The organism is Ilyomonas limi, from assembly GCF_005233845.1.
Classification (GTDB): Bacteria; Bacteroidota; Bacteroidia; order Chitinophagales; family Chitinophagaceae; genus Ilyomonas; species Ilyomonas limi.
Window position 1 is genome coordinate 1 of sequence record NZ_SZQL01000024.1, and the last position, 57671, is coordinate 57671.

General features: G+C 40.4%; 42 protein-coding genes (1 of these 42 running past the window's edge). 15 read left to right on the forward strand and 27 right to left on the reverse strand.

From position 1 onward, the window contains the following. Window positions 1-230: 230 nt before the first annotated feature. Window positions 231-1658, reverse strand: a complete 1428-nt coding sequence (locus tag FC093_RS20780; RefSeq protein ID WP_137263739.1) for an arabinose isomerase — start codon at window positions 1656-1658, stop codon at window positions 231-233. Between the two features lie 331 nt (window positions 1659-1989). Between FC093_RS20780 and FC093_RS20785 the strand changes: the two genes are divergently transcribed. After that, complete coding sequence (locus FC093_RS20785; protein WP_137263740.1) at window positions 1990-2916, forward strand: AraC family transcriptional regulator; 927 nt, start codon at window positions 1990-1992, stop codon at window positions 2914-2916. A gap of 556 nt (window positions 2917-3472) precedes the next feature. Here the strand turns inward: FC093_RS20785 and FC093_RS20790 are convergent. Continuing rightward, a complete protein-coding gene (locus tag FC093_RS20790; RefSeq protein ID WP_137263741.1) occupies window positions 3473-4498 on the reverse strand; it encodes a Gfo/Idh/MocA family protein in 1026 nt (341 codons plus the stop codon). 820 nt (window positions 4499-5318) lie between these two features. Here FC093_RS20790 and FC093_RS20795 point away from each other — a divergent pair. Next, window positions 5319-6110, forward strand: a complete 792-nt coding sequence (locus FC093_RS20795; RefSeq protein ID WP_137263742.1) for a PIG-L deacetylase family protein — start codon at window positions 5319-5321, stop codon at window positions 6108-6110. A gap of 21 nt (window positions 6111-6131) precedes the next feature. Continuing rightward, window positions 6132-7061, forward strand: a complete 930-nt coding sequence (locus tag FC093_RS20800) for a sugar phosphate isomerase family (RefSeq protein WP_137263743.1) — start codon at window positions 6132-6134, stop codon at window positions 7059-7061. Window positions 7062-7414: 353 nt separating this feature from the next. Here FC093_RS20800 and FC093_RS20805 read toward each other — a convergent pair whose 3' ends face one another. Then, the gene (locus FC093_RS20805; protein WP_137263744.1) at window positions 7415-8242 is read right to left on the reverse strand and encodes a phytanoyl-CoA dioxygenase family protein; all 828 of its coding nucleotides are present in this window, start codon (window positions 8240-8242) and stop codon (window positions 7415-7417) included. A 302-nt stretch (window positions 8243-8544) separates the two neighbouring features. On the opposite strand from FC093_RS20805, the gene FC093_RS20810 reads away from it, so the two are divergent. The 6 genes from FC093_RS20810 (at window position 8545) to FC093_RS20835 (ending at window position 17756) form a co-directional block, all read left to right on the forward strand. Further along, window positions 8545-10008 carry a sodium:solute symporter family protein gene (locus FC093_RS20810; protein WP_137263745.1) on the forward strand — a complete coding sequence of 488 codons (1464 nt, stop codon included), beginning with the start codon at window positions 8545-8547 and terminating at the stop codon, window positions 10006-10008. A 13-nt stretch (window positions 10009-10021) separates the two neighbouring features. Further along, entirely contained in the window at window positions 10022-11194 is a 1173-nt protein-coding gene (locus tag FC093_RS20815) for an N-acetylglucosamine-6-phosphate deacetylase (RefSeq protein WP_137263746.1), read from the forward strand. A gap of 207 nt (window positions 11195-11401) precedes the next feature. Continuing rightward, a complete protein-coding gene (locus FC093_RS20820; RefSeq protein WP_240743395.1) occupies window positions 11402-12460 on the forward strand; it encodes a Gfo/Idh/MocA family protein in 1059 nt (352 codons plus the stop codon). Between the two features lie 47 nt (window positions 12461-12507). Beyond that, window positions 12508-13284 (forward strand): glucosamine-6-phosphate deaminase, encoded by a 777-nt coding sequence (locus FC093_RS20825; RefSeq protein ID WP_206106646.1) that lies wholly within the window; start codon window positions 12508-12510, stop codon window positions 13282-13284. A 131-nt stretch (window positions 13285-13415) separates the two neighbouring features. Then, a complete protein-coding gene (locus FC093_RS20830; RefSeq protein ID WP_240743396.1) occupies window positions 13416-14735 on the forward strand; it encodes a putative oxidoreductase C-terminal domain-containing protein in 1320 nt (439 codons plus the stop codon). Window positions 14736-15512: 777 nt separating this feature from the next. Further along, window positions 15513-17756, forward strand: coding sequence for a DUF7133 domain-containing protein (locus tag FC093_RS20835; protein ID WP_137263749.1), 2244 nt, complete (start codon window positions 15513-15515; stop codon window positions 17754-17756). A gap of 435 nt (window positions 17757-18191) precedes the next feature. Here the strand turns inward: FC093_RS20835 and FC093_RS20840 are convergent, their stop codons facing one another. Both FC093_RS20840 and FC093_RS20845 read right to left on the reverse strand, forming a co-directional pair. Further along, window positions 18192-18425 (reverse strand): hypothetical protein, encoded by a 234-nt coding sequence (locus FC093_RS20840; protein WP_137263750.1) that lies wholly within the window; start codon window positions 18423-18425, stop codon window positions 18192-18194. 423 nt (window positions 18426-18848) lie between these two features. Beyond that, window positions 18849-19082 (reverse strand): PDDEXK nuclease domain-containing protein, encoded by a 234-nt coding sequence (locus FC093_RS20845; protein ID WP_317129059.1) that lies wholly within the window; start codon window positions 19080-19082, stop codon window positions 18849-18851. 362 nt (window positions 19083-19444) lie between these two features. Between FC093_RS20845 and FC093_RS20850 the strand changes: the two genes are divergently transcribed. The 6 genes from FC093_RS20850 (at window position 19445) to FC093_RS20875 (ending at window position 30164) form a co-directional block, all read left to right on the forward strand. Next, entirely contained in the window at window positions 19445-20008 is a 564-nt protein-coding gene (locus FC093_RS20850) for an RNA polymerase sigma factor (RefSeq protein WP_170971174.1), read from the forward strand. An 80-nt stretch (window positions 20009-20088) separates the two neighbouring features. Beyond that, window positions 20089-21180, forward strand: coding sequence for a FecR family protein (locus FC093_RS20855; protein WP_137263753.1), 1092 nt, complete (start codon window positions 20089-20091; stop codon window positions 21178-21180). Window positions 21181-21521: 341 nt separating this feature from the next. Beyond that, window positions 21522-25034 carry a TonB-dependent receptor gene (locus tag FC093_RS20860; RefSeq protein WP_137263754.1) on the forward strand — a complete coding sequence of 1171 codons (3513 nt, stop codon included), beginning with the start codon at window positions 21522-21524 and terminating at the stop codon, window positions 25032-25034. Window positions 25035-25043: 9 nt separating this feature from the next. After that, window positions 25044-26762, forward strand: coding sequence for a RagB/SusD family nutrient uptake outer membrane protein (locus tag FC093_RS20865; protein WP_137263755.1), 1719 nt, complete (start codon window positions 25044-25046; stop codon window positions 26760-26762). 136 nt (window positions 26763-26898) lie between these two features. Then, complete coding sequence (locus FC093_RS20870; protein ID WP_137263756.1) at window positions 26899-29283, forward strand: hypothetical protein; 2385 nt, start codon at window positions 26899-26901, stop codon at window positions 29281-29283. Between the two features lie 98 nt (window positions 29284-29381). Next, window positions 29382-30164, forward strand: coding sequence for an endonuclease/exonuclease/phosphatase family protein (locus FC093_RS20875; RefSeq protein ID WP_137263757.1), 783 nt, complete (start codon window positions 29382-29384; stop codon window positions 30162-30164). A 367-nt stretch (window positions 30165-30531) separates the two neighbouring features. Here FC093_RS20875 and FC093_RS20880 read toward each other — a convergent pair whose 3' ends face one another. The 22 genes from FC093_RS20880 to FC093_RS20985 all read right to left on the reverse strand — a co-directional run. Further along, the gene (locus FC093_RS20880; protein ID WP_137263758.1) at window positions 30532-31173 is read right to left on the reverse strand and encodes a DUF4097 family beta strand repeat-containing protein; all 642 of its coding nucleotides are present in this window, start codon (window positions 31171-31173) and stop codon (window positions 30532-30534) included. Window positions 31174-31208: 35 nt separating this feature from the next. Next, window positions 31209-31988 (reverse strand): DUF4097 family beta strand repeat-containing protein, encoded by a 780-nt coding sequence (locus FC093_RS20885; RefSeq protein WP_137263759.1) that lies wholly within the window; start codon window positions 31986-31988, stop codon window positions 31209-31211. 170 nt (window positions 31989-32158) lie between these two features. Continuing rightward, window positions 32159-32977: a zf-HC2 domain-containing protein gene (locus FC093_RS20890; protein ID WP_137263760.1), complete on the reverse strand. Its 819-nt coding sequence runs from the start codon at window positions 32975-32977 to the stop codon at window positions 32159-32161. Between the two features lie 4 nt (window positions 32978-32981). Next, window positions 32982-33533 (reverse strand): RNA polymerase sigma factor, encoded by a 552-nt coding sequence (locus FC093_RS20895; protein WP_137263761.1) that lies wholly within the window; start codon window positions 33531-33533, stop codon window positions 32982-32984. A gap of 440 nt (window positions 33534-33973) precedes the next feature. Beyond that, entirely contained in the window at window positions 33974-35290 is a 1317-nt protein-coding gene (locus tag FC093_RS20900) for a DUF5690 family protein (protein ID WP_206106647.1), read from the reverse strand. Between the two features lie 112 nt (window positions 35291-35402). Continuing rightward, entirely contained in the window at window positions 35403-36521 is a 1119-nt protein-coding gene (locus FC093_RS20905; RefSeq protein ID WP_137263762.1) for a 2-aminoethylphosphonate--pyruvate transaminase, read from the reverse strand. A gap of 314 nt (window positions 36522-36835) precedes the next feature. Continuing rightward, window positions 36836-38068, reverse strand: a complete 1233-nt coding sequence (locus tag FC093_RS20910) for an NAD(P)/FAD-dependent oxidoreductase (protein ID WP_137263763.1) — start codon at window positions 38066-38068, stop codon at window positions 36836-36838. Window positions 38069-38099: 31 nt separating this feature from the next. Continuing rightward, window positions 38100-39182 carry a sulfatase-like hydrolase/transferase gene (locus FC093_RS20915; RefSeq protein ID WP_137263764.1) on the reverse strand — a complete coding sequence of 361 codons (1083 nt, stop codon included), beginning with the start codon at window positions 39180-39182 and terminating at the stop codon, window positions 38100-38102. 121 nt (window positions 39183-39303) lie between these two features. After that, window positions 39304-40785 carry a phosphonoacetaldehyde dehydrogenase gene (phnY, locus tag FC093_RS20920; RefSeq protein WP_137263765.1) on the reverse strand — a complete coding sequence of 494 codons (1482 nt, stop codon included), beginning with the start codon at window positions 40783-40785 and terminating at the stop codon, window positions 39304-39306. A 46-nt stretch (window positions 40786-40831) separates the two neighbouring features. Further along, window positions 40832-42085 carry a phosphonoacetate hydrolase gene (gene phnA / locus FC093_RS20925; protein ID WP_137263766.1) on the reverse strand — a complete coding sequence of 418 codons (1254 nt, stop codon included), beginning with the start codon at window positions 42083-42085 and terminating at the stop codon, window positions 40832-40834. Between the two features lie 73 nt (window positions 42086-42158). After that, entirely contained in the window at window positions 42159-42737 is a 579-nt protein-coding gene (locus FC093_RS20930) for an HD domain-containing protein (RefSeq protein ID WP_137263767.1), read from the reverse strand. A gap of 132 nt (window positions 42738-42869) precedes the next feature. Then, window positions 42870-44474 carry a SusD/RagB family nutrient-binding outer membrane lipoprotein gene (locus tag FC093_RS20935; RefSeq protein ID WP_137263768.1) on the reverse strand — a complete coding sequence of 535 codons (1605 nt, stop codon included), beginning with the start codon at window positions 44472-44474 and terminating at the stop codon, window positions 42870-42872. A gap of 33 nt (window positions 44475-44507) precedes the next feature. Further along, complete coding sequence (locus tag FC093_RS20940) at window positions 44508-47870, reverse strand: SusC/RagA family TonB-linked outer membrane protein (protein WP_206106648.1); 3363 nt, start codon at window positions 47868-47870, stop codon at window positions 44508-44510. A 244-nt stretch (window positions 47871-48114) separates the two neighbouring features. Then, window positions 48115-48690, reverse strand: coding sequence for a helix-turn-helix domain-containing protein (locus FC093_RS20945; protein WP_137263769.1), 576 nt, complete (start codon window positions 48688-48690; stop codon window positions 48115-48117). Between the two features lie 442 nt (window positions 48691-49132). Further along, a complete protein-coding gene (locus FC093_RS20950) occupies window positions 49133-50764 on the reverse strand; it encodes a hypothetical protein (protein WP_137263770.1) in 1632 nt (543 codons plus the stop codon). Window positions 50765-50789: 25 nt separating this feature from the next. Continuing rightward, entirely contained in the window at window positions 50790-51701 is a 912-nt protein-coding gene (locus tag FC093_RS20955) for a hypothetical protein (protein ID WP_137263771.1), read from the reverse strand. 10 nt (window positions 51702-51711) lie between these two features. Next, a complete protein-coding gene (locus tag FC093_RS20960) occupies window positions 51712-52845 on the reverse strand; it encodes a M24 family metallopeptidase (protein WP_137263772.1) in 1134 nt (377 codons plus the stop codon). 44 nt (window positions 52846-52889) lie between these two features. Then, entirely contained in the window at window positions 52890-54008 is a 1119-nt protein-coding gene (locus FC093_RS20965; RefSeq protein WP_137263773.1) for a mandelate racemase/muconate lactonizing enzyme family protein, read from the reverse strand. Continuing rightward, window positions 54005-55015, reverse strand: a complete 1011-nt coding sequence (locus FC093_RS20970) for a DMT family transporter (protein WP_137263774.1) — start codon at window positions 55013-55015, stop codon at window positions 54005-54007. Before FC093_RS20970 ends, FC093_RS20965 begins: the two co-directional genes overlap by 4 nt. A gap of 32 nt (window positions 55016-55047) precedes the next feature. Further along, window positions 55048-55818 (reverse strand): SDR family NAD(P)-dependent oxidoreductase, encoded by a 771-nt coding sequence (locus FC093_RS20975; protein WP_137263775.1) that lies wholly within the window; start codon window positions 55816-55818, stop codon window positions 55048-55050. Between the two features lie 10 nt (window positions 55819-55828). Beyond that, window positions 55829-56512 (reverse strand): RraA family protein, encoded by a 684-nt coding sequence (locus tag FC093_RS20980; protein WP_137263776.1) that lies wholly within the window; start codon window positions 56510-56512, stop codon window positions 55829-55831. 89 nt (window positions 56513-56601) lie between these two features. Beyond that, window positions 56602-57671 carry the 3' portion of a hypothetical protein gene (locus tag FC093_RS20985; protein ID WP_137263777.1) on the reverse strand. Its footprint extends 793 nt past the window's final position, so only the last 1070 of its 1863 coding nucleotides appear in the window; its start codon lies off the right edge, out of view; its stop codon occupies window positions 56602-56604.

The following is a 57671-nucleotide window of genomic DNA, read 5'->3' on the forward strand; positions in this document are numbered from 1 at the left end:
GCTACAACCTTTAAAATCAACCGCTTATCATACCGTGAAAGGCGGTTAGGACGAACACTAAATTGTTCAACTTCTTTAGACATATACACCTGATTTTGCGTATAGCCATTTCAGGACAAGACATTTTTTCTTATAAAAGCAAAAGCCCGTTATGGATATAACAGGCTGAATGATTGCTTGTTTTTATGCTACTTATATATTAGACAGTTTACAGGAACGATATACTGATCTCAGCAAATCTTTATCACCTGCATATCCAGTAACTGTCCAAGCTTTTCAATTTTTGAACTGATATGACCAATGCCTATAGCGCAATGGTGCGCAGGCCCCTGCGCATTCCAATCGTTTACGAACTTTCGGGCACCAATGGGAAATTTGTACCGGCTGTTGGTATTTCCTATTTGCAAAATAGGACCAGGTACCGACTCCCCTTCTGCTACCAGCAGCATTAATTTATCCCTTTTTTCTACTACACTCAGCAAGGTCACCGGCCCGTTTTTTACCATCATTTCCACCGATACGCCTTTGCCTACTTTTCCATGATACACTTTTAAAGGTCTCACCTTTGTTTTACCTTCTGCAATGGCTATATGACCAGGTCCATCGTGCCCCATCAATATCACATCTTCATTATAATCCATAGCATAATATTCTGTAAAAGAGCCGCCTGCACCAAAGCTGTCCATAATCTTCATTGCCTGTACATTCTTTATTTCGTACTCCCCAGCTACCGGAATACCTCTTGCCGTAAGCAAAGAATTGCCAAGTATAATAGAACTGATAGCCTCTTCATTTTCAGCATTGCCAGTGCCTTTGTAATAATAAGCCATAGATCCCAGCTTATGCGCTTCCACCAGCCTGTCCAGCGCTACAGAAGTAATAGCCGCTTTCTCCAGTTCTTCTACTGAGCAATCATGTTGCACATCAAATTCCTGGTAAAAAAGCTGTATTCTTTCTTTTATTTGTTGCGCGTTAACTTCTTTGCGTAAGGCTGCCAATTGCTCTACTTCCAACAGTTCAATGTGCCCGCCAAAATGTGCATATTGTTGGGTAAGATCGGTATAAATATCCAGCATGCCGCTATAGTAATGCCCCATACAGCCCAGCCGGTTGTAAAACATGATATTGGCAACTTTAGCTGCAGTTATCCATTCTTCTATTTCTGTCCAGCATGGCGGATCGTCATGCAGTATGCCGGTAACCTGGTGGAATTGTATGCCGGTACGGTTAAATACATTGGCTATTTCCGGCACCGGGCAGGCAGAACAAAAAGCCAGCCATTCACCTGTCATATCAGTCCTGCTGGGCATCGCATTAAAGGCCTCATAATCAATGGCAGGTTCGGGTGCAAGATTTAATATAATAACCGGCACTTTAGCCCGTTGTACTACAGGCAATACGGTAGAAGATAGAGCATAGGTGCTAACGTATAAAAAGATGATATCCACGTCTTCCTGTTTAAACCTGCGCCCGGCTTCAAAAGCCTTATCAGCAGTGTCCACCAGTCCCGCATTGATGATATATGGATGAATATTCGAGAGTTTTTCTTCAACAATTTGCAGATAACCTTCCAGCCTTTGCTGCAAACCCGAAAACTGCGGCCAGTATGTATCCAGCCCGATACCAAAAAGCCCTATTTTTAAAGATGAAACAGCCATTATTATTGCGGGATATTCCCTGTTATAAGCGTTAATTATTGTGTTGATTTCAGAGGAAGAGTTTTTGATTAATCATATTATGCAGAGGCTTTGATACAAACTTCTTTATGTAGCCTTTCCCTGTGAAATATACCATACCGAAACTATAATGCAAGTGTTGATTACAGCTAAGTTTCCTTATGACAATGCATCGCTTGTTAATCATTTCAGTATAACAAAAATAGGTTTGCTCTTTTACTTGATAAGTATTCCCTTTGAGATATGAACTATAATTTTTGATATATTTTTTCACAGGCAATGAACTTTTCTTATAATTGTTAAACTGCAAATTATGCTCAACTATTACCGCTACCTGCCATTAAGTGATCTGGATGAACAGTGGGGATTATCTGTTCTTAATGCAGGCTGTACCAGTATAAAACCTAATCAGTTATACCCATATAAAGAACATCCTGCGCATCATTATTTTAGTTGGGAAAATGGTCGCATATTGAATGAATATCAACTGGTATATATTACCTGTGGCGAAGGTATATTTGAATCATCAAGTATGGGAAAAACAACAGTAAAAGAAGGTTCGGTTATCCTTTTATTTCCCGGAGAATGGCACCGGTACAAACCCAACGACGATATGGGTTGGGATGAATATTGGGTGGGATTTAAAGGTACTATTGCAGAGAACATTTTTAAGGAAAGCTTTTTCGCTCGTAAAGAGGCGGTGCTGTTTATAGGATTTAAAGAAGGAATTGTTACTTTACTTACAGAGATAATGGAGCAGACAAAAAAAGAAAAACCCGGGTACCAGCCGCTTATCTCCGGTGCCGTTTTGTATATGCTTGGTAAAATACATACTATTTGTAAGCAACAACAAATTCAACAGGAAGATAATGTTCACCTGATAATCAACAAGGCTATTCTATTGCTGCGAAACAGGATGGACGAGCAGATAGTAATGCAAAACATAGCTGCAGAATTGCAGGTGAGTTATGCGTGGTTCAGGAAGATGTTTAAACTATACACAGGCATGGCACCACAACAGTATCTTATTCAATTAAAAATTGAAAAAGCAAAAATGCTTTTAAACGACTTAAACAGATCAGTAAAAGAGATAGCCTATGAACTAAACTTTGAATATCCACTCAACTTTTCCAAGCTGTTTAAGGAAAAGGTAGGACTTTCCCCCGAGCAATACCGCAAAAAGTTTATAATAATCAATGAAGCCGGTGCTGTTACATCTGGCAAACCAAGTAAGCAATAAACGGTTAAAGATTGAGCTTACCCGACCGTAGAGCAGATGTATTGTAAGCAGTTATCAGTGAAATATAATTTAATCTTCGCGGATCAATTTCCAACCATTTCAACACCTAAGCGTAAGTCCTTCCACTTTATAAACGTACAATCCCATTCTATACTATTATTCAGGTACTTACACTGCCGAATTCTTATTGCTTTTGTTCCTCGTTTGTCGTATGTGCTAATGGCTTTCCTGCATTTTCCTGACGATTTCTTCTCCTTATCTCTCCATTTATTTACCAACAGAAATATTTATAAGCTGCCCTTTTAAAAACTTGATATCTAAAGGCCAATGTGCGGTTGTGCCTGTCCTTACAACCTTGCCCCATTTAGTTTGGGGCTAAGGTCTTAAGTCTGTCAAAAGAGTATGCCTTGAGCACATATTGCCTCATGGCAATAGTTCTTGATAGCGCGCTCTTCTTCTGTTACTTTTTGCTTTAAATTGAAGCTGCTAACGGTCAGCTATAGTCAAACGCAGCGATTGACTGTTTATTAATATCAATTCCATGCATAAAGCCTGGTTATAATAACCGCACTGACTTACCCGTACGGGCTGATTCATCGGCTGCAAAAATAACCCGGTGAGTAGTAAGGGCGTCGTTAAGACTGGTAAGCGGCATTTCCACATTCTCTTCAATAGCATCGAAGAATGCCTGAAATTGCCTTTGATAAGGATGGTCGGAAACATCACCGGAATCAAGCATTTTTACCCCCAATGTACTCCACTGGTGCCGTTCGGTTCCAAGCTTCATCGAATGAAATTTATTATCGAGCAAACTGCCTTCGCTACCGCATAAATGCGTATGAAAATAATAGGGCTGTAAACAGTCTATGATGGCTGCACATTTACCAATACGGCCACTGCTGAATTTAAGGATGGTTACGCTGCTGGTGGAGTACTCATAAGGCTCAAAAACCTTGCTTGCGGATTTGGTATGGTAGCTGCTTACCTCGGCAACGTCGTTACCCATGCACAGCAGCAGTGCATCCAGCGCATGACAACCAGCAGTAAGCAGTGCGCTGCCGCCCGCCTCTTTACGGATATTCCACCGGAAAGGACTGTACCAGGGACCAATACCATGGTAATAATCAATTTCTCCATAATGCAGATCTCCAAGCAATCCCTGGTCCAACACCGCTTTGGTGGCAATAAACTGGCTTGAATAACGGCATTCAAAACAAATACAAGTTTTAACGCCGGCCTTATCAACGGCCGCTTTGATAGCATCGCAATCTGCTTCGGTAAGCGCCAACGGCTTTTCGATGATCAAGTGTTTGCCTGCGGCGGCAGCCGCAACAGCGTGGTCTTTGTGCTGAAACGGATAACTACATACGGAAACAATATCGAGTTCCTCATCAGACAACATTAAATTCAAGTCCGTATAAGTCTTGATCGGTGTACCCCACCTTTCACTTAGTTCCGCAGCATTTTGCGGGCGGGAAGAGTAGATAGCCGTTACCTGAGCGTTGGATGTGGCATTGATAGCCTGGATATGGGCTGAGGCCACCCATCCATACCCAATAATGCCTACGTTGTATTTTTTCATACATGCAAATTAGTTCATTCGTTTTTTGTCCCAAATCCCCTGCTGCTCCTTTTCCAAAAAAAGACCGGATCGAAACCTTTAAAAGAAAACACGTCGCCTGCACCGCTTTGCACTTATACCAAAGTTCATTTTACAGTAAAGATAAGACTGCCTTCCAGCCTTATCTTATAAAACCCGGACTCAAGCGGGAAACCGTAAGATTATTCAAGAGAACAAAGCGTAAAAAGTAAAACCAATTGCTTTGCCGAAAATTTTTACGGTATTCAAAAAGTGCCACCCCTTTGACTTGCTTGAATTGACGGGCAATATTTTTTAGCATCGCTTAATTCCGGCTCTTATGCAATCTCCTTAATTGCTATATCATCTCCAACAATTTTTCTGCAAACTTTTCTATCCGAATGTTATAGATGTATTTATAAACGGGATATCCGGGGATTTGGATGAAACGTTTCTCCAGAAACCTTCTCAACAGAGGCATGTTCTTAAGAATCTGATCTATTTTTAGATTTTTATTAAGATACGAATGAATGTATTTCAAAGCACTCACTATATAATTGTCATCCATGGAAGAAATATCAGTGGAAGAACGGGTATTAACGTGTATAGGTTTTATGGTTATAGCTTGAAAATATTTTTTGTTTTTTGTAATCATTGCCTGAAATTGTATCTAAAACAATGCGTGCAAATCAGCGCTATTTATCGCTTGATATTTTCGGAGTTTCAACTGTCGCTTTTATTTTCTTTTGGTCAATCGCCTGCCGGTTTGAAAAAAACTTACATCAAGGTATAATGCAGATTATGTAACCGTTAAAACAAAAGCATGAAAACAGCAATTGCAATAGGCGCTCACCCCGATGACATAGAATTCATGATGGCAGGAACTTTATTGCTGCTAAAAAAACAGGGGTTTGAAATCCATTATCTCAATCTTTCTACCGGCAACCTGGGCACTACTGAATATGACGCTGAAAGTATAAAAAATATAAGGCTTGGGGAAGCAAAAAGCGCTGCAGCAATATTAGGGGCACATTTTCATCCTCCTTTTTGCAACGACCTCGAAATATTTTATGATGAAAAGACATTACGGCGAATGGCAGCCATCATTAGAGAAGTAAAGCCAACAATCGTTTTAACGCATTCGCCGGTAGATTATATGGAAGATCACACCAATACCAGCCGGCTTGCCGTAACCGCAAGCTTCGCAAGGGGAATGCCCAATTTTCATTCTATTCCTGAACGAAGTGCAGATAACTATAATTGCACTGTCTATCACGCTTTGCCGCATGGTTTAAAAGATCCTTTGCGAAAAACAGTAACTGCCGGTGCTTTTGTAAATACCACTTCAGTTCATCAACAAAAATTAGAAGCATTAAAGGCACATCAAAGTCAGCAAAACTGGCTGGATGTAAGCCAAAAGCTAAACTCCTATTTACAAACCATGGAAGATTTTTCTTTAAAAACAGGACAGATGTCGCAGAAATTTAAATATGCGGAAGGCTGGCGCAGGCATTTGCATTATGGCTTTTGCGGGCAGGATGACGATCCGTTAAAAGTATTAGGTAATGATTATGTCGTGAGTGAAGAATACGAACGAACGCTTGATCAATTTTAAAATCATTAATTCAACTATACTATGCCAAGAAAGTTAAGTTCAATAGCGCCGGGTTGGTGGGATTATACCACGCTGGATACAGCAATCATAAAAGAAGTAGCATCATTAACGCCGGAAGATTTAATGCAACTTTCGCGCCCGGGTTTTAAGGTGGTCATGTACAATACCCTCGAAGAGTTTTATCTCGCCGAAGCATTGGAATACATTAACGCCTGGAAGGAATCAACACCGGACAATCCTGCAGGTATTTGCGGCCCGATTGGACCTACAGAGCAATTACCACTTGTAGCAAGAATTGTAAACGATTTGGGCATACCGGTACAATCGGCACATTTCTGGGGAATGGATGAATGGTTTATGGATGGAAAAGAGGTGTCGCCGAATCATCCTTTATCCTTTGAAAGAGCAGATAGGGAGTTATGTTTTAACCGTATCAGAAAAGACCTGGTAATGCCGGATGAAAATTTACACTTTCCAAAAGGAGATACAACAGCTTACCAGAAAAGCTGGGAAGGTGTTCGCTGCGCGGTAATGCAGGGTGGGCAGGGCGATATAAAACACTGGGCATTTAATGATCCTCCAAAACGGGAAGGCAATTATATAGAGGAGCCGCCTTCTGCAGAAGAATATAGAAAGTTAACCACCCGTGTTGTTGACCTGCATCCTATTACCATTGCGCAGAATGCAAGAACATCGGGCGGCGGAAATATTACTATCGTTCCTACACAGGCCATAACAGTGGGACCTTTTGAAACGTGGAAGGCAGAAAAAGTATCTATCTGGCATGCGGGCATGCATGATAATCCGTTTGGTCAGCGACTCACCACTTTTATGATCGCTAAAAATATTGTTGATACTTCCGTTCCTATGTCATTACTGGCCGATCATCCGAATGTTCAATTCAATTTTTACAGGCCCGGTTTAGGAACCTGTGAAGTAACCATGCATTAATTTATTCACAAATGAAAAGGTAATATTACGGCAAACACTACCCGCACCCAGCATCAATATGGCTCTATGATCATCATTGGGTCATTGTTCTTTGCATTTGGTTTTATTACCTGGGCTTATCGGTATTATGAGCCAAACTTTACCGATGCAATGCTGCTGCGCCGCACTCTTGTATAACTCTTGTACAACAGCAGGTCATGAGCTGTTGCTGCCGGCTACAAGCATTGCCCGTAGCTTATGGTTCGAAGCGCTAAGCTCCTAATGTATTGAACATAAAAGTGAGTGATACACCCAAGATGCTATACGTATAAAAGCCGGGAACGAAAGGGTGTGATGCAAATAGAAATTATTTTCTACTTAATGTTAAGTGTTATCTCATTTTCTTTCCTTAGAAAATCAGCTTGTGCTGATAGGGTTACAGCATCTGTAAGGATCGCTTCATCGGGCACAGTCTGGAGCGGCGTAATACAGGAAGTGCTTTTTTCGCGGAACGGCACATTGTAACTTAAATTATAAGCGGAAATAAATGACCAGCGTGGCTTGTCAGATAGATTACCTTCTGACATGTGCAGGATGTTGCTATGAAAGAAAAGTACATCACCGGGATTCAACTCTGCATAAACCAGTTCACATCTCTTTAATGCTTCTTCCACAAAAGGCATATCTGCACCTTGTTGCTCGCCAACAAAATTATGTTCAAACCTCCCCATCTTGTGCGAACCTTTCAATACCTGCAAGCAGCCGTTTTCTTTTGTTGCCTGTGTAAGTGCAAGCATCACACTGATGAGTGCATCAGGATAAAGAAAACCATTCTTATACCAGTAGCCATAGTCCTGGTGCCATTCCCACGCACCACCAACCTTTGGCTCTTTCTGCATGAGTTTTGAATGAAAGTGGCAAACTTCGCCTTCTCCCAGCAAAGCCTGTACAGCGCTTACCAGGCTTTCACTTCTAACCAGTAACCCAAAATTATCATCACCTGGGGTGAACCATAGCGTTAGTCTGGTACTCTTTCCGGATTGGTCATTAAGGTCCCAGGCATTACTAAGGAGTGCGTCATCTTTTGTTGCATGATCGTACAGCAAGGCTACTTCTTCCGCATTAAGGAAATTACGGATAATTAAGTACCCATCCTCGTTATACTGCGCCTTTTGGGAGGCTGATAATTGTATGTTATTCATATCGCAGGTTTTCGGTATCAAATGTATTATTTCTACATTAGTACATGAAAAATAAATATACAAGTTACGCGAAGGGGCTTTTACTGAAAATGCATCTATTTCCATTCGATAATTAAAAACACTTATCTGCCACTAAAATAATAAAGCATCCTACATTTGATAACATTACCTTTTTAGTTGCCTTAACTGTTTAGAGCATACACAGCGGATGAGCAGATTCCAAAAAAGGTTAACCAAAAAGAGTAGCAGAAAAAGGTCAAAGGCTGCAAGACAAATCATTACTTAACGAACATAACAAATAGATGACGCTTAATACACTGGATATAGTTGTTATTATTCTTTTCTTTTTAAGCATGGTAGTGATAGGTATTTTGTCGTATTTCAAAAGTAAAAATGCGGAAGATTATTTTGTTGCGGGCGGAAAGCTTCCGTGGTGGTTAGCAGGAATTTCTCATCATGTGTCAGGACATAGCGGGGCAGTATTTGTTGCCTATGCAGCAGTGGCTTATACACATGGTTTCACGATGTATATGTGGTGGGCTTTTCCGGTAGCGGTTGTTATAACAGGCACTTCCAACATATTTCCGGTATATTGGTTTCGCTTACGAAGAGAATTGGGGATACAATCACCGCTCGAATATTTAAAGATCCGATACAACCTGTTAACACAGCAAATTGTAGCTTGGAGTGGCGTACTGCTGAAAGTATTTGATGTTGGAGCCAAATGGGCAGCAATAGGTATTTTGCTGCATGTAGTGGCAGGTATATCAATGACCACAGGTATTATTATTTCAGGCGTAGTCACTTTAATTTATGTCACTTTCGGAGGTTTGTGGGGTGTAATTGTTACTGATTTTATTCAATTTCTTGTTCAGATAATCGGGGGTATTGTTATGTTCGTACTGGTTGTAAACCGGCTGGGCGGAGTAAGTGCTGTTACAGGCTTGTGGGATCGTTTGCCGCCAGCGCATAGTCAGCTGTTCAATGCACCTTATACTACAGGTTTTGTAGGCGTTATGTTCTTCATTTATTTTCTAAGTTACAATGGAGGCATCTGGAGCCTTGCTACGAGATATATATCATCACCAAATGAAAAAGAAGCATCCAAAGCGGCCCGCCTGTCGGGCATTTTATACTTCGTTTGGCCGTTAATATTGTTTTTCCCCATGTGGGCTGCTCCGGTTATTTTGCCCGGCTTAAAAACACCAAACGAATCTTACGGCTGGCTGATGCTGGAAATATTGCCACAGGGAATAATAGGGCTGGTGGTAGCCTCCTTATTTGCTGCAACGATGGGAATGACTTCATCGGACGTCAATACGATTGCTGCAGTTATTACAAGAGATATTCTTCCGGTTGTTTCCAATAAGTTTCGAAAGGATAATCATTCGTTGCGAACTGCACGTATAACTACTTTTATATTTACACTTGCAACGATTGCTATTGCGCTTAATTATGAAAGGTTTGGCGGAGTATTAGGACTCATTGTTAATTGGTTCGCAGCATTATTGGGACCCACAGCAATGCCTTTAATTTTTGGTCTGCTGCCCCTGTTTAAATCTTGCGGTCCAATGGCGGCTATTGCTTCCATTATTGCGGGACTTATTACATTTATCATTACAAAAGATATGAGGTTGAGCAGTCTTGCCCTCGAAGTAGGTTTGCCTACCATTGTTTCCGCAATTGTGTTTATAGGAATAGGACTGATCACGAAAAGAGTTCCGCCCAGTGTAAACAACCTTATTGCTGCACTTAAAAGACCATGACAAAAAAGCTGTTATGCAAGCAAGCATTTATAAAAAGAATAGAACCATTACTGGTATTAATTGCATTACAGGCAAGGCAGCAGCATTGTTTTTTGAAAACGATATTTTAATAGATGTTCTCGAAAAAGAAAGCGGGCAACAGCACCTTCCATTTATAGGCCCCGGTTTAATTGACCTTCAGATAAATGGTATTAACGGAATTGATTTTAATAATCCCGATTTAACACCGCAAGATGTTGTAACCGCAACCTATTATTTATTGAGTAAAGGGATAACCACTTTCCTGCCCACTGTAATCACCAATTCAGATGAAAATATTTGTAAATTGGTGCATACCATTTACACAGCTTGCTTATCCGATCCGGTTGTAAACGATTGTATTTGGGGCATTCATGTAGAAGGGCCTTTCATTTCACCTTTGCCCGGTGCCAAAGGCGCTCACGACGAAAAATATATCAGAGCACCGGATTGGGAAACTTTTCAAAAATTTCAGGCAGCAGCCGGAGGAAAAATAAAACTTACAACGATGGCTCCTGAATGGGAAGGTGCAACTGCATTTATAGAAAAATGCAACACCCACAATATTCTTGTATCCATCGGGCATTCAATGGCTGATTCGGAGCAAATTGCAACAGCGGTTAAGGCAGGTGCCTCTTTAGCTACTCACGTAGGCAATGCAGTTCCGTTACTGTTGCCACGGCATCCAAATATTCTGTTCGATATATTGGCAGAAGAAGCCTTATATGCTTGTCTCATAACTGATGGAATACACATTCCGGGCTCGTTTATAAAAGTAGTAATGAAAAATAAAGGAGACCATACGTTGCTTGTAAGCGATGCTACCTGCTTTGCGGGGATGCCTGCGGGAGAATATCAAAATCATATTGGCGGCACAGTGATAGTGGATAATGAAAAAAGAGTATCGCTGAAAAGTACGCCCGGAATGCTTGCAGGAGCTGCTAAGTCTTTATTAGAAGATGTTGAATATTTAATAAATCAGCATCTTGCATCTGCAGGAGAGAGTTGGAAAATGGCATCAACAAATGTGGCAAAAATGCTTGCAAAAAATGATAAAACCTTTTACAATAAACATGATGATTTAGTAATATTTAAATTTAACGGGAAAGAAATACAGGTTGAAAAAGTAATAAAAAATAAGAGGGTTGTTTTTGAGCGTAATTCTTAAATAATAATACATTTTGCATTTTCTGTACAGACAAATGCAAGTAATTGTAGGTCGCAGATTCCGGACAAAGCGCCCGCAAGTTGTAAGTAATTATGAATTTTGTATCGGGTATAATTCCGGAATGACGTACGGCAACTTATACTTCTATTTAAATTAAAAATTTCAAATAGCGTCAACATCAATTTTTAAACAAATAAAATTTCAACATTGAAAGCAAGAGAATTTGGTTTTGGAATAATTGGAGCAGGAACGATTGCCGACATTCATGCGCTTGCTATTAAAGCTATACCCGATGCCAAGTTGTATGGTGTGTATAGCATTAATAAAAACAAATCGCAGGCGTTTGCAGATAAGCATGATTGCACTTCTTACGATAGTTTGGAGGAAATGCTCAGGATCTCCGAGATAGATATTGTGTGTATTTGTACGCCCTCCGGAATACATCTTGATCCTGCAATCAAATGTATAGAGGCAGGTAAGCATTGTGTGATAGAAAAACCGCTGGAAGTAACGCTCGAAAAGTGTGATAAAATTATTGAAACTGCTTATAAAGCTGGTGTAAAAACCGCTGTAATTTTTCCATCCCGTTTTTATGAGTCCAGTAAACAGATTAAAAAAGCCATTGATGAAAAAAGATTTGGCAATCTGGTACTCGGCGATGCATATGTAAAATGGAGCAGAAGCGAGGCATATTATCAATCTGCACACTGGAGAGGAACGTGGGAACTGGATGGCGGCGGAGCCTTAATGAATCAAGGTATTCACTCTGTTGATTTACTGCAATGGTACATGGGACCTGTTGAGTCGGTGCAATCGGTATCAGCCAATATTAAACACAAAGGGATTGAAGTGGAAGATACGATTGTTTCTGCTGTAAAATTCAGGAATGGAGCACTGGGAACAATAGAATGCTCGACTGCTGTTTTTCCCGGTGCTTTTAAACGAATAGAAATAATGGGTACAACAGGTACTGCTATTCTTGAGGAAAGTAACCTGATAAAATGGCAATTTGAAAAAGCAGCGAGTGACGATGAAAGGATAATACATAACATGCAAGGCGGCAATGTTTCGCATGGCGGTGTTTCCAATCCTGCTGATATCAGTTTTGCAGGCCATCAAAGCCAATTGGAAGATATGATACGTTCCATTGAAACAGGTAAAAAGCCATTCATTGATGCAATAGAAGGTCGCAAACCGGTAGAGATTGTGCTGGCGATGTATAAAAGTGCACATACCGGGCAAAAAGTTACATTATCAAACGATTGAAAATTTTAACCTCTTTTGGAAATCTAAAAGTATAATAAAGGAGCATAATGCAAACAACAAGAATAAGGGAAATGGTTGCTGGTAAATTAAAAGTTAGCATTTATGAAAACCGTACGCAAATGGGTGAGGAAGCCGCTAAAGAGGTAGCCAAAAAAATCAAAGCATTGTTATCAGCAAAAAAGGGATGTATTAATATCATTTTTGCGGCGGCACCTTCACAAAAGGAACTTTTATATTTCCTCTCATTACAACAAGGTATTGATTGGAGCAGGATAAATGGTTTTCACATGGATGAGTATATTGGTATCGATGAAAATGCTTCACAAAGCTTTGCTTATTTTCTTAAGGAAAATATATTTAATAGAGTTCCTTTTAATAAAATTTATTGCATCAATGGCAACGCAGAAAATATAAATGAAGAATGCCTTAGATACGCTAATCTGCTTAATGAAAATCCAACAGATATAGTTTGCATGGGTATTGGCGAAAATACGCACATTGCGTTTAATGATCCGCACACGGCAGATTTTAATGATCCGCTACTGGTTAAAGTAGTTACGCTTGATGAAGCTTCCCGTCAGCAACAGGTACACGACGGTTGTTTTGCTGAGTTAGGCGATGTTCCTACTGCTGCCATTACACTTACGGTACCGGCACTGTTGCAGGCAAATGCAATCTATTGCGTTGTTCCCGGAAAGAACAAAGCAATAGCGGTGCATCATACATTACACGAAGAGATGGATGAGCGTTATCCTTCCACCGCGCTTAAGACACATCCTAATGCCGCGCTATACCTGGATAAGGACAGTGCAGGTAGATTGTAGAGAATGGTTTTCATTAAATTTATCAGCTTATGAATGGCGCTGTTTCTTGTATTCTTCTTCAAAGAAAACTGCCTTTTCTCATTATCTCTATTTTAGTAATCATTGTTAGCACGGATTGTAAAAATAATAACGTGAAAGCAACTACAGATACTTCAACGCTTGTTCATTTAATCACCTTAGCGCCAGGACATTTTCATGCCGCATTGTTACAAAAATCAATGTACCGGGAAGTAGATTCCACCGTTTATGTATTTGCTCCTGAAGGCCAGGAAGTACAGGCTCATCTTGCTTTAATTAATGAATACAATAACCGTAAGGAAAATCCAACAGCCTGGAAAGAAAAAGTGTATACCGGTAAAGATTACCTGGAACAGATGATACAAACAAAGCCGGGCAATATTGTTGTGATAGCGGGCAATAATCAAATGAAGACGGAATATATAAATCGGTGCATAGATGCGGGATTGAATGTTTTGGCGGATAAGCCAATGGCAATCTCAACAACAGATTTTGACCAATTAAAAAATGCGTTTGCAGCAGCAGATAAGAAAAAAATATTGTTATATGATATCATGACCGAGCGTTATGAGATTACCAATATTTTACAGAAAGCGTTTGCACAGTTACCTGATGTTTTTGGGCATCTGCAAAAAGGAACATTGAAAGATCCCGCAATCACTTCAGCAAGCATTCATTATTTTTTCAAGGATGTTTCGGGAGTGCGTCTTATCCGTCCATCCTGGTATTTTGATGTAAACCAGGAAGGAGAAGGTATCGTAGATGTAACTACCCACCTGGTAGATCTGATCCAGTGGCAATGTTTTCCTGATGTTGTACTCGATTACAAGAAAGATATAAAGATGCTCAGTGCCAAACATTGGCCCACTGTTTTAACGCCTTCCCAATTCTATGAAGTTACTAAAAAAGATACCTATCCTGATTTCCTGCAAAAAGTTGTAAAAGATAGCTTGCTGAGTGTATATGCCAACGGCGAAATGAATTATACAATCAAAGATATTCATGCTACAATATCAGTTGTCTGGAACTTCAAAGCTGCTGATGGCGGCGGTGATACTTATTATTCGGTGCTTAAAGGTACAAAAGCTAATCTGATTATCAGGCAGGGCAAAGAACAGCAGTATAAGCCATCGCTATACATTGAACCGGTTGACAAAAGTCCGAAACCCTGGAACGAGGCGGTACAGGCAGGCCTGCGTGAGTTATCAAAAAGGTATCCTGGCATACATCTACAACAGAGCAATAACGGATGGGAGGTAATAATACCTGGAAATTATAAAACAGGGCACGAACAACACTTTTCGCGGGTTGTAAAAAATTATATTCAATGTTTAAATGAGGGCAACATGCCGCATTGGGAAGTTGCTGGCATGTTGGCAAAGTATTATACAACAACGCAGGCATTAGAGAAGGCTATAAATAATAAGCAATAAAGAGATTTAGTGTACTGTAACATGGATAAGTTTACAAAGAGATAAATCTGTTTTGAATGCTACGGACGTGTGGGGTGTAGTAAGTATGATCTCTTATAGTTAGTTCTTGTTTTACCTTTTTTCTTGATAAAAAAGGTAACCAAAAAATCAAGCACGACATAATCGCTCCGCGCATTCGTGTGGGCCAACGCCACCACATTGCCGAAGGTGCATCTGTTATTTGGAGGTAGCTTATGTAGCTAACTATAGTGCATGCGTGGCTTCGGTGGATACGTTACACGTCAGCGGATTGCCCTTGGCATTGAATAGTAGACAGAGCAATTGAAGGTAGCATGAACAGAAGGCGGTGTTTAGCAAAATATAGCTTAAATAAACTTACTTAGTTGATGTGTACTCATTACAAATTAAGGAAAGGATAGTGTATTTAGGAAGACAACAAAAGTATGATAGGAGGTACTAAATGTACTGTAACATAATTTGTTTCAAATATTAGCGAGAAAAGCTATACAAATGCATATTGTGCCTTTGCTAGCCAATTCATACACTCAAATAGGAGAGGCAATTTAGAGTAAGTGGCGGGAGGCCCGGACGGATGCGCGGAGCTATCATGCCGTCCTTGATTTTTTGGTTACTTTTTTATCAAGAAAAAAGTGACAAATAAAAGTTTATTGTAAGCAATCAAACTTACAATTAATTAAAATAAACAGCACTTTGAATGATTATGTTTTATAAACTTACTTGTATTACACAATACGCAATATCCAGTTAAAAACTTTTATGAAAATTCAATACACCATTTTATTTTTTCTTATAGTAATTATATCCTTAGCTGCCTGCAAATCGGGTAGCAATAAACATCCAAAAATTGCTTTTGATAACTATAAAATTGCCAATGGTTTCGAAATACAATTAGCAGCTTCAGAGCCTTTAATTGAAGCTCCTGTTGCTATGGATTTTGATGACGGGGGAAGAATGTGGGTAGTAGAAATGCGTGGCTTTATGCCCAATCTTGCCGGCACCGGCGATGATGCTCCAAATGGCAGAATCAGTATTTTAGAAGATGATGATCATGATGGTGTAGCCGATCGCTCGGTAACATTTTTAGATAGTTTAGTATTGCCCCGTGCCATAAGCCATGTGTATGGTGGGTTATTATATACCATTCCACCCTTTCTTTGGTTTGTAGAAATCAATAATAATAAGCCCGGAAAAAGAACGTTGGTGGATTCTACCTATGCGGAAGGGGGCAGCCCGGAAGCACAACCTAATGGATTAATGATGAATATTGATAACTGGATTTACAGTGCAAACGCACATTACCGGTATCAGCTCAGAGATGGAAAATGGATAAAAGAACCTACCTCCTTTCGCGGACAGTTTGGAATTACAAAGGACAATTTTGGAAGGCTTTATTACAATTATAACGAGATACAAATTGCGGGTGATTATGTATTACCCAATACCCTTATTAATAATCCTTATTTTAAACCTAAAGTTGGCATCAATGAACTGCTTACCCAAGACCAAAGAGTGTATCCGCTACATCCAACTACTGTAAACAGGGGTTATGCAAAAGACATTCTCGACAAAGACAGCTTACTGGTTAATGTTACCGCAGCATGTGGACCCTTAATTTACCGTGGAGACCGGTTTCCTGATGATTACAATCAAAATGCATTTGTTTGTGAACCCCAGGCTAATCTTGTAAAGCGTGACATATTAACTTTTGCAGAAGATAAAACAATAGCCGTACAGGCGTGGAACGACAGGGAATTTCTGGCTTCAACAGATGAAGGCTTTCGTCCGGTAAATTTATTTAATGGACCTGATGGGGAGATGTATGTTGTAGATATGCATCGCGGCATAATGGAATACCGTGCATTTACTACTCCCTATTACAACAGCGGAATAGCTCAAAAAAAGTTGGATACGCTTTTACATGCAGGCCGGATATTAAGAATAAAAAGTAAAAGAAAAGAGGTTGGTAAAATACCCGATCTTACAAGCGCATCAGGTACCGAATTGGTCTCTTTACTAAAAAGTTCCAATGGCTGGATCAGGGATAGAGCACAGCAATTAATAATATACAAGCAGGATAAATCAGTCGTTCCGGAATTAGAGCAGCTCGCCAATGATTCCAACAATTTCACTGCGGCTATACATGCTTTACACACCTTGGAGGGGCTGCACGCTTTATCTTTTGAATTCCTTAAAAAAGTTGCTGCTTTAGGAGAACCTATGCTTACAGCACACGCCTTGTTACTCCTCCAACAGTATAGTGCTGGTAATAACGTTAAGGCTATGGAGGCGTTGGCGACTGATTTATTAAGTAAGAATAATCCTGTCATCAATCTTTATCTCGCTCTTTCACTTGGTGCATGGAATGAAGTTTCAAACGGAGCATTTTTGCCTATCCTGGAAAAAATATCAAAAATGTATCCCGATAAAGGGCTTTACCCGGAAGCAATTGTAAGTAGTTTAAAGGGCTGGGAGAATAATTTTCAAAAAATTATTAGTAAAGCTGCTCCACAAAAATCAACTATTTTAGATACGCTGTTAGCTGAAACAATTAAGAATAAGCGTGATGGAAAAATGAATTCGATTTTTGTACAGGTAAAAACGCCACCAGATGCAAGAACAAATGGGCTGGCAATTTTCCGTAGTACGTGTGCTACTTGTCATGGCTTGGATGGTGACGGTATCGAACATGTAGCTCCGCCGCTAAAAGGTTCTGAATATGTAGAAGGATCCCCGCAAAGATTAGCAATGATCATTTTAAATGGTTTGGAAGGCCCTATTCATATGAATGGCAAGTTGTATAACTTTAATGGTACAATGCCCAACTTTGCAAACAACTACACGGATAAAGATATAGCAGATGTAATTGAATATTTACATAATGCCTATGTCACAAAACCTGTCAAATCAATACATGTAGATAAAATAAAAGCGCTTCGAAATACAAAATCAGGAACGTTACGGGAACAGGATTTATTGGAGATGGACAACCTGAACAATTAGCCTGATTTGAGACAATAAAGGGGCATCGTTATAAGATTATCTCATCCAGCTTTACAGGAAATATATTAAACCTTCAAAAGGTTAATGTTACAATTTATCTTTAGCATAATGCGCCGGTACATTTACCAGCACATTACCAACTTCTCTTCTTATTACACACATAAAAATATTTGCTGTTTATATAAACCATGTGGCAAAGCCACTTTATTTCTGAAGGCGATAATATCATCAATATGATGACCTTTTTCCTAATTCTCTAACCTGATATTAAGGATATCACTTTCAAAAAGCAAGCAGTAATTTTAATGAGAATGCCTTATTAACTTAGCCCGCTCTGCGCATGTAGTGCCATAGATTTAGAAGCACCTGCCTTCTAAATTTGAATGTAGCCTGCAAAGGGCTGTACAGGTGCTGTTGAAGAAGCTAAAATTGTGTTTAGCTGAAATGATACAATATGGTAAACGTAATAAAGAAGATCCAAACAACAAAGGAAGTAATCTTACGAACGTACCACTTCTGAGCGTACATGTCTTTGTTATCTCTTGCCAGGTGATCTTCCCTGCGGTGGGCAAAATAAACGAATAAAAGAAAAATGATGCTTATAATTACATCAATGTAAACAATGTTTTCCTCTGCGGTGACTCTCAGGTCGTAAAAAGCGAGATTCATGCGATGAAGATATATTTTAGCGCATATCGAAAAATTAAAATATGATTAAAATATAATATATATAGCAGCGCTTTCTAATTTTCAACAATCTCAAGTTTATAGCTCAGTAATTTTCTAATTGCTACACTCCCAAATGTAGCCGACCGTACTTTTTTATCTTCATACAATGCTACGCCTTTATACATTTATTTCAATCAGCGAGGTTAAGCCGAGGTTGTTACAGCTTATGTGTAATCATCACAGCATCTTGCACATTGGTTGAAGCTGGTTAGAGTGAATTTACAAAAGCATGATTTGACATACTCATGCATCGAATATCCAACAATAAAGCAGATCTTCCATGCAGCTATGTTTTTAGCTCCTATTTTATAAATGTTTGCAGCTAATTATTGGTAGACAGTACCAATTGTTACTTTTTTACAATCAGTTGCCGATCATACCAGCAGTGGCATATTGTACAAGGACATCGTTTTTACTCGTTACCAGTGCAATGCTTACGGGCGGGTTATCTGTTGGCTGTGCCACTTCAGCTTTGTAATAATGGGGGTAAGAATTCCAATGCCCTGCGTTAGCATGAGAAAACGCTCCTGCTTTCAACGCTACCAGCATATAACACTTAAGTAAGCAGTGATAGAAAACAAGTTCTAAAAGCAGTATTCATCACCTATCAACATTTTCTTTCGGCAGGCTTCGAAAACATCTGCAATTTGATAGTCTTTTTCCGCAAATCAATACTGTAATTGTAAAAGCAACCTGAACGTATATAGAAGATAATGATCACAGCGTTCTCTGGTTTACACTTATTGAATTCGCTACCCTTCTGGTAATCGTGGCAGCGCGAGAGTTAATTTATAAAGATTACGCAATCGTATGCGAGTGGTTACTTAGTAAACTTTTATATTAATTTGTCTTCCTGTATGCCACTTGCAATAACTAATCAGTTTGCAAGCTGCATATATTTTTCAAATGCTGCTCCCTGAATCCCGGTATTAAAAACAACACCATAAATTAAACATCGATTGCTGGAAGCTAAGTATGATACAACATGGAGCCGTTTTAAAAACGGCGATAGTAAGGCGCTGGAAAGCCTTTACAGAACGTATATTCAATCGTTGCTAAACTATGGTTTAAAAATTACGGAAGACGACAACCTGGTTAAAGATTGTATCCAGGATTTATTTGTGGAATTGTGGAAAAGCAGGCAAAATATTGCCGATACTACCGATCCGAAATTTTATTTGTTCCGGGCATTGCGCAATAAATTATCCAGGACCTTATCGCAACAATCTTTTGTGAGCGAAGTTGAAATGCAGCTTGCCGCTGATAGCTTGACAACGGGATATATTGAGCTGGAAATAATCGCCAAAGAGCACGAATTGTATAACCACCATAATCTGCAGCAATTATTAGATAAACTACCCAGGCGTCAGCACGAAGTTATCTATCTCCGTTTCTATCACAACTTTCCTTACGAAACAATTGCCGCACTCATGAACATGAATTATCAATCCATGCTCAACCTGATGCAGCGGGCTTTGAAAACATTGCGCAAGGGATATTCACCTATTACGCCGCAGCAATAATTTTTCTTGAAAAATAATTCCCGAAAAGTGAGTATATAAACCACAAAACCGCCATTATTATATAGGTTATAGGATCTTATATGGAGGACAGAGCGGAAAAAATCAATGCCTTATTACTGGATAACAGGTTTGTAGATTGGGTGTTAAATCCTCAAAGCCCGTATGCCCAATACTGGCTGCAATGGATAGGCGCCGGCACCGAAAATGCTGCCTTGGCCGAGGAAGCAAAACAGTTTTTACTGGAAGTGAGAACGGCGGAGAACAACAGGGAGAAAGCAGTGGATGAAGGAAGTGCCGAACAAATATGGGCGCATATTCAGCAGGCGATAGGTCAGGAGGAATTGGTGGAGGTGAAAAATATGCCACGCCGCCGGAGCATCTATTGGATGATGGCGGCTGCCGTCTTTGCCGGGTTGGTTTTATTTGCAGGCCTTATTGTTTTCAAACAACGCGTTCAGCAGCCGGTAGCAACAACGGCAACGATAAAGGAAAGTTCGCCTGCTGCTGAAGTAGTACGTTATAATGGTGGTAAAAATAATGAGTTGTTTTTTTTACCCGATGGCTCTAAAATTACGCTGGCCAAAGGCGCCCGCATTTCGTACAACCGGTTGATGAATGGCAGCAAGCGCCAGGTGCAACTTACCGGCGAAGCTTTTTTTGAGGTAGCCAAAAACCCCGAAAAGCCTTTTTACATCTATACGCCCAATATGGTAGTAAAGGTATTGGGCACGAGTTTCAGAATTACTGCTTCGGGCAACAAAGAAACAGTAGCCGTAAAAACCGGCAAGGTATCCGTATATCTCAAAGACCAGGATTTAGAACAATCAGCACCTAAAATTCTATTGCCGCAGCAAACCTGTACCTATTCAGCATCCAAAAAGGAATTAGAAACTACGACTTATACCAGCCTCTCGAAAATTGAACTGGAGACAGATAATATATCAGGTTACAATTTTGAAGATGCACCACTTGACACGGTTTTCAAAACGCTGGAAATGATGTATGCGATCCCTGTACATTATAATGCAGAAACATTCAAAAATTGCTACATCACCATATCGCTGGGCAGTGAAAGCCTTGAAGAAAAACTGGAAGTCATCACCAAAACTATTGGTGCTTCTTTCAGCATCAGCGATTATGGCATTGACATACAAGGCAAAGGTTGTAACTAACACATAAAATCAAAATAAATGTTGAAATAAAGCATAAAGATTTTCGAACAACTTCATACAACTGCGATGAAATCGCCTGCATTTACAAACACAAATAAAAACAATAATGGAGTGAGTAAATTTTTATGCGGAATTCGCTGCCCGGCTGCGTCATTCAGGCGGACATGTGGCAATTGAAAAACCATAAAAAATATACACATGAAACCTAATTAAGCACGAAAAGAAAACGGTCAGCAATCCTGACCGGCTGCCAAACGCCTGATACCTTTTCCTGCCTGGGCGAATGGAGCATTAAAAGGAGTTTTTACATTAATTACTTAACTGCAAAACTGATTGAAGCTATGAAGAAAACCGGATTACGTATTCAAATCCCTTCTTTTGTCATGAAAGTTGCACTGCTTTATTCCTTTCTGACGCTGGGCCTCACCGTATGGTCATTTGCAAAAGAAGCAGATGGTCAGGAAGTTTTAGACAAAAAAATTACTATCAGCATCAAAGAGGAAAATTTCAAATCTGCATTGCAAAAAATAAGTCAGGAAGCCGGCGTTAAATTTTCCTATACCCGGAATACTATTCCGGAAAAAGAAAAAGTGTCGGTAACGGCTACTGATGAAACATTGGCTAGTATTTTTAATTCCCTGTTCCAGCCCTATAATATCCAATTTGAAGCAGTAGGAAACCAGGTGATATTGAAAAAAAACGGCTCGTTGGATTTACTGGCGGAGCAAGAAACAGTGGCTGCGGAGACTAACTATTTTGTACTTATTAGAGGAACAGTAACAGATGCAGGAGGCAAGCCCATTGCTGATGTAAGTGTAATAGTAAAAGGTACCGGCAAAGGCACTACCACCAATGCCAGTGGCGAATTTACTATTGACGCGGAGACTGGTGATATATTGGAGTTTTCTATTGTTGGGTATAAACCTGTTTCAGTTACAGTAGGCAATAATGCGTCCATAGCCGTACAAATGCAAACAGATGTTTCGGGCTTAGGCGAAGTAGTGGTGGTGGGTTATGGAACGCAGAAGAAGGCAAGCGTAACAGGGGCTGTGTCAACTGTAAAAGCCACAGATATTGAATCAATCCCAACTTCTAACCTATCTAATTTATTAGCAGGACGATTGCCAGGTGCACAAATCATCAATAATTCAGGTTTTGTTGGAGCTTCTTCTGATATATTGGTTCGTGGAGTAGGCTCTGGTAATGGAGGTACCTACCCTTTGGTAGTTATTGATAACGTAGTATCTTCCAGAGCCGATTTTGATGCATTGGATCCAAACGAAGTAGAATCTGTAACGCTTTTAAAAGATGCTGCAACAGCAGCGGTTTATGGCGCCAGGGCTTCAAACGGTGTATTGCTGGTTACTACCAGGTCTGGTAAAAGCAATCAAAAAGCGGTATTTAGTTATAAATCATATTTTACTACCAGTACCACAACTAAACCCCTCCAGTCTTTTACCGCTACGGATGAATTAATCTATAAAAATAAGCAGTATAAAAATAAGCAGGAGTTAGCAGGCCAACCTGTTGGAACTTTGCCTTATGGTACGGCCGCTTTTGAATACTATAAAGACAAGTCGTACCAGTTAATGGATGATTTATGGCGAAATCCCACTTCACAACAACATGATCTTAGTGTTTCGGGAGGAAGTGAACAGCTTAGCTATTTTATACTGGGTGGGTTTAATCAATCGAAAGGCTCTTTTTATAATACCGATTATAACAGATATAACTTTAGAAGTAAAGTGGATGCAAAGATTTCCGACAATTTAACCATAGGGTTAAATCTCAGTGGATACCGCCGCACTGGCGACAGATTTTATTGGCCTTATGATGCAGAAGAGAGTACAACATTACAGGATTTCTACAGAGCTACTTTTAACTGGAGCCGCCTGTATCCCTTTTACGAAAAAGCAGATGGTACACCAACCAATAGATTGGACCCCAACGGCTACCCCGTAATATCCGGCGGCTGGCATCCTATTGAACTGGTATATAATGGCGGATACCGGAATGTAGTGTACAATAACCTGAATGGTATCTTTAATATAGATTTAAAAATACCCTTTATCAAAGGGCTAAGTACGAAGGCGCTGGCAAATTATAATGTGGATACAAGAAACGCCAAGGCTTTTATAAAATACAATAAAGCTTATACTATCCAATTTAAAGAGGCTGGCCCGGGCTTAAGTAATTATGAACCTGCACCGATTAATTTTGATCAGCAAAACATTCATAATTTAAGCAGTGCACTGGAGCGGATTACGGAGAACGTTACTCTAATTAATTCATATCAGTTTGACTGGTTTTTAAATTATGCCAGAACATTTGGTAAACATGATGTATCGGCTAACCTGGTTTATGAGCAATCAGAAAACAAATCAAAAACATTAAATGGTTCAGCAGGCCGGCTAATATCCAGCAATTATGATCAAATATTAGCAGCATCCCCAGATGCAGTAGACAGGTATTTCGATGGCGGAGAAGACGCCGGTGCAAGATCGGCCTGGATTGGAAGAGGGCATTATGAGTACAACAATAAGTACATTACAGAGTTTGCTTTCAGAAGAGATGCTTCTTACATTTTTGCCCCGGATAAGCGCACTGGCTTTTTCCCCTCTGCATCTGCAGCCTGGAGAATTTCAAAAGAAAAATTTTTCAACATTTCATTTATTAATGAGTTAAAACTCAGAGCTTCTGTTGGCACAACCGGTAACGATAATATTGCAGCTTATCAATGGCAAAACAATTATGTTATTGGAAATTCTTATGTTTTTGGAAACAATTATTTGATTGGATTGAGTCCCAGCGTTCTTCCCAATCCGGATGTTACCTGGGAAAAGACAACCTCTTATAATGGCGGCCTTGATTTTACCGCAATGGACGGGAAATTGAGCGGGGAGTTTGATTATTTTAAGCGTATTATTTCAGATATATTAGGAACAAGGTTGAGCACACTACCCGGTACTTTAGGCGCAACACTTCCGGCGGTAAATTATGCCAAAAAAGATATTCATGGCTTCGAACTGGCATTGCAGTATCGCAATACAATAGGTCAAATAATGTATTCTATCGGCGGCAACATGGGGTATGCTAGAGATAAATGGGTTTTGGTTGATGAACCCGAAGCCATTAAAGGAACATGGCGCAGTGCAATTGATCAGCCAAGCAACAGGTTGTATGGTTATGTTTCCGAAGGTATTATACGGGATGAGAAAGTAGTAGAAGCCCTTAAAACAAAAGGATTTAAACAATTCGGGAGAGACCCCATGATAGGAGCACTGTTATTTAAAGATATTCGTGGTGCCAATTTTTCAGAAGGTCCGGATGGTAAAATTGATGAAAACGATGCTACTTATCTTTCCAACAACGCTATCCCGCGCATCAATTATGGTGTTAATCTTTCGGCAGCATGGAAAGGCTTTAGAATTGATATCCTTTTGCAGGGTGTTGGAGCATACGATAAAATTGTCTCTACCTTAAATACTTCTACAGGCGGCGTATTTCAGGTGGATCGCCCCTATTTCCATTTATGGACGGATGCATGGTCGGAGGATAATCCTAATGGAAAATATCCGAAAATAATAGACTGGGGATATGAAGAAGTAGGTTATGCACCCAGTAGTTTTTGGATTCGTAGTGGAGCTTATCTCAGGTTGAGAAACCTTAATATATCTTATAGCTTTCCAAAAAAATGGATCGGTAAAGCTGGCATTAAGCAATTGCAGCTATTTTTTACAGGAACCAACCTGCTAACCTTTAGCGCATTTAAAGAATATGATCCGGAACAACTCGCTTTAGATTCTTATCCCATTATGAAGTCATTTACCGGGGGACTTAATATTAATTTTTAATTTTTTGATATGAAAGCACTGACATTCATTTTATATTCATATAGTTTACTTTTCTTATTATCAGGATGTAAAAAAACACTTGATGTTGAAAATGTAGCAGCATTTGATCCAAATAAGGTGTGGAATGACCCTCAGCTTGCCCAGGCTTATTTAACCAATCTTTATGCCCAGGCTTTGCCGGGTAGTTGGCCTGTCAATAGCGGAGGCTACGCGGATGAATTAGCCGGTAATTTACAAACAGATGCAGTAACAAGCGCAAGCGGGCCATTTAAAGATTGGCCCTATGCCACCATTAGGAATATCAATATATTATTCAACGAAATTGATAAAGGCACTTTATCTGATGATACTAAAAATCCAATTAAGGGACAAGGCTATTTTTTGAGAGCATGGGTATATTTTAATATGGTTATTCTTTATGGCGGCGTGCCTATTATTGATAAACCTCAGGGCCTTAACGATGACCTGTTTGTAGCCCGCAACTCTACAAAAGAGTGTTTTGATTTTATTGAAGCAGATTTACAGCAGGCCTTAACACTGTTACCGGATAAATATAGCGGAGACGACCGTGGAAGAATAGACAAAGCAGCAGTGCTTGCGTTTTTAGGCAGGGTATTGCTTTTTAAAGCAAGTCCGCAATTCCATTCTTCTAATCCTTATAATAATGCAGATTGGAGTGAAGCTTATGAAGCTAACAAAATGGCAAAGGATCAATTAGCAGCAATGGGATATGGTTTGGTCCCCAATTATGCGGATATCTGGAGTAAAGAAAATAAGGGTAACCAGGAAGCGATACTAAGTGTAGTGTTCAACAGTCCTAATAAAACCAATGGCAGGCAGGAAGACGCTTGCAGACCGTTAAGCGAATCGAAAAATGCAACCGGTGGCGACCAGCCTGTCTGGGAAATGATAGAAGCTTTCCCAATGAAAGATGGCTACCAACCCGGAGCTTCTCCAAATTATGCTTATGATTTACAAGCTTACTGGCAAAACCGGGATCCAAGGTTTTATAACTCCATCGTATATAATGGGTCTATTTATGAATTGAGTAATAAGGCCGGGCGTAGGCAATATACAGCTAAAGGAATAGCCACCAACGAAGACATGTTTGGCCCGGGTGAATTATTCAACAGAACCGGGTTCTATCCGAGAAAAGGCATGGATTCTACGTTACCACAGGCTGCCGTAACCGAAAATGAAACAGATTGGATAGAGTTGCGCTATGCTGAAGTGCTGTTGAATTTTGCCGAAGCAGCCAATGAAACAGAACATCCTGCCGAGGTGATGAGTGTGTTAATAGAAATTCGGCAGCGTGCCGGAATTGAACCAGGCCCTGCCAACCTGTATGGTTTATCGGCCGGTATGACAAGAGAGCAATTGCGGGAGGCAATTTATCATGAAAGAAGAATTGAGTTTATTTATGAGGGAAAACGTTTTAATGATTTACGCAGAACAAGGAGGTTAAACCTGATTGATGGAATGAGCAAACATGGGCTGCTGGCTACGCTGAAACCAGGTAAAGATCCTGCTGAAGGAATAACGTATTCTCTTTTGCCGGAAGATTTTACCTACAGCATATTGCCGCTTCTTTCAAACGGCACCAATGTTATGTCAACACCCGATACGTACTACTTTTTTCCGATACCTAAAAGCGAGATTGATAAGAACCTTAAGTTGGAGCAAAACATTGGCTGGGATGGAGGTACGTTTAACCCAGTGCTCGATTAAGCCGTAACGGAATTGAAATATTTTCAATTACAATAAAAAATGGGAAGAGGAGGGAATAAAAATTTAAGATTATCCCCCCCTCCTTTTCTGTCCTCAATACTTTTAGAGATTTAGACAAAACATTATCTTACTTGTTATGATCTTTCATTTAATAAAAACGCTCCTCATTACGGTATTTGCTTGTATTACTTTGTTTGCGCGGGCTCAGGTATCTTTTACTTCCGGTGAGTTGGAGATAAGCCTGAACGGGAAAGGTTACCTTACTGAATTAAGCAATAAAACAACAGGAAAAAATTACTTATATACCGATACCCTTGCTCCTCTTATAACAGTTGTGCGTAAAAGCAAAAAGTTTCATCCTACTTCATTAACTTATAATAAATCTCAGAAAAAAATTACTTTGGGTTATACGGATGCAGGTGTAAATATAGATATCAAGGTGTTGAATAAACCTACTCATCTGATACTGGAAATCATTAAAGCCGGCCCCGCCGATAAAATAGATGCAGTCGTATGGGGTCCATATCCAACTACTATCAATAAAACAGTAGGTGAAGTTATTGGTGTAGTAAGAGATGGTACAACATCTATTGGGCTACAGGTGCTGAATGTAAAAACGCTGGGTGGAGATTATCCTAATAATGAAGGGAGCACCTGGCAAAGAGGCATAGCAGCCATCAGCCGCCCCTGGGGCAGCCTTCTACAGGCTTATTCTATCAATCGAGAACATGAACGTTATGTAGATGCCTGGGGCGGTGTATATAAAAACATGCCGATAGCTCCTATTAAAGGCGAAACAGTGGTAGGCAGTAAGATAGCTTTATTCAGTTGTGATGAACCAAAAACCTTAGACCGGCTGGAGCAAATTGAATTAGCTGAAAATTTACCGCATCCTACTATTAAAGGTGTATGGTTTAAAAAGTCTCCTTTATTTGGAAAGTCTTATCTCATTTCTTCCTTCAGCGAAAAGGATGTTGACGAGATAATTGGTTATACCAAAAGAGCCGGCCTTTTTTCGCTTTACCATGAAGGTCCTTTTAAAAGCTGGGGGCATTTCGTGCTCAACCCCACTCAATTCCCTAACGGAAAAGAGGGATTAAAAAAATGTGTCGAAAAGGCCCATGCCGCCGGTCTGATGATGGGTATGCATACGCTTTCGAATTTTATCAATACCAATGATCCTTACATAACACCGGTACCCGATGACCGGCTGAGTATGACCGGCTCCTCTACGCTCATGCAAAATATGGATGCCTTACAAAAAGAAGTTGAAGTGGCATCGCCTGAATATTTCAATCAACAAGAGAGCAATTACCTGCATACAGTGAAAATAGGCAGTGAGCTTATCAGGTATAAATCGGTTACGAGTACACCACCTTATCAACTTCTCGACTGTCAGCGGGGCGCCTTTGGCACCACAGCTTCTGCTCACAACAAAGGAGATGTAGTAGGCAAATTATTTGACCATGGCTATGGCGTATTTTTCCCCAACATCAATATGCAACGCGACGTAGCTAAAAATATTGCTATCCTTATGAATGAAACAGGTATTGATCATTTGGATTTTGACGGTTTTGAAGGCGGGCTTGCTTCCGGTCAGGGAGATTATGCTGTGAATCTGTTTGCAAAGGATGTGTACGATAATGTAAAGCACGAATTTATCTGTGGCACCAGCATCAGTAAATCTTTTTTTTGGCATATTGGTTCTTATTATAACTGGGGCGAACCCTGGTATGGTGGATTTAAAGAGAGTATGCAGGAATACCGCATTGCTAATCAAGCTCTGTTTGACAGAAATTTTATGCCCCACATGTTGGGATGGTATTTGCTTGCAGAGCACACCACTTTGCCGGAAATGGAATGGATGCTGGCCCGTGCTGCGGGTTATAATGCAGGCTTTGCCCTTGTAGCCCGCCCTGACGCTTTAAGGAAAAATCCGCTTACACCTGTACTGCTGGATGCCATTAGGGAGTGGGAGAATGCACGAAACGGCAGCGCATTCAGTAAAGAGCAGCAGGAGCGATTGAAAAACCCGGCCAATGCATTTCATTTGGAGAAAGTAAGTGAGGGCAAATGGAACTTTTATCAGTATTCCACATCGCCGGTATTTGTAAGAGAGAAGTTTGAACGGCAGCCAGGAGAGCCAACCCATACCATCTGGAACTTCAAGCAGCAATGGAGCGAACAACCGCTTCAATTCAACTTAAACGTGACGGGCAATGAAGGAGCGGTCGGTGATATTACAATGCAAATAGATAATTATGCAGAAATAAATTTGCCCCAGGAATTGCAGGCAGGGGAAAGTGTGGTGTGCGATGGTACGGAAATACTGCGCCTGTATGATAAGGACGGAAAGCCCAAAGGACAGTACAAAATGTCTTCACCTCCGCCCGTTGTTTCGCCCGGCACACATTCTATTACAATTGATTGTTCGTTTACAGGCGAAAAACCTCCAAAAATAGAGGTGCAGTTCAAAGGGCTGGATAAGATGGAAACAGTTAACGTAAATAAGAAAGGCTGATGCAAAGCTTCGGCAATAGTTTAGTCCTGCGCTTGCGGAGTTGAAATGTGAATAAACCTGCTAATTTTCAAAGAGCAATTTGAAAAATCATCAACAGTATGTGTAAGTTATTTTTCTTTTTTCTTTTCTTTCTGACTGCTGTTTTTATTACAGTAAACGATGCACAGGCACAAACTATAAGAGTGCTTGCATATAATATTCACCACGGCGAAGATGTAAACGGAAAACTCAATCTTCAGCAAATTGCCGATGTGATTAATAAGGCAAACCCTGATGTGGTAGCGCTGGAGGAAGTGGATAGCATGACCAACCGCACCAACAAAGTAGATCAGTTAAAAGAGCTGGCAGCACTTACCAACATGCAATATTTCTACGGTAAAAATATGGACTATGATGGCGGTGGTTATGGTGTAGGCATTCTTACCAAATGGCCTATCACCCGTACATTTACTACCCGCCTGCCAAACTTTCCACAGAGCGAACCAAGAGTTGCCGCCACAGTTGAAGTGCAGTTAAAAGATAATAAAAGCTTTCTTTTTACCGCTATACATTTAGATTATGTGAGAAACCCTGCGGAAAGAATAGCGCAGGCTAAAAAGTTACAGGAAGTATTTTTTGCAATTGATACCCCTTCTATCCTTGCCGGCGATTTTAATGCTCAGCCGGATGAAACCGCCATGAAGGATATTATATTCAGTATGTACGATGAAACAGATTTTACCGGGCATTCACTTTCCTTTCCTTCCGATGAACCGAAAATAAAAATTGATTATGTACTCGTTTCAAAAAATCATCATTGGGAAAAACAACACTATGAAGTAATAGATGAAAAAGTAGCATCAGACCACCGCCCGGTTTTGTCTGTTGTGCAATTGAAGTAAGGACAGCTTTGATATGGAAGTGTTGAACGGGTTGTTGCTGCATACGGAATAGTGTCTGCTATTTAAAGGCAAACTCATTTGTTGAAAAACTATTAAATAAACACCCCGACTCACGTTATAGTAAGTAGCTTCTATCAGAATAGCTACTTACTATTCTCATACCATCATGAATTTCTGTTTGGAGTTGCGAATTTTAAGTAACAAAAAAGCTTACCAATTGTAATAATGGCAGCACCATCTTTGCAATTGATAAGCTATAAAATCAGCAAAATAGTAGCTGGTATTTGCTCAAGCTGAATGAATCAGTATGTACTTATTTAAGCGTACAATGAAGGTCTAACCAAATAAGTATTTTTTGTAAAAAAACCTACTCCTGCTTTCTTACATATATATCACCACTAATCGTTTCCAGCTCTACATTATCACCACCGCCATTATACTGATAAGAGACCGCATTTCCACCTTTGTCATGTCTGGTATTATTAATAGCCAAATCGGTATAAATGGTTCCGGAGATCGTACTCATTTTTAAATCAGCCTTCCGGGAACCAGCAAACTGAAGGTCAATAAATCCGCTGATACTGTGCGCATTGATGGCTGCTGTTTTTCCCTCAATAATAATATTGCCGTTGATCGTTTCTACGGAGAGCTCGGCTCCTTCCGGAACATACACGTCCCAGTATATATTGCTATGGTAGTTGCAATGACAGGAATCGCCTCCTTGCCGGCTTTTTTGTTCATCAAACTTTGCCGTAATGTTTATACTGTTGCCCGATGCATCAAATGTTGTTTTATACACCTCATTATCCTTATTATCATTGATGTTAACAGCAGCTTTTGCATATACTTCATTCTTATTCCAAGAGCGAATGCGGATAGAATCTGCTATCTGTATGTTCATGCGTATCTTTTCACCGGCAGCATAATTGAGATGCTGTTCTATTATTTTCTGTGCATAATTGCAACAGCTTAACAGGCAAAACAGTATTATAAAGGTTATATTTTTCATACTTCGGCTATTAATGGGTTTATGATGTATGATTATCAGGCAGCTTTTTTCCGGAGATAGATATTACCGCTTACATTAGTAATTTTAAAACTAACACCACCACCGTTTAACTGGCTCCTGATGCTGTTGCCGCCAATCTTTTTGAGCTTCTTTTCATCCGATGGAAAATCAAAGTCGGAATAAATGCCTCCTGAAATCGTTTCCATCTGTATATCCACGTCGGCATTGGCAGGCAGTGTTACGTCTATATCACCGCTGATAGAAGCAAGAGAAATGGGTTTGTCTTTACTTAACCCGCCAAATACAACATCTACATTGCCGCTGATGGTAGAGAGTACCAGCGGACCAGCTACATTTTTGAGGTGAATGTCGTGGCAGTTAGTAATTTCAATTTCTCCTTTTGTATTCTCCACACGCACATCGCCGGAGCGCCCACACTCATTATTTACCAGAACACTGAAATTATCAGGCACTTTGATGGTATAGCTGGCTGACTGTGTGATAGGCAGCAGGCATTGTAAGGTAATCTGGTTACCATTTTTTTGAACAGCAACCGCAAGCCCGGTGTTGTCCGTTCCATCTGCATAAACGGCTTGCAGCCCCTTTGCACGTGCAGGAGGCTTGCTTTCTCTGCTGGACGTTATTATAATATCACTGCCATTGTAACCTTCTATTGGTAAGTCGCCTGAAAAATTGGTTAGTGTAAGTTTTCCATCCTTTACGTTCTGAACAGGAATTTTGTACTCCTGTGCCTGCAAGGTCAGGCTGATCGGCAATAGAAAAAGAAGAAATAATAAGTAATTAACTGATTTCATTTGTAATGGTTTAAGCGATAAATAAGTATTTGAATTTGTTGTATCTGTTTATAACAATGCTATAATCATGTGCTTTGGGTAAAACAATGCCGTTAAGCAAAGCTTAGATGATGCTATGCTATTATATTCCTTGCGAGGAGTTACTTCAGCTTTAACAATGGTCTGCTACTTTATAACAGTTTAAGTCCTTTTTGTGCCATCTCTTTTACAGATGGTAGTGCTTTTTTATCTGAAAGGATTTTTTTAATAGGCTCTTTTGCTTTCTGTTCCCGGCGTTCCGTAAGCATATTGATCAGCACGATCTGCATGATAGGTTCTGTTTGTTTACTTAAAGAAGCTACCAGCGAATCCCTTACTGCCTGGCTGCCCGAAAATTGTTCAATGGCATATAGCGCAGCTAATCGTACGTTTACATTTTTATCGGTGTTCAGTGTATTTATAAGCGCAGTAATTATTTTCTGATCGGGGTTGCTTATTTCTTCTACATAATTTACGGCTTTTATCCGCTCACTGGCCGATTCTGCATTCAGCAGATTAAATAGCAGCGTCTCTTTTATTTCTTTTACTTCTTTATTCAGCCTTGCTATCTGAGCTGTATTATCATGCTGCTTTTGCGGAACGATTTTCATCCCTATCACTATGCCACCTGCTACCAGTATAATGCTTGCAGCAACACGCCACCACGCAGGATATCTTTTTATAACTGTTGTCTTTTGCTCCCTTTCTTCCCTTTGTAAAATCCGGGAAGTAGCATCAATATTGATCTCCGACTGAAGCATGCTATCAAACTTTTCCTGCAGGGCAGGGCTTGGTTGTGCAGGTTTGTTATACTCCATTACGCGGAACAATGTCCTGTATTCATCGAGGCTCTGTTTACAGGCTGCACAGCTTTGAATATGCTTCTCTATGTTTGTACGCATAGCCGGGCTTAGCCTGCCATCCAGATACTCCATCAGCAACGCATCTATATCATCACATTGCATATTCATACATCTATAATTGTTTAAAATAAAGGGCACGCAGTTCTTTCATCGCTCTATGTATCTGAACCTTGACAGCGCTTAAAGACATATTCTTTATCTGTGCTATCTCTGCATATTTTAAACCTTCGTACCTGCTTAATACAATCAGTTCCCGGTCAATAGGTCCTAATTCCAGTAAAGCGGCTTGCAGCTTTTCAAAGTCCTGTTCTTCAACACCTCCTTCCTCCAGTGGCACCTCTTCTGTATCGCTGTTTGTGCTTTTTACTACTTCGCTGATGCGCATTTTTTGCTTGCAGTAGTCGGCATGTATGTTTCTGGCCATCTGGTACATCCAAGGCTTAAAGCTCCCGTTGGCATGATTGAATGTATGCCTGAACCGGAGGATGCGGTAGAACAATGTTTGCGTCAGGTCTTCACTTGTGCTCTTATCGATAGTCAGCTTCAGAAAAAAGTTGTACAGGGGTATATGGTAGCGCTCGAACAATGTAGTCAGTTCAGACAATTGCCCGTCTTTTACCTTGTGCATTATTTTTTCATCAGTTGGTTCTTCTACCCGTTGCAATGAAATTGTTTGTGCTTTGTATTGAATACTGTGAGAAAGGAAAAAGGTTACAAAAAAAGGGAAATATTTTTTAGGGCAAGATGCGCTCTCCTCAATCTTGTACTTTGCTCAATAAATTATCGCAATAACAAACATGCGAATGCACTTTATTTTATACACATTGACTCTGGTATTCTTTATTGGCAAAATCATTAAAAAGGAATGACATATTGCAGGAAAGCTTCCGTAACAGTTGGCGTACAAGGCAGCAGCAAACATCTTTATTTCAAAAATAGCGGTACACAGAATATCCTTGCTTTCCTGCATGCAGATAAGCAGGTTTGTGAAAATTTATATCTTTTATGGCCAAACAAATATGGCTAAACAATCTTTTAGAGAAAAAAGTGGAGTGGACAACCCTTCAAAGGAAAGCGTAACTGCATCAACTTTTATTACTTTTTTTATTCAACAACCACTTCTTTGTTTAGTTGTATGACCGCGCTTTTACGATGCTTCCGCTTTTCATGCTTATAGAAAAACAATCCTGTAATAACTAATAAGAGTAAAGACACTATCGTTTGCAGATAAGAGAATTCAATTAATACATGCATCCAGCTGGTTGTTTGCATAAAAAACTCTTTATACAACAGCAGCACCACACTGCCCAGGTAGCCAATAGAATCGCAGATATACACAAAGAAACCTGCATTGGCTTTAATACGGAATAAAGCGATCATCCGTTCAAACAGGGCAACCTGTATAGGTATGTATGCAAGAAACAATCCGGTGCCTAACAACAACATCCACCAAAAAGGGGTTAGTACACGCAACTGAAAAAATATGGTGGACAAACCACTCAGCAGTAAGCCAAGAAATAGTAAGAAATTAGTTGCCCAAAAGCCTTTACTGTTGCTTTTTATTGCTGATAGACTTCCAATAGCAATCAATACAACTATACCTGAAATGGTTTCTGTTAATGCAAACACATCTTTATTAAAATGTGCATCCATTTCAGTCCATATCTCTACAGAAAAATTGTCTCTGAAATCCCGGAGCGTTGCTAAAAAAGCATACACAATAACCAGTCCGATGATGCCTGCACCATATTCTTTTAAAACGTTTTGCTTACCTTCTTTAGTCATGGGTAAACGCGGACTTCGATGCTTAATATCTTCTGCCGTAGGTGCAGGAATTACAGAAAGCATCCAAACAAATAATAAAAAAAGTGGCAGAAAAATAAGTCCGATTAGAAACGGCATCCAAAACTCTGATATGAAAGGCAAGGCATCCTGCACATAAAAATAAATGGTCTTTAAAAATCCTGAAGAAATAACAAGGCTAATACTTAATCCCATTGCCAGTGTTTCGGTAAATAATCGTCCTTCCAGATAGCTGAATACAATGCCCCACACCATTCCCAACGGCAATCCGTTAAGAAATAAAAAAATAAAATTGTAAGGATGGGGTACCAATCCAAAGAACAATAAAGCGATCTCTGCAAAAAGAATCAAACCGATAATTAATTTTTTCCGTTGGTGTGCTTTCAGCTCGGAAATTATTTTGATACCAATAAATTTTGAGGTCATATAACCAAACACCTGTGCAATAATTAAAATGACTTTATAATCTATCCCCCAAAGATTATATCCTTCATAAGTGCCTGCATTGAAAGGTTTCCGGAAAGCATACATGCAGAAGTAAGTGCCAAATGCTGCCAGCATGCACCAGGCAATAAAAAAAACTTTTGAAGTGGACAGCAATCGTTGAATATAGTTCATACAACAGGTGTTTGGTGTTTGTGTGCGGAAATAAAACAAGGCAAGTTTAATAAAAACAACTATACTATGGAGATACTAAATACTTTTAAAGTGCCTGATACCTTGTTGGCATTCAAAGTGCCACTTCCATCACTTTCTTATTTTCCATTACTTCTTTTATGGCTGCAATCAAAGCCCTCACATCATCAGGAAAAATTTGCCCGATATTACCGATACGAAAAGCATTCGCTTTACTCAATTTACCAGGATAAATTACAAAGCCACGTTCACTGAGTTGATTATAAAAGTTTTCAAAATTGAAATCGGCATCATCCGGGTAAAGAAAAGAAGTAATGATATGCCCTTGTATGCCTGGCTGTAGATATTCTTTAAAGCCGAGCGATGCCATGCCTTCATCCAACATTTTCTTGTTCATTTTATAACGCTGCTCTCTTGCTTTTACACCGCCTTCCGCTTCCAATTCTTTTAAAGCCTGCCGAAAGGCCAAAATACTTAAGGTGGGTGGCGTAAAACGGAACTGCCCGTTTGCCTCCAGCCCTTTCCACTGGTCGTACAAATCAAGCGTTAAACTTCTTGCCTGTCCTTTTGCTTTTTCCAATTCTGTTTTTTGGCACAACACAAATGCAAACCCCGGAACGCCTTCGATGCATTTGTTGGAGGAGGAAACAAGAAAATCAATCTGCATTGCTTTCATGTTCATTTCCACGCCGCCAAAGCTACTCATCGCATCTACAATAAACACCACGTTGTGTTGCTTGCAAACAGCACCAATTGCTTCTACAGGATTCAATAAACCTGTAGTTGTTTCGCTGTGAATACAAGCTACGTGCGTAACATCGGGATGTTCTTTTAAAAATACTTCGGTCGCTTCCGGCGTAACAATTTCATCTTCCGCAAAGCGCAATACATAATGATTGAGCTGATGAATAGTGGCCATCTTTGCAATACGTTCGCCATAAGCACCGTTTGCCAACACCAGCAACACATCATCTTTTCCAACAGCACTGCTGATTACGCTTTCTATTCCAAAGGTACCCGAGCCTTGTATGATCACACATTCATAACCTTCTTCTTTTGAAACATGTGCAAGCTGCAATAACTCATTGCGGATTTCTTTTACCGCATGTACAAATTCATGATCTCTTGAGCCAACATCTTCGAGCATGGCTTCTTTTACGGTGAGAGATGTTGTTAGCGGACCGGGAGTGAATAATAATTTCTTTTGTGTCATAATGAAATTTTATTGGTAAATATTTTTTGATATACTGAATACACCATTACACAAATTGTTCTAAGTCTTAAGTAGATTTATATCCGTCATTGCGAGCGATAGCGAAGCAATCTGTGGGTAGCATTAAATCATTGTTGATGTTTTTTTGTACTTTATAATATTTAACCTAACGGCTTATTTTGATTTTACTTAAGTCCACAGATTGCTTCGCTATCGCTCGCAATGACGTGCATTCATGTTCTTAATACTGCGGATGTTTATTATTCATTTGGCTATACTAAACATACTTTTATTACATTGTACTGATTTTGAAATTATCCGCTCAGTTTTTTTGAACGTGCTTCTGCACATTTATTCAGCCATGCTTCGCTAAAAGCATCTATTTTTCCGAACCTTTCAATATCAAAATGAGAAAAATCGTAAGGATTTGCGTTGCCTGCAGCCATTTCTGCAAAAGCTAATCCTATACCTCCTGAAACAGAAATACCTGCACCTACACAGCCTGTTGCCAGCAATAAATTATGTACTCCCGGGGCTGCCCCCATTGATAAATTATTATCGGGCGTATAGCCTGAAAAACCAGCGACATAATATTTCAAACCAACATCATATATTGTTGGAAAGAAGCGGGCAAGCCGGTCAATCACTTCCTGCAAATCATTCATTCCTTTGTCTCCACTGAAAGAAAAGTGACTGACATCGGCAGGAATATTTTTGGGTGATACACTGAATGATTTTTTTTCGCGAATGCCAAATAACAAACTTCCGCCTTCAGGTCTCGCATAAGCCTGTGCATCAGGCAGCAGCACAATAGGTGAATTCAACGGAAAAATGTCAGCTCTTTCTGTTATCCAATACTGGCTTCTGGTAGGCGCCATCGGTAAATCGACACCCGCTTGCTTTGCAAAAATGGGTGACCATGCGCCTGCAGCAATAATTACCACATCCGCGTAAATTTTTCCTCCTGTTGTATTTACACCAACCGCCGTATTATTGTCCATCAATACATCGGTAACTTCCACGCCCTGCCGCAAATCTGCTCCCTGCAATTTTGCGCAGCGTGCAAAAAAAGTTCCCAGTAAATACGGATCGCAATAGGCTTCTTCCGGCATAAAGCCAATGCATAATGCCTCCTCTGTTTTTAACCACGGCGCTTTTTTGTGTGCTGCTGTATTTGAAAGGTAGGTAGCCGGTTGATTGAATACTTCAGCAATAGCCATCAACTCTTTCAGATCGCTCACTCTTGGTTCGCTTGCTGCTACATGCATGACACCCACTTTTTTTATATCGAGCGATTCGCCCAACATTTTTTCCATCTCCGGAATAACACGGTACGTTTCTAAGGAAAGCGGGATGAAATATTTCTTTGCTCTGATCTTGGTGATCAGTGCAGCAGCCCGGCTGGTAGCGGCATTACACAACTCATTACGCTCCAAAACAACGATCTTTTTTCCGGGATTATTTCTTGAGTAATAATAAGCAATAGCACAACCAAATATGCCGCCGCCTATCACTACTACATTTGCTTTTTCGGAATTAAACTGCATAAAATATTCATAATTGACTATTCACAATTGACTATTGGGCCATCACCGTCTTCACCGGCTCACCCACGGGATGATTGGCTGTGAAATGAAAACCTAACAAACTGGCGATGGTTTGTGCAAACTGATCCTGGTAAATTTGTTCTTTTGTTTTTACTTCACCCAGTGCAGGTGTATCGGGTCCTATTGCTATTAAATAAGTTTCGTTGGCATGGGCAATTTTAGAACCATGGCTTGTCCACTCATCACCATAGCCACGCCCATGATCGGGGAATATTAAAATGGTTGTTTGATCTTTATAAAAATCATCCTGCTGCAAATAATCCCATAGCTGAGCAATCATTGCGTCCGCTTTATGCGCAGCATCTAAATACATATCATACTTGCTTCCGTGTGCAAACTCATCGTTATCGCCAAAATCAATATACACCACGCGCGGATGACTTGCCATCAGGTATGCTTTTGTCATTTCATATGTCATCACATCCAATCTTTCACCCTGCCCAAAAACTTCAGGCATGTTATGCTGCATTAAATTCAGTTCTTTTTGCAATGGCGTAAGATTGGGACCTTTCACATCTTCGCCATAAATATTAACCAACATGCCATTGCGGTTGCGGTTGATGATTCTTGCAACGGCATCCCACGAAGCAAACGTTACTACTTTTCCATTGTAACCATTTTGTTTATTGATAAATTCTAATACATTTTCATTCGGATTGTCAGGATATTCGTTGGAGTTAACCAACGAATCGTAATAGCCGGTAAATGTTTCACTGCGACCCGGATAAGAAAACCAGTATTTGTTCTTTACGTTCACCAGATTTCCAAGATCGCGGTTGCCATAAATCTGTCCATGCTTTGCAATTTCGCTCCACACAAAAGGCATTAATTTTTCTCTTCGCTTTGTTGCATCGGCTGCCCAGTATTTTTGCATCAGCCAGGAAGAATCCTGTGAGGTGTATTTTTTATTAAACAGTAAAGCAGAATCGGCACCGCCAAAAAGTTCTTTCCAGCGATAACCATCCATAGAAAGAAGAATGACGTTTTTGGTTTTGTGTTGGGCAAAAATATTGGTGATGAAAAAGAGTGAAATAATGACAAAGACTGTTCTCATTAAAATGGATTTTATTATTGCTATTAATGAATAAATACATTCTTCAGCCACGAAGACACAAAAACTCAGAGAAAATTGTGTACACTTCGTGTCTTTGTAGCTTTGTGGGCATTTGTATTACTTACCACGGCATCGAAAATGTTTTTATAAAACTGAAACATTTCATTGCTTCGATCACGCCTTCTTTAATTCCTAAACCCGAATCTTTAATGCCACCAAAAGGAGAATTTTCAATACGATAGCCCGGCACTTCATTGATGTTTACCGTACCCACTTTTAATTCTTTCACAAAGCGTATGGCGTGCTGCATATTATTGGTAACCACGCCCGCAGATAAACCGTAGGATGTTGAATTAGACAATGCAATGGCATCATCAATATCTGTAAAGCCGAGAATAGGCGCTAACGGACCAAATGATTCGCACATCACCATTTGCGCATCTCTAGGCACATCTGCAATAACTGTTGGTTCCAACAGTGCGCCTTCGCGCTTGCCGCCCAATAAAACTTTTGCGCCCGCCGCCACTGCTTTTTTAGTTACATCTTCCAAATAAATAGCTGCCGGTTCATCTATTACCGTACCCACTTTTGTTTCAGAATCGGCTGGGTCGCCACAGGTATATTCTTTTGCTTTTTCAACCAGGCACTTTGTAAATGCTGCTTTGATATTTTCGTGCACCAATATTCTTTTTACCGCAGTGCAGCGCTGACCGGAGTTTCTGAAAGCGCCTTCTGCTGCCAGTGTTACGGCGAGGTTCATATCTGCATCTTCTAAAATAATTAAAGGATCATTACCACCTAATTCGAGAATTACTTTTTTATAGCCTGCTGTTTTTGCAATATGCTTTCCTACCGCAACGCTGCCTGTAAAAGAAACAAGGTCTATGCGCTCATCTTTTACCAGTTGTTCTGCCACTTCGCTGGTAGGACCAAGTAATACGCTTAACATATAATGCGGCAACCCTGCTTCGTATAAAATTTCTGTAAGGCGAATGGCAGTAAGTGGTGTTTTTTCAGAAGGTTTTAAGATCACCGGCGTTCCAGACGCAATAGCCGGAGCAATTTTATGCACCACCTGGTTGAGCGGATGATTAAAGGGCGTGATAGCAACCGCTACATTCAATGGTTCTCTGAATGTGAAGATTTTTCTTGCTTTACCATTGGGCGAAATATCGCAGGAAAAAATTTGCCCGTCGTCTTTTAAACACTCTATGGCTGCAAACATGAGCACATCATTTGCACGTCCCATTTCATAACGCGCCTCGCGAATTGCCAGTCCGGATTCGGCACTGATAAGCTGTGCCATTTCTTCTTTGCGCTGCATCAACAAGTGGCGCGTTTTATCCAACACTGAATAGCGTTCGTAACGGTTCAATTTTTTTCCGCCTTTCAATGCAGCTTCAATGGCTTCATTCGTTTCCTTTGCGCCTGCCAATGCCACTGTTCCTACTATTCTGTTATCGTAAGGGCTACGCACCTGGAGCACATTATCCGATGCTATTGGCTTGCCTGCCACATAGCAGGACAAATTCAAAACATGGGTGCCGTTTGCTACTGCAACTTCTTCACTGTTTGCTGTTGCCGAAATAATTGTATTACTCATTATAGATTTGAAATTTTTGATGATTAATAATCTGATTTATTGATGCTCACACATTGGCACCTTCATTCGTTCCGTTGATAGTAAAATCGAAAATGTTGAAGTTGCGTGGATCACCGGCAGCCTTCTTTTTATAGGTTTCATTCAGCGGATGAGAAATGATCATCGGCACCATTTCTTCGTATCTGCCGCCGTGAGAACGAAGCGTGCCATCCAATGCAGAGAGATCATGGTATTGCGGGCTTCGTCCTACTACCACATCTCTTGCAGACAGTACTACCAAATCGCCGGTTCTGTCTTCCGGTTGTTCCAATACACGAACAGCAGTGGCTTTATCATATACTTCTGTAATGCCGGGCTGCATCGCTAACCAGTTTTTTACCTCATTAATAATTGATTTATCAGCCACATGCACTACCACATAAGAACCCAAAGCGCCATGGTGTTTTACATAAGGATCGGTGATAGGGCAAATAACCCGGAAATGGTCACCAAATTGTTCTTGGAGCATATCTTCTACAAACAACACATTGGGCGAACCATCTTCCTTTACTTTAGCATTCATCCCGTGGTCGGCAGTAGCGCCAACGATAGCACCAAGTGCTAACAGTTTTCCAACTTCTTTATCCATTGCTTCATAAAAATCCAATGATTCCTTTGTTTCCGGCGCATACGTGTGCTGCATATAATCGGTGAGTGATAAATAGAGAAAATCGGCTAAACCTTTTTCAATCAAAGCAACACCGGCACGTAGTACAAAAAGGCTTGCATCGGCGCTGTAAATAGCCGGTGTTTGATAGCCCACAATGGCTTCTACATCATCAATTCCATGTGTTTCTTTCTTCGCCTGGTTAGCTTTTTCTGCCGAAATGGCAATGCCTTTCATTTTATAAGAAAGAATATCACGCAGTTTTTCTTTTGCAGTAACAACCGCTACTTTTCTTCCTGCATCAGCGGCGGCAGCAAGAATGGTTTCTGCACGCAGGTATTCAGACGAATTCATCATTACTTCTTTATCTTTTTCCGTATCATAAAAAAAGTTGCCACTGATGCCATGCACTGCCGGAGATACCCCAGTTACTATAGACGAATTATTTACATTGGTGAAAGAAGGCAATGCGCCACGCACCATACCGCGATAGCCTTGTTTGCTCATGCACTTTACATTTGGCATTTTATCGAATGCCATGCTTATATCAAGGTATTCATCGGCAGAGCCATCAATACAAATAACAACGATGGGGCTTTCTACAGGATGATATGTTGCACCGTTTACAGAGAATGAATTGGTAACTACTGTCATTAATTGTGTTTTCTTTTATGTTGTAATCAACTACTTCCATTTCGCCGGAAGTGTTTTGAAATGTTGTTTTTAATTACGCTTTGCTATCTAAATATTCATTTATAGCATTGATAAAATAATGCAGCGGAAGCGTTTTTGCGTTGCGGTCTTTCGCTCCTTCATCCCATAATCTTACTCTGATGATGTCTTTGAAAAAAGGATGTTTTTCAAAGACGGCGGCTTCCTCTTTACTCATAGCACCGCCCTGCCATTCAAGTGTTTGTAAGCTTGCAAAAGATAATTTTTCTTTATAGCCAGGCTGTGCTGTTACTAAATATCTTTTTGCATCCACATGTTTTTCTACTACTGCGCAAATCCGTTCTGAAAAGCCATTTGTACGTAAGTACTCCGCGCCTATTCCTTCGTGATTCACTACACCATACTTACCCATTGCTTCTGTTTTCTGCCGATGGCGCAGTAAATGCCCAATATCATGTAAAAAAGCACCAAGCACTAATTCTGTATCTGCACCCTCGTTTATTGCCTGCATGGCACATTGTATCATGTGCGATGTTTGCGATACCGGCTCTCCATCATAATCTTCATCACCATATTTTTCAAATAAAGAAAGAAGTTCATCAGAAACGGATCCGGTATTAATCTGCTGATTCATGTTGTTATTATTTTAATACTTTTTGGAAGAGGGATCCGGCACTTTGAAAGTGCCAGACACCAATAAAACATTTAAAAGCAGCAGCGCCTGGAAAGACTCCGCTGAAAACTATTGCTTATAAGACTAATTATTTTATTTAATCAACCACATTTTTGCATTTATATCGTCGTTGCCACCATATTGACTTTGCAAAGCAGCCTGAAGATTGGCATTGTTGGCTGTTATTTCATTGGTTGGATATTGCCATCTTAACGGTATAACTCCACCATTACCTGTTCCGGGTCCGGCATCAAAAGCAGGCACTCCTGTTCTGCGCCATTGATAATATGCCTGATAACCTGAATTGCGGGCATACGCTAGATATTTTTGCGTAAGTATTTGCTGTAAACCTGTGCTATTATTGCCGGCATATTTAACTGCCGGTTGATTGAAATAATCGGCAAATTTAAATTGGACAGGATAAGGTATTTCTGTACCGGCAGCGTTCATTAAAACAACAGTATTACTTCCATCAACAATACCATAAAACGCAAATTGTGCCTCTGTGCCTTTTTCATACCAGCTTTCTGCATCACCCGTTATCCAGCCTCTGTTAATAGCCTCTGCAATGCAAAAACATATTTCGGGATAACTTAAAATATAGGTAGGCTCTGCAGTATAACCCGAATAAAAATGATTACGGTTATATAAAGACAATTTTGAATTTGCCAAACCTGAATTAATAAGCGCATTCATAGTACTTAAATCCATGCCTGATGGCGCACCTACATACGATGCATAAGAGGTATCGCTATGTCCTAAGCCACGCGCAGGTTCGCCTAACACCATGCAACGCAAATCATGTAATTGGCCTAAAGTTGTTTCTAATGTTGCCGCAAGGTTTAAACGAAGCTGGTTATTACCATAGTTAGTTATATTGTCCGGATAATAATTGTAGGTGCTGTTATATACATATTGTAAATTATCTGCACTGCTTGAAAAAATTGGATATGTAGCCGGATCATTTATAATAGTAGCAAATTGTTGCGGTATATTTAAATCAGCATTGTCATCGGCTCTTTTGCTCAATTCAATCAACACACGCAATTTATAACTGTTTACTACTTTTTGCCATTCAACTAAAGCATCAAGCCCATTTCCTCCATTTACCGGATTATTAATTCTTTCTTTATAATAAAAATCTCCGGAGAACTCGAGAAATCCATTCTTTATCAATCCGCCTAAAATGATATTGGCTGAATCAAGCCATAATAAAGATTGCTTAAATATATCTTTCTGTGTATCATACTTGGGCTGCGTGTTATTTAAACCCTGTAAGGCTTCTGTCATTGGCAGATCACCTACTTTTTCTGTCATGTTCACAAAGAAAAAGGCACGAAAGAAAAGACCCAATGCGTGATAAGGATTATTATCAGAACCTGCAAGACGCCTGGCTTCTGCTTCCATTTGCAAAGTATTATTAAGGTCGCCATAATTGAGTGACGCACTTCCGGTCCAATACTCATTGTTTCCGTAATAAACATAGTTAGAGCAGATAAACTGGCACGCCTTATCCGCATCACCGCCCGGAAAAACAACAAGGTCGCTTAAAATTGATTTTAATACAATACCAGGCGGCACTTTGCCGGGCGATGGCTGGTTTAAATTTTCCGAATAAGCTTCAAACTTTTTCGTGCAGCCCGCAGCAACAGCTGCTATTACCAGAATAAGTAATAAAGAAGACTTTATAGATTTCATAATAATTTTTTTGTTGTGTTTTGCACTACAATTTTAGAATACTACATTGATGTTTATACCGTAGCTTCTGGTAGTTGGTGTTTGCAATGTTTGCTCTCTTGATATGCCGTTAAACCGGCTTCTGCCGGGGAACTGATCAACATCAATATCATGAAACTGACTATGGAAAAAGTATAAAAGATTTCTGCCAACAAGCGAAACATCAACTTTTGATATAAAGCTTTTTTCAAGCAATTTATAAGGAAGTGTATAGGTTAATACTACTTCGCGCAGCTTAGCATACGTTTTACTGGTGCTTGTATGTTCTGCATCGTTATAATAGCTGCTCACAAAATCCTGAATCCAGTGTGTTGCTACCGTATTTGGGGTGTAAGAAAGTGCCTTGCCGTTTGTGATTACGCCTGTAACAGGATCGTACACAATGTTTCCTGCACCGCCAACAACCTGTACCATATCGCCGCTTAATATTGGTTTACCATTAACTATAGCACCGTTATAATCCGGATCGGCCCAATGCTGTGATTCATATAAGCGCGCTTCGCCGATGATACCTGTAACTGTACTTTCGCCTCTGCCACCTTCAATCAATTTGCGATATACATAATCACCAATTGTACCGCCAACCATTCCATCAAACTGAAACGACAAACTGAAAGACTTGTAAGAAAATTTATTGTTTATACCCCATGAAAAATCAGGATCTGCATGACCAAATTTTTGCGCTTTCGGTAAGTAAATGGGAAAACCAGATTCATCTACTATTACTTTACCATCCGGCGTTTTTGCTTCAATGTCAGCATATAATTCGTCAACCCTGTCGCCTATTTTGTAAGGATAACCGGTTCCGTTATCTACTTCTTTAGCACCACCGGCAAAAGCAGTATATACTTCTTTGTAGGTTGACCAGTTGATTAATACATTCCACGCAAAATTTTTATGCTGAATTGCAGTGCCTGTTAGTGATAGTTCTGCTCCGGTTCTTTTTGTTGTTGCACCGTTTGTTGTGAAATAACTCAAACCTGTTGTTTCTGAAATATATTGATTTGATATCTGTGGGCCATCTTTATATTCGAAATAAGTTCCGCTTAAGCCCAACCGGTTTTTAAGAAATCTTATATCAAGCCCAAATTCATAACTGCTGCGCGAAGACGGCTTGATATTTTTATCAATAACATAGTTTGGAGCTACAGCACCGGTTTGATTATTGTATGTATAATTTGTATAGTAGAAAGGAGTTGAAAGGCCATAAGTAGGACCATCATAAGGTGTATAATAATTATTTCCATAACCCACCGGGCTGCTCGCGCCAAGTGATTGAAACGATGCGCCAATATAAGGAGTAGTGCCGCCATCCTTAACAGTTGCCAAACCTCCACGTACTTTTAAAAAGGAAATCGCACCCGGCATTTTAACGTAATCTGATATAACAGAGCTTAACGAAACCGAAGGATAGAAAAATGCATTATTTCCATTGGGTAATGCTGATGTTTTATCAACACGGCCTGTTGTTGATACAGTAAAGTAATTTTTATAAGAAATGTCTGCTGAATAATAAGCACTAAGCATCAACAGGTTTGAACCGTAAGAAAAGGAACGCACGGGTAAATAGGAATTAGCAAATGTGTACACTTCCGGAACGATCAACTGGTTAGTGCTGTTATAGCTTGAAGTAAACTTCATATTACGGGCAGAACCACCTGCATTGGCACTGATAGCAATACCAGTATTACCAAGGTTCTCTTTATTATAACTTAATAAAATTTCAGTATTATTTTCCCAAAGATCGCGGCGGTCTTCACGATAATTACCATGATTATGCTCATCTCCATAAGGGTGTGCCGACCAGGGCTCCTTTTCAGTTCTTAACAGGTTATAGGTAGTAATGTTTGAGCGAGCCATTAAGTTAAGGTTCTTGTTGAACCTGTAAGTAAACGAAGCCCAACCATATAAATCATTTTTATAATGGCCTCTTAACCATTCATAACTCATAAAATAAGGATTTTGGTAACGCTTGTATTCCACAAACATCGACTGGGTGCCTTCCTTACCCGGCTGCCATATTGCTTTAATTTTCGGATCGAGCACATTCCAGTCTGCGCCTGTCCAAATATCAACATCATATATTATACTGTTGGGGCCGTAAGCGACATCAGGAATATTTGGAGTGAACTGTCGGTTATAATTTAAATTGGCTTCAATCCTAAATTTGTCAGACACATCATAACTTTCAATCAGATTGAAATTAACCGAGTTTAAACTTGTATTTGGCGTGATGCCGGTTTGATATGATTGTGATGCTGAAACACGCAGATTTGAACGATCTGAAACAGCTGAAAAGCTTACATTATTTTTTGTAAGGAAGCCTGCCTGTAAAAAGTTTCGCAGATTATCTTTTCCTCTTGAAATCCAGGGTGTAGGCTTAATATGGCTTTGATGCGTAACACCGCCCAACGTATAATCATAATATTCTGTTGGGTTATATTCACCATCAAACTGAGGCAACATTAAACCAATATCAAGTTGCGGACCCCAAACGTCATAATCTTCATCATTGATACCATCGACAGAATTACCGGAACTGTTGTAATCACCAAAAGCATACTGTTGTTTTTCGCCACCGCCGTACATGTTCTGTACTTTAGGAATGGCAATAAAACCCTTATTTATTTGATTACTGCTGTTTAGCTCAACAGTATAACCTTTTTTATTTCTACTTCCGCGTTTTGTAGTAATTAGAATAGCACCATTAATTCCCCGGCTGCCGTATAAAGCTGCTGCAGTTGGGCCTTTTAAAACTGTAAAAGTTTCAATATCGTCAGGACTGATATTCCATGTATCTGAATTGATTGGAATACCATCAACCACATAAAAATTTAACGGAGAACCTCGAAGCAGTACTGTTGGTGATGCCAGCAGTTCCTGGTTAATACCTACATTCAATCCTGCTACTTTTCCTACTAAACTATTTATTGGGTTTGACTCCCGCGCCTTTACCAAATCAGCTCCTTTAACTTCCTGAATCGAATATCCAATACGCTTCACTTCTTTTTTAATGCCTAATGCCGTTACCAGCACATCAGATAGCTGCCCTTCTTCTCTTTTAAGTTTGATGGAAAGCGGTTGATTATTTTCGATGGGCACTTCCTGGGCTGCAAACCCTACAAAAGAGATTACCAGCACATCTCCTTTTTTTGCATTAATAGAAAATTTTCCGTAAGCATCGGTGCTGGTTCCTCTGCCGGAATTTTTAACTACTACCGAAGCGCCTGCTACAGCAGCATTGTCTTCGGCGGTTACAGTACCATTGATCATTGATTGAGCGAACGACGGCAAGGCTGCGGTTATGATAACAAAGAATAATAGTAGCCTTTTGCTCATTAGAAATCTGTGTTTCATAGACAGTAGTTATTGTTTATAATGTATATAAATACTAAACTTATTACACGAAGCATTTATTAAACTTAACTTACAGTTAGATAAGTATTTACTGCCAAAAGTAGAAGGCTGCTGTTAAGTGAATGTTACGTGAAAATAAAGTTATTGTAAATATATACTAAACTTTATTTACTATTTGCCACCCCAAATCATTTCACACAAACGTTTGCGTAATGGCACAGATGAGAAAAGAAGAAAGCTGTTGTTATTTGCTGAGAAAAAAATAAACAACCAGCATTAGGGCATCTCCATCACCGATATTTTTAGGGTTATGCAACTGGCGGGCATCAAAGAAAATGGAATCACCTGCTTCAAGCACATGTTTTTCTTTACCAATGGAATATTCAACCGTACCGCTTATGAGATATTTGTATTCATAAGCTTCGGTCTTTACCATCGCTCTTCTTGCATTTTTTTGTAACCGCAACATCACAATATCTACGTGATGATCGTCTATGCTTGTAGATAGTATGCGCTGATATAAAAAACCTTTGGCATTCTCTTTTTCAAACGGCTGGTAATTCGAGTTTTTTTTAAAGATGACATTGGAAGGTTTTTTTTCAAAATCAATCGTATCAAAAAATCCATTCAAATCTAATTTTAGTTCTCTGATAATATTCATCAGTACAGGCAGAGAAGGTATGGTTCTGCTGTTTTCAATTTGAGAGATCAACCCTTTGGTTACGCCTACTTTGTCGGCCAGTTCTTGCAGCGTAACATTTTTTTGAGTACGTACTTCTTTTAGCCTGTTGCTGATTTGTATAATAATATCTTCCTGCATGTAATTCCTGCTTCTTTAGATAAAAATTTTTCTTTAGAAGGATAAAGATAAACAGAAACTATGCGAGAGAATTCATTGCCACTAATTTGGTATTTGATTACCTCCTCAAAAAATCATCCTGGCAGTACAAAATGGTGCTCACAGATAAACAAAAGCAGCAACCTATTCCGCTGTTATGCCCGTGGCATGCAACACGGCTACCGAGAAGTGTACTATGTGTGGTAAGCAATCTTGCATCACTGAGCACTGCTGCTCGTACCTGTTACAACAACAATGGTCACCCGTTTTTTAACACCCTTCTGCCGTAAACACCGGTACCCCAAACGGATTAACCGATACAGAGAAGAAAGACTCAAAATGTATATTCCTTACGCGCATACATGCTAATAACGAGATCGATTGGCAGAAGAAAAAATTATCGGAGTGTTTGCAAAGCTATTTACTACTCAATCATGATGACTACTTTACCTGCCTTCAACCTATTTACCTGTAAAGCATAATCACCATTGCCCAATTCCCTTAATGTATAGCTCTCACTCCCTGCTTTTGACCCCGGCGAAATCTTTTTACCATCTAGCGTTATTACCATCGGTTTAAAAGAAAGACGCACGTAATCTATACCTTTTTTTTGCAACGCAGTGTACATCACCTTTTTATCACTGTACCGGATATCCTTCAATACGTTCTCTGAATAAAGAATATGGTTTTCATGCGCAGGAGCCCATTCGGGGATGGCTGCAAAAACATGATAAAACATTCTGGGTCCTTCCCCATAACAATCGGACCACCACGAATGCACATCTTTACTCACCGGGCTTTCAAAAGCTTTACCAACTGAATCGTTGCAATAAGTAACCCAGTTCAAGGAACGGAAGGCTTTTTCTTTATAGGCCTCATCACCCGAAACCGAATACCAGGTGGCGCACTGCGCCGCGTATCTTGCCGTTTGGTAATCCATCTTGGGCATAAAATCGACCTGCTCACTTACTAAATTGGCTCCCCACATAGTGGAAGGCTCACCTGGCGCAGATTTGGCAATAAAATGATCTTCTGTCCACTTTATCAAACCCGGAAGCGTTGTTTTCCAGCCGGTATCAAAATCGGTGAAATCAGCAATAAATAAAGCTGCGTTACTTGCACTCATATTACTCAGATTGCCTGTGCCTTGCGTAAGATTATCCGTGTGCCCATCCACCCATAAACCATTTTGTATAGGGTACTTCAACAACCAGGTACGTGCTGTTGCTACCGTTGTTTTATAGGCGCCCACATCCCCCGTATTATCCGCTATCAGCATTTTGAGCAGCCTGATACAACCAAACCAGTTGGTGCCATAATCTGATACCACTCTCCCGGTATGCATATTCACGACGTATGGCCAGGGAGATTTGGTGGCATTTCCCGGACTTATTTTCTTAGCCAACACATTGGCAACATTAATTGCGGCTTCTTTATATTTTGTATCTCCGTAAAAGAGGTATGCGCGGTAAAAGGTTGCCCCTATATCGCCGGCATGATCTACCTGCACATCATCAGTAGAGAATCTTTTAGCAGTAGTAAAACCGCGGAACTCTGTGGCACCTGCATCAGCACCTGTCTGCGGAAAATGGGGCCAGCTATATGTGGAAGGTGTCAATCCGTGTTCAAGACAATAATCGATCAACCCCTTTGTAATACTTAACGGCTTCGTATCGCCTGTATAGGCATAATACGAAAGCGCTGATTCAAACCAGTTTGGAATTTTTTCACCTACATCATTCATCCACATATCGGGTAAAAGAACATTGGCCGAGTCGATAAAAGCACAATAAAAATAGTACTGCGGATATAAGGACCTGGGGGCAGGTCCGGGGCTCATGGGAACTTTAGTCTCCACAAAATTCCAGCGGAGCCGAAGAAAATGATCATACGCGTTTGAAGCATTATTTTTCCACGGGAGAATCTTTTTACTGCTGTCCAGCAGAACGGTATGCCCGCAAAGTGTACTATTGGTATAGTTTTGCGCGTACAGGTGCGGCCCCAACACACAGGCTAACAAAGTAAAAATGATGGTATGTTTAATCTTTACACGCATGGTGGTACATTGATAGGTGAAAATGTTAATGCATAAGAAAAGAATGAACGAGTGGCAGCAAAGCAAGATCTATAGATGCTTCATCTTCCGAGACCATTGCTTCTGCTAAAAGCCAGTACTCTGAATGCTCCACTATCTCTCCAGGTTTTAATGATGACAAAGGACCAAGTGTTTCCATTTCAAGATAATTGCCATTGATGTATATCTCATTATTACAATTGTAATCAGGATATGCTGCGGAAGGATCATAATTCATCTTTTTTATCAGCACCTCGTTATTCAAGCTGTAAACCATCCAGCCTTGCTTATTGGTAACACCTATTTTTTGTTCTGAAGTGTATAATGAATCCTGCTTTGCCCGAATATATTTTTCACCCCAGTTCCAGCGTGGGTCGTTCATCTTTGTAAAGTGCCATATCGCTAAAGCGCGGGCGGGCAGTAAGTAATCGTCCCCTTCCCCAAAAGGCTCCTGTGGTATGATAGCAGTTCCACCAGGAGAAAGCATGGTAATTGCCCATGGAGCTAATTCTACATTCCAATTATTTTTATTCGTTAGCTTGTGTACCACTTTTAATTCGTTCGCATCCTTAGCGATGGTGATCTCCATTTCTTTTACAATACCGGTGATGCTTTCTTTAGCCTGTATCAGCCTGATGCTACTATCCTGTACAACATATTCTACCTTGTCGTTGTCGGGGTTATAACTGAATGGAATGGCTTCGGGGGCAAGCCATAAACGGTGCCCCCCGTATATGCGCCAATCATTGCCGCCGGTAGTACCCCGATGCGCCGGTACGAGGTACAAAAAATTCTGCCCGCCGGTAAATCCGAATTTTACGATGCGCGGGCCAACATCGGTAGTCACGATCAATTCTACCTCATCGTTGTACAGCCTGATGCAATTGGGCCAGCCTTCATATTTTATTCTTTCATACATGCGCTTATAGTTAAATACCTTGTTGAAAACAGTGATTAAATTTTGTCAATACTTCGCAGCCGTCATTTGTTACGGCAACCAGGTGTTCCAATCTAATTCCATAATCTGCGGAATACACCGCGGGCTCCAGCGCGATCACCATTCCCGGTTGCAGGGCCATGGTGTTATATGGCGTAATGCGCGGTTCTTCATGATATATAACGCCTACCCCATGGCCACCATGATGCCCAAAGTTTCCTTTTGCCTGCAGATGTTGGCGCATTGCAAAGTCCACTTCCCTGGCCTGAACGCCGGGCTGTATAGAATGAATGCCGATTTCCAAAGCTTCTTTAACCAAGTTAAAAACACTGCGTTGTTCCATAGTTGGCGTACCCATTACAATGGTGCTGCAAGAGTCGCCCCAATAGCCATTCAGACAAGGTGTAAAGTCGGTGAGAATCAAGTCGCCATCATTTATTATTTTGCTTGTTGGCAGTCCGCCCCCTGTAGCGGTTGCGGTTCCGCTTACAAAGTCTGCCATTAAAGGCACCCTCGTGCCTACAGACTCTTCGATTTCGCGGCGTACGAGGTTAAATAACTCCAGTTCACTCATCCCCGTTTTGGCAAGCCGTAATACTGCCGCCTGGCCAATATCACTTAAGTTAGCGGCTCTCCTGATAGATGCAATTTCATCTTCGTCTTTAATGATTCTAAGATGGGCAATTTCGGCACTAATGTCTACAAGTTCAATGGCAGGATATTGAGCAGTTAAAAAGAAGGCAAGGCTTGCTGGAAGCGCATTTAATTCAACGCCAAGCCTGCCACTTTTTATTCCAGCTTGTTTGAAAGCTTCGCCAAGCTGCAACAGGAATTGCGTAGTGTGATCGATCGGCTTTTGGTACACATAACTTTCGTAGGTCTTTACTGAAATGGATGGATCAATAAACGCCAATTGCTGCGTTTCATTATCAGCCAGCACAAGACTTGCCTGTTGTTCCACACCTACTACAAGTGCGGCGGGTAATAATTGAAATGGCGACAGACCATGTTCAAAGTAAAAAAAATAGCCACTCAGATATTTAAGCGAGGCGAGCGAAGTAATCAAAAATGCATCTACTTTTTTAGCGTTTTTTATTGCTGTCAATTTTTGAATCCTGTTTTTCAATTTACTTTTTTTAGAAAATATACTGGTAAATGAAAGTCCGTAGATTACATAACGACACCATATTTCCTGATCACTTCTTCATTCAGTTCTATACCCAACCCCGGTGTTTGCGGCACACTGACATAACCGTCTTTTAATTCAAACGGCGTTTTCAAAATGCCTTTTCTTATCGGGGATTCTGTTACAGAAAATTCCAGGACCGGTGCATTGGGTATAGCAGCAATAAGATGTATAGATGCTGCCACCAAAATGCCGGTCTTAAAGGCATGTGGAACACATAAAATATTCTTATCCGCTGCCATTGTAGCAATCTTTTTTGCTTCGGTCAATCCACCGCACCGAGACATATCCGGCTGAATAACATCGACATGCGTCTCATTGATCAACCGTGCAAAAGCAAGCCTGCCGCTCTCTTCCTCCCCGGTCGCTATACGCAGGGTTGTGGCTTCGGTTAGCTTTTTGTACCCTATATAGTCCTCTGCAGGTAAAGCTTCCTCCAGCCAATAAATATTCAGGTCTTCCAATGCCTTCGCCACGTAGATAGCTTCTTTTAAACGATAGCGTTTACCGATGTCGATCATAATGTCCATCTTATCACCGGCTGCTTTACGTGCTGCTTTGATAAGGTTAATATCAAAATGAATATCATACCCCAATGGACCCCATCCAAATTTCAATGCGGTATAACCCAGAGCGGCATGTTTCTCAACCATCCTTTTCACCTCATCCGCATTCTCCGGCATCAGCGCACTGGCATAAGCCCTTACTTTATCTGCATAACTTCCACCTAATAATTTGTGTACAGGTTTTTTAACTGCTTTACCCATGATATCCCATATAGCCATGTCGATACCACTCATGACGTGCATCACCGGACCAAACCGGCCGTAGTAATACGTTTTCGCCCACATATTATTCCATATTTGCTCGTAGTCAAAAGGATCGCTGCCTACCACTACTTCCCTTAAACCATAACAGGTGCCATGAGACATGTAGGCGTCAACCACAGCCTTTCCAACAAAAGGAGCTGTATCTACCTCACCATATCCGGTAATGCCTTCATCGGTCTCTACAACAATAACTAAATCGTCCTGGGTACCATCTGCCGCATCTGAAATATGCGGGAGACGAAGCACTGTAGCGGTTACGTTGGTAATCTTCATAAGTGTGTTTTATTTGCCATGTAAATATCTTTTTGTGCAATATCATTTTCAACCGGGCGGTCTTTGTTTTTTCCAGTAAAAAGAGACAATAGCTGCTTCTCATAGACGGTTACCATCAAGGTGCCAGCAAAAATGATGATGCCACCGACTATCATTGCAGCGGTAATCTTTTCATTCAGTAACAGAATGCCAAGTAAAGCAATGAAAAATGGTAACAGGTAATTGCCCAATATTGCCTGTGTCACATCCATTCTTTTCAGGATGTAAAAAAAGAGTAGCATCGACACTCCATAGACGATAAAACTAAGCTCCAGCAATCCGAAAAGAACCGTCGTGCCTGAATGAATAATAACTGATATGTGCAGCGGCTCTACCCAGATCAATAATGGAATGCAGGCGATACTTCCTATGGTAGAACAATACACCAATATTTCCAGTTCGGTAAAACCTTTGTCTATCAAAACTTTACTATAAGTATTAAAGAAAGCAGCGCAGGCACAGGCCAACAAAAAAATAAGGTTGCCTTTGAAATAGCTGTTTTCTGAAAAGCTTGCTCCTTTGATATCGGGCAAAGAGGTTAATAAAACACCGGCAAGTGTAATGATAAATCCTGCTATTCTTACAATGTTCATTTTTTCTTTCAGTAACAGTGAAGCGAAAATGGCTACCAGTACAGGGATGGTTAAGGTGATAATGCCAGCATTGGATGCTAAGGTTAAAGATGAGCCGACCGTATAGAGATATTGCATTAAAAATATCCCGATCAACCCGGGTATTATAAAGTATCCCAAATCTTTCCAGGTGCGGCGCACAGACACTTTCCTCCTTTTGTTCTCTGCCCATAAAAAAGGCATAAACATGATGGTGCTGACCAGCATAGGAACAAAGGCTATAGCCATTGGTCCAATCTTATCTCCCATCAACCTAATAACGGGTACCTGTGTTGCCCACATAAAATTAACCACAACAACAAGAAACCAGTCGCGCGTCTTTTGCAATTTGATCATACAAGTGCAGTTATTGATTTGGTGTAAAAACCTTATTTAGGAGGCAGGCCAGAACCAAAGCCTCCATCCACGACGTAGGCAGAACCAGTAACAAATGAAGCGTCGTCGCTCGCCAGAAAAACAGCAACTTTTGCTACTTCTTCCGCTTTACCTATACGCCACAAGGCATGTAACTTGCCGGCTTCTGCACGTGCCCGCGCAGGATCAGGCTGACTTTGAAAATATCCTTCGGCGAGCCCGGTATCGATGTAACCGGGGCAAATACAATTCACGCGAACGCCCTCATGCCCATGATCTATAGCCATAGCTTTTGTAAGGCCAATAATAGCCGCTTTGGTAGCGCAGTAACCGGCACAGGAAGGTTCTACAAAATATGCGTTCACGGAAGACAAACTCACAATGGAACCTTTAGTAGTTTTCAGGTGGGGCAGAAACAGTTTTGAACAAAGAAAAATGCCACCCACGTTGATAGACATTTGTGTATTCCATTCCTCGAGGCTGGTGTCCTCGACGGTCTTATTAATCTGGATAGCAGCACTATTGATCAGTGCATTCGCCTTGCCGTATTGCTGAAGTGTTGTTTGCACGAGCGATGCGACGCTGACAGGATCTGCCACATCTGCGGTACAAGCAATAGCATTTCCTCCGGCTGCCTGTATTTGTTTTACTGTTTCTGCTGCGCCTTCTTCATTTATGTCTGCAACAACAACGTTAGCGCCTTCTTCAGCACATTTTACAGCACAGGCTCTTCCTATACCCGAGCCAGCGCCGGTAATTACCACACAACGGTTTTGTAATTTCATGACCAATAATTTATAGAACTTTATAAGTATCGAACACTTCTCTTAAAGATTTTCCGCTAAGCAATGCGGCCCTCGACAAATTTTCTGCATCTACCTTTTCATTGGCCATTTTAATAACTTCTTTCTCTATGGATTTTGGTATAACAACAATACCGTCAAAATCCGCAAACACCAAATCTCCGGGATTTACAAGTACCTGTCCACACATAATGGGCACGTCGTAAGCCACCACAAGTCCCCTGCCTTTCGAATCTAACGGCCTAATGCCTGCATAAAATACCGGAAAATTCATGTCGATAATTTTGATACAGTCCCGCACCTGACTATCGCAAACACAACCTGCCACTCCTTTCCTTTTTGCCAGCGTGGACATAAGCTCACCCCAGGGTGCATTTGTGCTGCTCATATCTGTTGAATGTACAACAACATCGTCTTTATTGAGGGAATCCATGGCTTCTATTTCCAGTTTATATGGATTTTCTTCATCCACGTAATCTACTTCTTTCCATTGTAATGTTCTGGCTCTACCCACAAATCCACAGTTACGGATATCGGGCAGCAGCGGCCTTAACCGCTGATGCATTGCCTGGTTACGATAACCAAATTCATCCAGTATATCACAAATAGCTGCTGTATAAAGGTGTGGTATAATCCCTTTCAAAAATTCCAGATCAAGATCCGATTCATGTACCATATTAGATTGTATTATCTGATTTATATTTTGAACTCAGTTTTATAAAAATGCGGTGGGAGTCTTCAGTGTATTTCATTCATGTGCTGATGCTAATTGCTTGCCGCATAAGTTGCTACTATGTTATACGCAGCGCCGGGACTTACAGTAACCAGTACATACTGATAACCTTTTATCCATCTTACGGCATACTTTTGATTGGCTCCATTGCTGGTGATGGAACTTATTTTTTTCCCTTTGCTTACAAAAGGAATCATGCAAGTGATACCACTCGTATGCCTTAAAGCAGATTGTATGCTGAATGAAAGTTGATTATTGTTCCAGGTGATATCTTTAAAAGAAGCTTCATCTTTGGCCCGCATGAAATCAAGAAACTTTATTTCCGTCCAAACCGGGATGTTTTTGCTATTGGCATAGTCAAGCATTTTTCCCAAAGGTTTTTCAGAAAAGAAATACTCCGCATTGTGCGCTTTTACGCTTACAAAGGAATAAATTTCAGCGTCGAGGCTTCTATCTACAAGCCCCTTAAAGCAATTGAAAAACCCATCCTTGTCATCATGCTCCATGTATTGCTGGTCGTACACATTATTGAAGTGCTGGTACACATCAATCACATCGCCCTGCAGGTTTGCATACTTTATCGTAAGTCCGCTGCCGGTATAATTGCCCTGGTTTGTACCAAAACTTCCCAGGAAATGTCCCTGATTTGAACCATTGTCATAATGCGCATAATTGCAATCCATCTCTATCCCATTATTCTTTTCTATCTGAACCTGTGCAGTATAATCTGCTTCCCCTTTTTCATTCTTTCCACACCATACAAACCAGTGATTGGTGACTGTGCGCATGGGTTCAATCCCATACTTTGTTGTAAGCCTGTTATTTAAACCTTTGAATACCGTATCCATTGTTTTCCAATCCGGGTTGGTTGCCTGCTTCGTATCATCAGGATGTCCCGACATTTCAAAGCCCTTGCCTGCCCAATGTTGTATCCATTCTTTAGAAATGAAATCGACCTCTTTTACATACAGCGTCATCTTAGCGCCTTTTGCATCCACATCTTCAAACTGTTTAGTAAACTGGGCTTCTTTTGTGTCTTCGCCATCGTTGTTAAGCGTAACGAGGCATTTCAAGGTATCCGGGAAATACCAAAACCGTGGCA

Bases quoted from the DNA above. Each gene is read 5' to 3' on its own strand.
- FC093_RS20780 (WP_137263739.1), bottom strand. From the start codon at position 1,658: ATGGCTGTTTCATCTTTAAAAATAGGGCTTTTTGGTATCGGGCTGGAT.
- FC093_RS20785 (WP_137263740.1), top strand. From the start codon at position 1,990: ATGCTCAACTATTACCGCTACCTGCCATTAAGTGATCTGGATGAACAG.
- FC093_RS20790 (WP_137263741.1), bottom strand. From the start codon at position 4,498: ATGAAAAAATACAACGTAGGCATTATTGGGTATGGATGGGTGGCCTCA.
- FC093_RS20795 (WP_137263742.1), top strand. From the start codon at position 5,319: ATGAAAACAGCAATTGCAATAGGCGCTCACCCCGATGACATAGAATTC.
- FC093_RS20800 (WP_137263743.1), top strand. From the start codon at position 6,132: ATGCCAAGAAAGTTAAGTTCAATAGCGCCGGGTTGGTGGGATTATACC.
- FC093_RS20805 (WP_137263744.1), bottom strand. From the start codon at position 8,242: ATGAATAACATACAATTATCAGCCTCCCAAAAGGCGCAGTATAACGAG.
- FC093_RS20810 (WP_137263745.1), top strand. From the start codon at position 8,545: ATGACGCTTAATACACTGGATATAGTTGTTATTATTCTTTTCTTTTTA.
- FC093_RS20815 (WP_137263746.1), top strand. From the start codon at position 10,022: ATGCAAGCAAGCATTTATAAAAAGAATAGAACCATTACTGGTATTAAT.
- FC093_RS20825 (WP_206106646.1), top strand. From the start codon at position 12,508: ATGCAAACAACAAGAATAAGGGAAATGGTTGCTGGTAAATTAAAAGTT.
- FC093_RS20835 (WP_137263749.1), top strand. From the start codon at position 15,513: ATGAAAATTCAATACACCATTTTATTTTTTCTTATAGTAATTATATCC.
- FC093_RS20840 (WP_137263750.1), bottom strand. From the start codon at position 18,425: ATGAATCTCGCTTTTTACGACCTGAGAGTCACCGCAGAGGAAAACATT.
- FC093_RS20855 (WP_137263753.1), top strand. From the start codon at position 20,089: ATGGAGGACAGAGCGGAAAAAATCAATGCCTTATTACTGGATAACAGG.
- FC093_RS20860 (WP_137263754.1), top strand. From the start codon at position 21,522: ATGAAGAAAACCGGATTACGTATTCAAATCCCTTCTTTTGTCATGAAA.
- FC093_RS20865 (WP_137263755.1), top strand. From the start codon at position 25,044: ATGAAAGCACTGACATTCATTTTATATTCATATAGTTTACTTTTCTTA.
- FC093_RS20870 (WP_137263756.1), top strand. From the start codon at position 26,899: ATGATCTTTCATTTAATAAAAACGCTCCTCATTACGGTATTTGCTTGT.
- FC093_RS20875 (WP_137263757.1), top strand. From the start codon at position 29,382: ATGTGTAAGTTATTTTTCTTTTTTCTTTTCTTTCTGACTGCTGTTTTT.
- FC093_RS20880 (WP_137263758.1), bottom strand. From the start codon at position 31,173: ATGAAAAATATAACCTTTATAATACTGTTTTGCCTGTTAAGCTGTTGC.
- FC093_RS20885 (WP_137263759.1), bottom strand. From the start codon at position 31,988: ATGAAATCAGTTAATTACTTATTATTTCTTCTTTTTCTATTGCCGATC.
- FC093_RS20890 (WP_137263760.1), bottom strand. From the start codon at position 32,977: ATGAATATGCAATGTGATGATATAGATGCGTTGCTGATGGAGTATCTG.
- FC093_RS20900 (WP_206106647.1), bottom strand. From the start codon at position 35,290: ATGAACTATATTCAACGATTGCTGTCCACTTCAAAAGTTTTTTTTATT.
- FC093_RS20905 (WP_137263762.1), bottom strand. From the start codon at position 36,521: ATGACACAAAAGAAATTATTATTCACTCCCGGTCCGCTAACAACATCT.
- FC093_RS20910 (WP_137263763.1), bottom strand. From the start codon at position 38,068: ATGCAGTTTAATTCCGAAAAAGCAAATGTAGTAGTGATAGGCGGCGGC.
- FC093_RS20915 (WP_137263764.1), bottom strand. From the start codon at position 39,182: ATGAGAACAGTCTTTGTCATTATTTCACTCTTTTTCATCACCAATATT.
- phnY (WP_137263765.1), bottom strand. From the start codon at position 40,785: ATGAGTAATACAATTATTTCGGCAACAGCAAACAGTGAAGAAGTTGCA.
- phnA (WP_137263766.1), bottom strand. From the start codon at position 42,085: ATGACAGTAGTTACCAATTCATTCTCTGTAAACGGTGCAACATATCAT.
- FC093_RS20930 (WP_137263767.1), bottom strand. From the start codon at position 42,737: ATGAATCAGCAGATTAATACCGGATCCGTTTCTGATGAACTTCTTTCT.
- FC093_RS20935 (WP_137263768.1), bottom strand. From the start codon at position 44,474: ATGAAATCTATAAAGTCTTCTTTATTACTTATTCTGGTAATAGCAGCT.
- FC093_RS20940 (WP_206106648.1), bottom strand. From the start codon at position 47,870: ATGAAACACAGATTTCTAATGAGCAAAAGGCTACTATTATTCTTTGTT.
- FC093_RS20945 (WP_137263769.1), bottom strand. From the start codon at position 48,690: ATGCAGGAAGATATTATTATACAAATCAGCAACAGGCTAAAAGAAGTA.
- FC093_RS20950 (WP_137263770.1), bottom strand. From the start codon at position 50,764: ATGCGTGTAAAGATTAAACATACCATCATTTTTACTTTGTTAGCCTGT.
- FC093_RS20955 (WP_137263771.1), bottom strand. From the start codon at position 51,701: ATGTATGAAAGAATAAAATATGAAGGCTGGCCCAATTGCATCAGGCTG.
- FC093_RS20965 (WP_137263773.1), bottom strand. From the start codon at position 54,008: ATGAAGATTACCAACGTAACCGCTACAGTGCTTCGTCTCCCGCATATT.
- FC093_RS20970 (WP_137263774.1), bottom strand. From the start codon at position 55,015: ATGATCAAATTGCAAAAGACGCGCGACTGGTTTCTTGTTGTTGTGGTT.
- FC093_RS20975 (WP_137263775.1), bottom strand. From the start codon at position 55,818: ATGAAATTACAAAACCGTTGTGTGGTAATTACCGGCGCTGGCTCGGGT.
- FC093_RS20980 (WP_137263776.1), bottom strand. From the start codon at position 56,512: ATGGTACATGAATCGGATCTTGATCTGGAATTTTTGAAAGGGATTATA.